Genomic DNA, 53,099 nt, shown 5'->3' with positions numbered 1-53,099 from the left:
AGCGGCCAACGCCAATGACGAACTCCACAAGATGTCGCAGAACCCGAAGGACTGGGTGATGCCGGCCGGAGACTACGCCAATCAGCGTTACTCCAAGCTGAATCAGATCAACGCCTCGAACGTCGGAAAGTTGCAGGTCGCCTGGACGTTTTCGACCGGCGTGCTGCGCGGCCACGAGGGTGGCCCGCTGATCGTCGGCAACATCATGTACGTCCACACCCCGTTCCCGAACAAGGTCTATGCTCTTGACCTTTCGCAGGACAACAAGATCGTCTGGAAGTACGAACCGAAGCAGGATCCGAACGTCATTCCGGTGATGTGCTGCGACACGGTCAACCGCGGCGTTGCCTATGGCGACGGCAAGATCTTCCTGCACCAGGCCGACACCACACTGGTGGCGCTCGATGCCAAGACCGGCAAGGTGGAGTGGACGGTGAAGAACGGCGATCCCAGCAAGGGCTCGACCGGTACCTCCGCGCCGCTGGTGGTCAAGGACAAGGTGCTGCTCGGCATCTCCGGCGGCGAGTTCGGCGTCCAGGCTCATGTGACCGCTTACGACATCAAGACCGGCAAGCAGGTCTGGCGCGGCTTCTCGGAAGGCCCGGATGACCAGCTCCTGGTCGACGACAAGACCACCGAGCTCGGCAAGCCGATCGGCAAGGATTCGAGCTTGAAGACCTGGCAGGGCGATCAGTGGAAGATCGGCGGCGGCGCGACCTGGGGCTGGATCTCCTACGATCCCGAACTGAACCTCGTCTATTATGGGTCGGGCAATCCCTCGACCTGGAATCCGAAGCAGCGTCCCGGCGACAACAAGTGGTCGATGACGATCTGGGCGCGCAACCCGGATACCGGCGTCGCCAAGTGGGTCTACCAGATGACGCCCCATGACGAATGGGACTATGACGGCGTCAACGAGATGATCCTCTCGGATCAGACGATCGACGGCAAGGCGCGCAAGCTGCTGACGCATTTCGATCGCAACGGCCTCGGCTACACGCTCGATCGCGCCACCGGCGAACTGCTGGTCGCCGAGAAGTACGATCCGAAGGTGAACTGGACCTCCGGCGTCGACATGAAGAAGGACTCGCCGACCTATGGTCGCCCGAAGGTTCTTGATGCCGCGTCGACCGACAAGGCGGGCGAGGACGTCAACGTGAAGGGCATCTGCCCGGCAGCGCTCGGCTCGAAGGACGAGCAGCCGGCAGCCTACTCGCCGGACACGCAGCTGTTCTACGTGCCGACCAACCACGTCTGCATGGACTACGAGCCGTTCAAGGTGAGCTACACCGCAGGTCAGCCCTACGTCGGCGCGACGCTGTCGATGTATCCGCCTCCCGGTGAGACCAACATGGGCAACTTCATCGCCTGGGACGGCAAGACCGGCAAGATCGTGTGGTCGAACAAGGAGCAGTTCTCGGTCTGGTCGGGTGCGCTCGCGACCGCCGGCGGCGTGGTGTTCTACGGCACGCTGGAAGGCTACCTGAAGGCTGTCGACGCCAAGACGGGCAAGGAGCTCTACAAGTTCAAGACCCCGTCCGGCATCATCGGCAACGTCACCACCTATGAACATGCCGGCAAGCAGTACGTCGCCATTCTGTCGGGTGTTGGCGGTTGGGCGGGCATCGGCCTCGCGGCCGGTCTGACTGATCCGACGGCCGGTCTCGGCGCAGTCGGCGGCTATGCCGCGCTGAGCAACTACACTGCGCTCGGCGGAACGCTCACCGTGTTCTCGCTGCCGCAGCAGTGAGCTGAGCGACCTCGTTCCGGCGCATGGAGCGATCTCCATGCGCCGGTCCGTCTTCAATCTGCACGCGAGGATATGCTTTTGCGTAAGATCTGGTTTGTGAGTGCTGCGATCTTTGTCGTGGCAATGGGTGGAGTTGCCTCCGCCGAGGACGCTGGCGACCCGACCGCCGTCAAGTCCGAGGACGGCAAATATCTCGACAAGGATGGAAACCCGACGTTCAAGGTTACGGCCGACGGCACGACGGACTGGTACACCTACTCCGGCTATCGCCGCTATCATTCGGAGTGCCATGTCTGCCATGGCCCCGACGGCATGGGATCGACCTATGCGCCGGCGCTGTCGAATTCGCTGAAGACCATGAGCTACGCGGATTTCATGGGCGTGGTCGCGAGCGGACGCAAGAACGTTTCCACGGCGCAGGAGAACGTGATGCCGGCGTTCGGCGATAACCCCAACGTTGCCTGCTACATGGACGACCTCTATGTCTACCTGCGCGCCCGCGCCAATGACGCGGTTGGGCGTGTTCGGCCGGCCAAGCACGAAGACAAGTCGGAAGCCTATGGAAAGGCGGAAGACGCCTGCATGGGGCACAACGACAAGAAGTGAGCCCGTCCGGTGCGAACGAGAAACCTGTTTGACGTTTTGTGGAGACCAAGATGAAGACCCGCGCCGCAGTCGCATTTGAAGCAAAGAAGCCGCTTGAGATCGTCGAGCTCGATCTGGAGGGTCCCAAGGCCGGCGAGGTCCTGGTCGAGATCAAGGCGACGGGCATCTGTCACACCGATGCCTACACGCTCGACGGCTTCGACAGCGAGGGCATCTTTCCCTCGATCCTCGGGCACGAAGGTGCGGGCATCGTTCGCGAGGTCGGCGCCGGCGTGACGTCGGTCAAGCCGGGCGATCATGTGATCCCGCTCTACACGCCGGAATGCCGGCAGTGCAAAAGCTGCCTGAGCCAGAAGACCAATCTCTGCACCGCGATCCGCGCCACCCAGGGCAAGGGCGTGATGCCCGACGGCACCTCGCGCTTCAGCTACAAGGGCAAGACGGTCTTCCACTATATGGGCTGCTCGACCTTCTCGAACTTCACCGTGCTGCCCGAGATCGCGGTGGCCAAGATTCGCGAGGACGCGCCGTTCGACAAGAGCTGCTACATCGGCTGCGGCGTCACCACCGGTGTCGGCGCGGTCGTCAACACCGCCAAGGTGACGCCGGGCTCCAACGTGGTCGTGTTCGGCCTCGGCGGCATCGGCCTCAACGTGATCCAGGGCGCCAAGATGGTCGGCGCCGACAAGATCATCGGCGTCGACATCAATGACTCCAAGGAGGCTTGGGGCAAGCAGTTCGGCATGACGCATTTCGTCAACCCGACCAAGGTTTCCGGCGACATCGTCCAGCACCTGGTGGGCCTGACCGATGGCGGTGCCGACTACACCTTCGACTGCACCGGCAACACCAACGTGATGCGGCAGGCGCTGGAAGCCTGCCATCGCGGCTGGGGCGTCTCGGTGGTGATCGGTGTCGCGGAGTCCGGCAAGGAGATCGCGACCCGGCCGTTCCAGCTCGTCACCGGACGCGTCTGGAAGGGCACGGCCTTCGGCGGCGCGCGCGGCCGCACCGACGTGCCGAAGATCGTCGACTGGTACATGGGCGGAAAGATCCAGATCGATCCGATGATCACCCACGTGCTGAAACTCGACGAGATCAACAAGGGCTTCGACCTGATGCACGAGGGAAAATCGATCCGTTCGGTCGTCGTATTCTGAAATCAAAACACCAAGCACTAGGAGGATAGGTCAATGACTGTTCATATCCACCCGTCGGTCGACAATGGCGTCAAGCAAGGCTCCGGCAGTTTTGCCGGCGGCACGCTGGTCTGCAAATGCGCGGACAAGCCGGTCAAGGTCGGCATCAAGGGCGACGTCGCCCACAACCATGCCTGCGGCTGCACCAAGTGCTGGAAGCCTTCGGGCGCCACCTTCTCGGTGGTCGCGGTGGTGCCGCGCGAGAACGTCACCGTGTTGGAGAACGGCGACAAGCTGAAGATCGTCGATGCCGCGGCGGTGATCCAGCGCCATGCCTGCACCGGATGCGGCACCCACATGTACGGCCGGATCGAGAACAAGGGCCATCCGTTCTATGGCCTCGACTTCATCCATCCCGAGCTGTTCCAGGAGCCCGGCTCGGCAGCGCCCGGATTTGCCGCCTTCGTGTCGTCGGTGATCGAGTCCGGCGTCAAGCCGGCCGATATGGCCGGGATCAGGTCGCGGCTCAAGGAGCTTGGGCTCGAGCCCTATGACTGCTTGTCGCCGCCGCTGATGGATGCGATCGCCACCCACGTGGCGAAGTCCAAGGCGGCCTGACGACGGCACCGTGACAAAGGCGGCCTGACCGGCTCGCCTTGACGAGATCCTGCGCCGGCAGAGGGTCTGCCGGCGAGGGATATGCTGGTAGTACCCGTGACCTTGAACCTTGCATGCCCTGCGGACGACCACGGGGCATGCATTTTATTTTCCGCTTTGCCCTCGTCCTTTCGCCGATCCTGCTGCTTTCGCCGGCCCGCGCCGCGTCACCGGAAGACCGCTATATCGCCGCGCGTGACGCCGCGATCGCCAAATTCGCCAAGCTGTCGAACGACAACAAGATCAATGAGGCCGTCGACAAGGCCGAGGTGGCCGCGCGCGACGAGCTGAAGGGGCAGAGCTGACGGCCATCCTGTCCCAGCCCGCCCGGCCGGGCTTTGCTTCGGCCCAGCTCAACCTCGACACTCTATATAAAGGCGATATGGGGTTCGGCATGCTGGACGGCCTGCGCTTCGATGCCGACACCGGCAGGGATGGGGCAAAGATCGGAGAAAAACGCGCCGACGGCAGCTTCGTCGAGCCGAAAGCCCATATCATTGTCACCACCGAGCCTCTGTTCACGCGCTGGCTGCACGAACACAAGACCTGGTGGGACAAGGGCAGCAAGAACGTGCCGCAGCAGGTCGATGCCGCCCTGAAGTTCGAGGGCCTCTACACCCAGGCGATCTCGACCGATGCCGCGGTGGTCAATTTCGACGACCTGCCGATCGCCAAGCCGGCGTCCGTCACCGTGGCTTACGGCTTCCTGGCCGGCCGCACCCAGGATTCGTTCCCCGACAAGGCCGACGAGGTGTTCGTGGCGGCGCTCGCCGGCGGCAAGATGTATGTCGCCTATGGCGAGATCGAGCCGGCGGTGCAAGTGCCGGCCTGCACCGCGGTCCGCACCGACTACAACAAGAAGGCCGATGCGGCGGCCGAGAGGCTCGAGCGCAAGCAGATCACCAGGCAGGCCTATGACAAGCTCGGTGACCTGCGCCAGCAGGGCGAGGATGCGTTCAAGCGCTGCTTCACCGAGCGCGCGCCGCAACAGCCGGCCTTCGCCGCGGCCACCAGGCAGGCCCAGGCGCTGCTCGAGGCGGCGATCGGCAAATAGCTCGGCGAGCTATTGACCAGCGGCAATCCCAACTTCAGCACGGCATCTTGTCTGTCATGGATGCCAATCAGATAGATTGCCACAACAAGCTCCGTCCTCTGCGACATCAGCGCTTCGATCGCCTGCGCATGATGTCGATCTATTGTGGCCGATGTCTTAGCAAGATCGCAGTGCCGATGGTGGTTCTTGTCGTCAGATTTCGCGGCTAGTCGTGCAGGGTTCGTGCAGGCGAGGTTTGCGGCGCGGGGTTTGATCGGCGACCCGCGCGAGCCTATCTTCCCCGAAAGTTCAGCATCCCCGTGGAGACGCCATGACCGCCATCAGCCCGTTCCGCATCGCCGTCAGCGACGATGTCCTCGAGGATCTGCGTAGTCGGCTGCGCCGGACCCGCTGGCCGGAAGCCGAACTGGTCGACGACTGGAGCCAGGGCGCGCCGCTGCAATGGATCAAGGACGTCTGCCACTATTGGGCCGAGACCTATGACTGGCGGCAGCGCGAGGCGCGGCTCAACCGCTTCAGCCAGTTCACCACCGAAATCGACGGGCTCGACATCCACTTCATCCATGTCCGCTCGAAGCATCCGGAGGCGCGGCCCTTGATCATCACCCATGGCTGGCCGGGATCGGTGGTCGAATTCCACAAGGTGATCGAGCCGCTGACCGATCCGACCGCGCATGGCGGCCGCGCCGCCGATGCCTTCCACGTGGTGTGCCCGTCATTGCCGGGCTTCGGCTTCTCGGCCAAGCCTATAGCGACGGGCTGGGGCGTCGACCGGATCGCGACGGCCTGGGCCGTCCTGATGCAGCGGCTCGGCTACGCCAGCTATTTCGCGCAAGGCGGCGACTGGGGCTCCGCGGTCACGACCGCGATCGGCGGGCAGGATGCTGCACATTGCGCCGGCATCCACATCACGCTTGCGATGTCGACCCGGCCCAATGTCGAGGGGCAGCCGACGCCGGAGGAGACGAGGGCGCTCAACGGCATCAAATATTATGCCGACTGGGATTCCGGCTATTCCAAGCAGCAGTCCACGCGGCCGCAGACGCTCGGCTATGGCCTGACGGATTCGCCCTGCGGGCAGGCGGCCTGGATCCTGGAAAAATTCTGGGCCTGGACCGATTGCGACGGCCATCCGGAAAACATCCTCAGCCGCGACGAACTGCTCGACAACGTCATGCTGTACTGGGTCACCGCGACGGCTGCGTCGTCGGCGCGGCTCTATTGGGAAAGTTTTGGGCCGGGCAAGCGAACCCCGCACAAGGTGAGCGTGCCGACCGGCGTTGCCGTGTTCCCCAAGGAGATCGTCACGCCGGTCCGCAAATGGATGGAGACAAACTTCACCAACATCCAGCACTGGAGCGAGATGCCGAAAGGCGGACATTTCTCGGCATTCGAGCAACCCGAGCTGTTCATCGGCGAGGTGCGCGAGTTCTTCGGGAAGCTGCGCTAAGCCTGACGCGTATATTGGTCTGAAGCGGTTTGTGACAGAATGCGCCGTGCAACGGAGGACGTCGGCGTGCTGCTTGATCCCCGCCTCGGCGACTTTGAGGACAATGCCGCCAGCCCGGAACAGCGTTCGTTGTTCGCGATCGTGGGTAGCCTTCTGGTTGAGATAAGCCCGGCGAAACTGTTGTTCGCCTGGACGGTCTCGCTTCTGCTTCCGGGCGTACTGCTCGGCCTTGCGCCACTGGTCGCATCCGCCTGGATTTCGAGCCTTTCGCAACACGCTCTTGCCCTGTCCGAAGTGGGCGCCGTGCTGATGCTGATTGTGATCGCGGCCTTGGGATGGCTCGGCGGACGACCGCTGCTTCAAATCGCGGAAACAAGCTTCTGGTCGCTGAACGCGCTCGCGGTCCAACCGAGTTATGCCTTCACGCGCGAGGCGCTGGGCCATCTGGCGGAGCTGCTTTGGCGCACCGGCGCAACTCCTGCTTCTCGCACGAGGCTGCGCCGCGGTTGCTCGGTCGGCGCCGGCATACTGCTCTCCGCGGGGGCGTCATTGATCGCGGCCCTGGCCTGGCCTGCCTCGCAATGGACTGCGACCGTCAATGACCTTGTTCTGATCCATCATCTGGTGTTGCCGACGTTCGCGAACGCCGTAGTGCTGGTGTCCTGCTATCTTGCGGTCGCATCACTGGCCTGGAGCGTGGCCGACGCCAGTATGGAACAACCGGCCGACCTGGCCGGATTCGACGCGACGCCGTCCGGAGGCCGCTGCTGGCGCGTTGCGCATCTGTCCGATCTTCACGTGGTCGGTGAGCGGTACGGCTTCCGCATCGAAAGCGGAACCGCCGGTCCGCAGGGAAACGAGCACTTCAATCGCGTGTTGGCTCGCCTTGCCGAAATTCACACCATTGATCCGCTCGACCACGTGCTGATCAGCGGCGATATGACGGACGCCGGCCGGCCCGGCGAATGGGCGGAATTTCTCGATGCGTTGGCAGGTCATCCCGAGCTTGCAGCACGCATCATCATGCTTCCGGGCAATCATGACGTTAACGTCGTGGATCGTGCCAATCCTGCGCGCCTCGACCTGCCGTTCAGCCCAGGCAAGCGGCTACGGCAGATGCGTACCCTGTCGGCGATCGCGGCGGTCCAGGGCGATCGCGCGCGCGTCATCGACGGTTCCGGCAAACCGTCGGCCACGCTGAACCAGGCGCTTGCCCCTTATCATGATCGGATAACACAATTTGCGCAGCACGGGGGCGTGCGCCGCGCAGCGGCGCTCCGTGGCCTGTTCGATGATCAATTCCCGATGATCCTGCCGCCGGACCAGGACGGCGGCCTCGGGATCGCCATTCTCAACTCCAACGCCGAAACCCACTTCTCCTTCACCAACGCGCTCGGTTTGGTTTCGGAAGCGCAAACGCGGCGGTTGGAGGCTGCGATCCGTCATTTTCCGACGGCATGCTGGACCATCGCGCTACATCATCACGTGATGGAATATCCCATGCCGGTGAAGACATTTGCCGAGCGCATTGGGACAGCCTTGATCAACGGCAGCTGGTTTGTACGCAGGTTACAAAGGTTTTCCGATCGCTCGGTGGTGATGCACGGTCACAGGCATATCGACTGGATCGGTACATGTGGTGCGTCGAGGATCGTCTCGGCCCCGTCGCCGGTGATGGGGGCCGACGATGCAGCCAGCTATTTCTATATCCACAAAATGATGGTCGGCCCGGATCGGAAGCTCTGCCTCGTCGAGCCCGAGCGGGTTGAGATTGCCGCAAGCTAGGACGCTTCCGGCTTGTCATGGTGCAATCCGCCACACAGATCGGCTATCCATGCGGCCGACGGACTCTCGGCACAGAAGGTCAGAATAGCGAGCGTGATCGGCACGCCGATGAAGGTCCCAAACAAGCCCCAAAGCGAGCTCCAGAAGAAGATCGCAAACAGCACCAGAAACGGCGAGATCGACAACGTCGAGCCGGCCACCCGCGGTTCGATATAGCTGCCTACCACGAACTGGATGACGTTGAGGCAGGCGAACACGCCGAACACCGCGGGCCAGCTCTCGAACTGCGTCATGGCCAGCAGCGTGGGGAACAGCGTCGCGATGAAAGGACCGACGAAGGGAACGTAGTTGAGGACAAAGGCGATCACGCCCCATTCGAATGCGAATGGCAGCCCGGTCACGGCGGCGAACAGGCCGACCAAGAGACCCGTGACCGCGCTCATCTGCGTCCGCACCAGCATATATTTGCGAAACTTGGCGGCCGTCGCTTTGCTGCCCTTGAGCAGGACGCGCGCAGCTGTGCGATTCTCCAGCCGCTGGATTCGTCGACCAGCGTCTTCGACCTCGAGAAGTCCCAGCACGACATAGACCAGCGCGATGAGCCAGAAACTCAACGTGGTGTTGACGCGCCCCGTGACGTATTGCGTGGTGCGCAGCAGCCAGCCGACATTGAAATGCTCCGCCCAGACGCCGGCGAACGAGACGCCATGGCCGTCGAGCCAGATCACCGCGGCATCGTAGAAGGCCTGATACCGCGCCGCATCCGCGATCAAGGAGCGCCCGACGCGGCCGAACCCCCATGCTGCCAGCGAGGCAAACGCGATGCAGGTGGCAACCGTAACAACGACAGTAATGGCGAGCGCGAGGAGTTTCGGCAGCCACGACTGCAGCCGTTGCTGAACGGGCCAGACGATCGCGATGATGAACAGGGCGGCCGCAAGCGAGGCGAGCACGCTGCGCGCCTGAGCCACCGCCGCAATCACCAGCACCGCGGCGATGATGCCGGTCGTGATCTTCAACCCGCCAGCCATCCTTGGGTTACCCGATCTCCGTGAACGCAGACATTGTCAGCCTGTCTCGTAGCGCGACAAGACGGAAATGGACTTGCGGCGCAGCTACAGCAATCCTCGATAGATCCCCGGCGCGGAGCCTTCGATGGCCACCGCGCCGACAGCTTTCGCATAGAATTCCGCCGGCCCGACGCCGCCGATGATGGCGTAGCCGAAACCCTGGTGCTTCATGTCCTCGAGGCAGGCAAACAGCAGCGCCTTGCCGATTCCGCCCTGCTGCGCCTTCGGCGCGACCCCGGTCGGACCGAAGAAGTTGCGACAGGCTGCGTCGTGGCAGGCGAATCCGAGGATCTTCTTTTGCTGGATCGCGATGAAGCAGGAGACGGGTTGGCGGCTGAACGCGACCTCGGCTTCGCTGGCCCACGCCTCGCTGAATGTCTCCCGCACCCAGGCCACGACCTTGTGCTTTTCCGGGGCGAGCGCGCGGCGCATGACAATTCCGACCTTGAGCAATCGATCGTAGGCGGGCCGGGAATCGGGCAGGGCGTAGAGCTTGACGAGCATGTCCATCCGGCGAGCTTAGTTGAAAACGCATCCCGCGGGCAAATCACGGGAGCAAGGTCGAGGCGCCGGACTAGCATTTGCGTTGTTGCTTGTTCGCGGCCTTGTTCGCGGTCCTGGCTTCACGTGCAATTGCCCAGAAATACCCGCCGCAGAACGCAACAATCGCGACAATCACACCGGCGGCGATCAGCTCTTGCATATCAGCGGCTCTCCACGTAGACCTATCTCGTTCACGTGGGAATTATACCCACGAATACGCCGACGAAGAGGCAAGTCGGTTTCGGGACGTAACGAGGCGGAGTGAATGCAATGGTGACGGTCAGCGCAGCAGACAGGCGTCTTCGGGCGATTGTTGCTCTCGTCGTCATGGTCGGCGTCGGTTCGGCGCAAGCCGCCCGAACTCCCGATGTGTCGGATGCCAGTGGGAGCACCGTCTCCATGCCGATCGACACACGGAGCCGGACGTCCGCGATGGACGGCGTGGTCCGCGCCGTCCAGCTTCCCAAGGGCGCTTTCCGCGATCAGCGAGACCTACGGAGACTGGATCGTCAAATGCCAGCTCGACGGCGGGGCCAAGCTGTGTACCCTCGGGCAGACACAGTTCGCCAAGGAAACCAATCAGCAAATCTTCGCCATCGAACTGATTCCCAGGGACGGAAAGGCCGAAGGCAACATCTTGATGCCGTTCGGGCTGAAGTTCGACGCCGGGGCCGTCCTCAAGCTTGACGGCAAGGATCTCGAACAGACGCGCTTCTCCACCTGCACGGCGCAAGGCTGCTTGCTGCCGGTATCCTTTCCCACGGCCGTGACCGACACCACCAGCAAGGCCAAAATGCTCACCGTTGCCGCACAGAGCATCAGCAACGGGCAGGCCGTCGTCTTTAACGTCCCCCTCAACGGCTTCGCCGCGGCGCTGGAGCGCACCTCTGGCGCGTACTCCGCGAAGCCGTTGGCCGGGACGAGGCACCGGCTCTCCGGCTTGAGCCAGCCGCGCCAGTGCGGCGACGACGTGTTGCGGATGTTGGTGACCGGCGGCCCACCCGTACGTGGCGGTGGCGGCATGCCCCAGCGCATCGTCACCATCTCGGTGCCCGTGTCGGTGTTGCGGATCACCGGCGCGGGATAGTCGGGAAACACGCCGGGCATCGGCGGGAGGTTGCCGACGTAGCGGTTGACGACGCGAAAGAGGCGAATGATCGCCTCTTGGTTGGTCGTGATGCTGTAGAGGTTGCACATCGACTGCGATCCGGGATCATTCCTTTCGCCACATCAATACGCCGCGAGTGCGCCGTCCGGGAAACTTCGGACGCTCTTGGAAGTCCGTCATGAGCGACAAAGTATCACCGTCTCGCTTCAAGGTCCGAAGCTGGTCTGTGCCAATCCAAGCCGGAAGCCATGCGCTGTCCACAATTGTGCTGAGACGGTTACCTTCGACGCGGTATCGGCCTGAGTAGGCACACATACTACCGATGAGTTGATCGGCTGTTGCTGAAGCGATCCGATCACCAGCTGTCAACAAGGCCAGCAATCGCCCTTGTTCGGTAAAAGTAACAAACCCCACAGGATGCTCATCCCACCATGGCTGTAACTCGTTACTACCTTCGGTCTCGACCTGAAATGAAATGAGTTTCCAAGTGCCCACAAGCGGATTGGTATCAGCAGACTGTACCATCATCTCCTCCCGTCGAATGGTAGTCCTCAGCGTTCGCCCGGCAACCACGTCGATGGCGGGTCATTCGCCGTGATCTTGGTAGCTCGCAGCGCGATCAGATGGCTGCGCTTGAACGGTCGCCCCTGGACCCGGGAGCATTCCTTGCAGCGCATGTAGCGCTCCAGCTCATGAACCGGCGTCGACTTCGGGCGTCGCACGATGTCGAGCGCAACGGTCTGGTTGGTGTTGCAGCCGAGGCAGCGCACTTCGAGATAGCCGTACCCGGCGTTGAGCGCGTCGCCCAGCGTCGGCGACGGCTGGGCCGGTCCCTTGAAGCCGAGCATGCGCGCGTTCCAAGCCTCGCAGGCCAGCCGGTCTGCTCGCTTGCGCGCTTCCGCCGCCTGCTCAGCCGCCGCGCGGACGGACGCGCCATAGATGCTCTCGCGAGATTTGGTGCCCATGATCGACGAAAGATCGCTCAGAGGTCAGCCGGTCGGCAAGCCGCTACGTTTAGCAGCCAATCGCGCAGCGGGCACAACCGGCCGGTCAAGAGCGGGCGGACCCGCGCGCGCGCGACAGCAGCGAAAAAAGTGCCAGAAAGCTGATTATTCAATGAAAACAATGTTTTACATCGCTCGCGATAGCTGGCTGAAAGTGGAAGCTCGGGGTTCGCCCGGGCTTCCAACAGGAGCAAGCGCGTGCAAGCAAATCCGAAACCCTTCGCCGTCTTTCGGACGGCACCCGGCCAGCGCCGGAAGCCGCTGTTCACCGTCCACGCCTACACCCTCGAAGCGGCCCGCCAGATCGCCGCCGCCCGGGTGGCGGGTGAAACCATCGTCGTCCCGGTCAAGGGAGCGCGCCGATGATCCCCGCGACCCGGAACGGCCTTCCGTCGATGGCCTGCGTCTCAGCGATGCAGAAATGCGTTCGCCGGGGCATGGAGCGCGAGGCGATGGAGTTCGCGGTCGAGCTGATGCACACGTCGAAGGCGTTCGCCTCGATGGTGTGCAAGCGGCTGCAGATCATCTCCCATGAGGACATCGACACGGCGGCGCGGCGGGTCCCAATAGGCCCTTAGACCGTTCACCTTCAGGTCCGCCGGTGCCAGACCATAGCTTCGGCCCATCGTGTGACGGGCAAATACCGGGCATTTACGGTGGATGACGTCCGTTGATGTCCGGCCTGATCTGGAAGATAGTTGGAAACGCGAACAAACGGTGGGGGCCGCGATGACGGAAGTAGCGTTGCCCGAGACGCAGTATGCGCAGAGCGGCGACTTCAACATCGCCTATCAAGTCATGGGCGACGGGCCCACCGACATTATCCTAGTTCCGGGCATTATATCCCACATCGATTTTCAGCACGAACTCCCGGGCTATACGCGCTTTCTTCGTCGCTTGGCGAAGTTTTCAAGGGTCGTCACGTTCGACAAGAGAGGTCAAGGACTATCAGATCGGTTGGCCGACGTACCGTCTCTTGAGGAACGTATCGACGATGTCCGCACGATCATGGACGCAATCAACTCCAAGCGTGCTGCGCTAGTTGGCTTCTCTGAAGGCGCGTCGATGAGCGTTCTATTCGCGACGACCTACCCAGAGCGCGTTTCCCACTTGGTCTTATTCGGAGGGCTGGCGCGGATATCAGACCTGCTCCCGCCCAACCTCACGCCATCCGAGGTTCAGGAACGGTTAGGTTACGTCGTAAAGAGTTGGGGAAACGGGGACTTCCTCAAGCGAGTTTTCGCGAGTGATGCTGGCAATCCGGAGATACTCGCTCGCATCGCAAAATTCGAAAAGTTGGGCAGCAGTCCTGGCGCACTGAAATCCTACATACTTTCGAACCGACGGATAGACATCAACCCCATCCTCCCAGTCGTCCGCACGCCAACCCTAGTGCTGCACCGAACAACCGACGCGCAGGTGCCTGTAACGTTAGGCCGCCAGCTCGCCGCCGGTATCCCGGGAGCGAAATACATTGAATATCCGTCGGGCGATCACGCGTTCTGGACGGGAGACATTGAGCGCCTTACCGGAGACATCGAAGAATTCATCACTGGACAACGCGCCAGCGAGGGAATTGATCTGGAGCGCATACTCGCTACCGTTCTCTTTACTGATATCGTTGGATCGACCAATCTCGCTTTGCAACTCGGCGATCACCGTTGGCGCGACCTCTTGGACAATCACGACGATCTTTCCGGCCGGATTGTCAGCAAGCATCGCGGCACTTTGGTGAAGAGCACAGGCGATGGCGTTCTGGCGACCTTTGACGGTCCGGGGCGGGCTGTGCGATGCGCCTTGGCGCTCAGTGAAGAGAGCAAGAGTATTGGCCTGCCCGTACGCGCAGGTCTTCATTGCGGCGAGGTCGAAATCAGAGGCAACGACATCGGTGGCATTGCCGTCCACGCAGCCGCGCGGGTGATGTCGCAGTCGGGAAGCAATGAGGTATTTGTCTCGCGGGTGGTCACCGACCTCGTAGCAGGCACCGATCTGAAGTTCTCCGAGCGAGGCTCATACGAATTAAAGGGGCTGCCCGGGAAATGGGATCTTTTCGCCGCGAGCAAATAGTAGGCCGCCTTGACGCCATAGACGGCGCTGCCATTCCGGCGCAGCACCGTTGCGCGCTCCTCGGCGCAATGCGACCGAAGCATCTCGATAGATCGCCGCCGGTCAAGCCGCGAAAGCGCCCGCCATGATCGCCATACCAGTTCCAAATCGCTCATCGCGCTATCCTACGGAAGTCGCAACGATAACCCGGCGCAGCAAAATCGCGAAAAGACGGGACCAAATACGCGAAAGGCCCGGCGTCCCGCGTACCGCCTTTCGAGGGCACGGCTCAAAGTACCTTAGCTTAGGTCCCGTTGCCGATTAGGCCACGAACTCGTTTGACGAGGCGCCATCAGATGTTCTGGCCCCATCAATTTCCATTGGACACCATCTGCTCTTACCCGTTTGGACTGCCGATGCTCTCCGGGGTGAACAGAGTTTCATATCTCGATTAGCGCAGGGTATTGACGTCCGCTAGCGCCCTCTTCAAATGGTTCCCGGCATCGGGGAACCTCAAATGAAGGACATGAAGGCGCACTTGGAGAAGCTTCGGGTCGAGGCCGAGGAGTGCGAACTCATCAGCAAGCTCGCGACCAACGAGACTAAGAAAGACTTGTTTGCCAAGCTAGCCGCCCATCATCGGGCGCTCGCTGATGAGGTGGAACGGACGATCAACGCTTCCAAACCGCAGAGCACATAGGAGTTTGGTTGCCGTGTTCGCGTCGTAGTTCTGCCGGTCCGGGGATCTCCGTGGGTGAACCGAGTGCCAGTCCCAGTTAGCGCGCTTTGTACGCCGTGATGACTTGGTGGAATTCGTCGTCATCGTCTACGGTCAATAAACCGATGACCATCCAGCCTGCGCACAAGCCGAGAACTATCAGCGCCATTTTTAGCCACGGTCTCATAAAGGCTAATATGCTCCGAGAACCAGCTATTTACCACCCCAGGGTGCTTTGCCGTGGCACAAATTGCACCGGCGATCCCTAGCATCCGGGCGTAGAGTTCCAAAACTCCAAACGCAGGGGTTGTTGCAGTGACCTTCCTTTTAGCGCGCTCATCGTGGCGCTCGGGCTAAGCCCCATCGCAATCGTGGCTATTGCCCTGTTCATATAGAAAAGAGAGGCCGCCCGTCGAATGCCCTGAAAGCCGGCCCGCTCGCGCACCGAAAACCTTAACGGGATCGGCAGTATCAAGCCTCTCGCGCGATATCACTGCCGGCAACCCAGACTGGCGTTGCCGATTAACGGTTTTCTACCAATTGGTGTCAGTCTAGGTCATTGCGGTTAGGTCGCGACGAGCGACAACGCATTCCGGAATGCTCAACCTGACCAGCCCGGTTGGCGGTCTCCCTATGGGGCCCACGATGATCAAAGGTTTTGCGATTGCAGCCCTCGCGCTGCTAGGTGCATCGCAGGTAGACCAGTATCTCACCCACGGCCGATACACCGACGCCACCATGATGATGGTGAGACAGATGAGGCACTCCTTTGGGATTTAGCAGTCCCGGGCTCTATGCAACCTTAGGGGTTCCGCTCTAGTGAGGACGAGCGCAGGGGTGTACTGCGCCTTGGGCTTACCGGCGGCCCTAGCTACCTGAGCTAGGGCCGCTCCTCGGCTCGTCGATCCTCACATGACGTCGCTCAAGTTCATGCAGGCACCTTTTGCAATCGTCGCTCCCAAGGCAGCGCCGGCACCTTCAATGCGAAGGCGCCATCGCCGAGCAGTGCTTGGGCGAGTAGCATCACCGCCCAGACAAAGGGCATTTCCCATCCGCCTTCGACGAACCAGAAGTTCTTACGGACCATCCAGAAGTGCGTGGCACCGAGCATCATCGGCAGCGTGTACAAGCTCACCCAGCGGGTATAGACGCCGAGCAGCAACAGGATGCTCGCCGCGAATTCCGCGCTCAACGTGTATGTGAGCACCCATTCTGGATATCCGGCTTTCAATAGGCCGTTCCACCAAAGACTGATCGGCTTCAAGATGAACTTGCCGTAGAGCGCCGCCAGGAACAGCCCGGCAATCGTAATCCGCAAAATGAACGCAGCGTAAGGCGCAGTCCTTTGGTCGATCATCGCATGCTCCCAATGAAGCGGAAGCGCATGGTCTACTGGCAGGAGATCGTCCGACGGAACGGCGCGACCGCAAATACTAATAAAAGAATGCAGCCATTGGAGGCGCTGCGCGCGATGCAGTCTATCGGTAAAAACCCGGACGACATGCCGGTAAACCGGAGCCACCGTATTCATCCGGAATGGAAGTTCGCCCCGCACCGCAGCATATACCCAGTGTTCATCGAGTTCATATTTGCATTTCGCCCGGCCGTCTTAATTGGCGGCCGGGCTTTTGTGTGCCGATCGGTGCTAGTTCTTCTTGAGATCGCGCAGTTTACGCATGTAGTAGCCGTGGCTCTGGACCGCCTGTCTGATCTCCTCGCTGACCCTGACGACCCTCCTTCTGCTCTTGCGCCACTTACCTTGAGCGCTGACAGCCGGCACCGGAAAACCCTTTCTCACGACGAGCAGATCATGTCTGACATTGAAATACACCTCGACCATGTAATCTCCCAAAACCGTTGAAAGTATGGGTCCAGAGCAGATCGCCGTTCGCCGAAATGCAACCGGGTCTTTGGCGCTCGCCTGTGAATATCAAGGACAAGCGGCGTGCTCGTCGATCCTGAGACGGTATTTTCTGTTTGGATGTTGTTCGTATGCCGCACCCAACGACCAACGACTATCTGGACGAATATGATCGGGAGCTAGACGAGATCGTTGCCGCCTGCGACGGCGATGTGCGCAGCGCTCTGAGGGCTCTCTTGCTGGTCAACGAGCAGTTGGAGCGCATCCTAAATTGTTTGAACGCGGAACTGATCGAGCACGTGTCGCGGCATCGACGGCAGACGGTGCACTAAGCCGCAAATGGGCTCGGGCGAAACATGACGCAGCCTAGAATGTCGCCATCTGTGTCGCAAACCCGGTGGCGCGGCTATGGCAAGTCCTTTGGACAGAGCGGAGACGTGCCAACATTCAACAGTTGAGAGACGGCAGTCACCAATTGGGCGGGCGCAAATGGCTTCGTCAAAAGGATGCTGTTGGGCACGCCGTTCGCAGTCCATTGCTCGGCGCTGGCGCCGGTCATGTAAACGATCGGAAAATCGGGATGCATTTCTCGGACACGGCGAGCAAGCTGCCAGCCATCCATCGTATTCGCGCCGAGATTTACATCGGTGACGAGGGCTCGGTACTTATCTCCACTGTCTCGCAACAAACTCAACGCCTCATCGCCGGACGAAACGCCAAATGGCGCAAAGCCCGCCTCGCTAAGAGGACCGCTAATGAAGCTGTGGACCAAATGCTCGTCATCGACGATTAAGATATCGATAGTGTCCAAGGGGCCACCTCCCGCCGCAGCGTTGAGCGAGTTCCAAATTGACGCCCTGGCAGGAAGATGGTTCCCTTCGGGACGCATAAAGTCACTCCCCTCGGTTCTTGCGTTTCCTCATTCGAGGGGCCGGCGGTGTTCTCCCGTGTCGATCCAGATGGACATCTCATCTGCCGGGGGCCTTGCGTAAGCCAAATGGCTTCGCACCGCTTTACAAAGAAAGGGTCCCACACGTGCGGGCTCCCAAGACGCCCGTCTGGTATTCCGCACGTAATTCAGGCGACGAGACGTAGATTGGTCTCAGGTTGCTTTGCGAGGCTGCCAATGATCCGTCGCAACTCGGCCGCGACGCCGTCGATTTTCCTTCATTCGCGTCGAATGATTGTAGACCTTGCCGGTGACGGTGGGCACGGCGACCTCGGCCTTCTTGCTCGAGGAATGATCGAGGCAACGTGCGATCCACGCATCATCAAAGCCAAGATCGCCGGCCAAGGTCGCCGCCGTCCGCGTAGATCGTGCTGATCGCCGAGCGGGCAGGCCAAGACGTATTGCTTGTTCGATGCCCTGAGCGCCTCGCGGGCAATCTCGACCGCCAGGTCGGACAGCGGCTGCTGGATCACTCGGCGCTTCTTCACCCGCTTGAGGGGCACGTCAAGTCTACCCATTGCTCGGGGCCCATGGGTGCGATCGGCTCCCAACTTTCCCTACGCTCTCTTCAACAGGGAGGGCGGAACGAAGAGCAAAGCTCGGGCGAAACACGCCGCGAGAACGCGGATTTGTGACTCACAGATCGTGCAACAATTTCAGCGTTGTCCCGGCGAAGGCCGGACCCATTACCACGAATGCGAATTGTTGCGCGACGCTGGGGCCACGGCCTGTTTTTCAACAACGCTACCCTGTGGTTATGGGTCCCGGCCTTCGCCGGGACGACGAATGGAGAAAGCCTGCGCCGGCTTTCGCTTTCAATCCCGATACGATGGATCCGCCCGGTCGAGCTTGCGCAGCAGAGCGGGCCAGGCGAGTTCGCCGTTGCGGGCGGCGCGGCCGGGCTTCGGCAGCATCCGCTCATAAGTGTCTTCGAGGATATTTTGCGGCGGATAGATCAGCTTGGTGTTGCAGGACAGCGCCATCACCTGGGTCTGGCAGGCGCGCTCGAGGCGGAACAGCACGTTGAAGGCGGCGGGCACGGTGCGGCCGACGACCAGGAGGCCATGGTTGCGCAGGATCATCGCCTCGTTGTCACCGAGGTCGCGGACAAGGCGTTCGCGCTCGTCGACATTGTCGGCGATGCCCTCGAAGTCGTGATAGGCGATGTGCAGGAAGCGCATCGAGGTCTGCGCCAGCGGCAGCAGGCCGCATTCCATCGCCGAGACCGCCATGCCGGCCGGGGTATGGGTGTGCGCGACGCAATCCATGTCGTGCTTGGCCATGTGGATGGCGCTGTGAATGACGAAGCCCGCGACATTGACGTCATAGTCGGTTGTGTTGAGCAGCGTGTTGCCTTCGACGTCGACCTTGATCAGGCTGGAGGCGTCGATCTCCTCATACAGCATGCCGTAGGCATTGATCAGGAACTGGTCGGTGGTGCCGGGCACCCGGCAGGAGATGTGGTTCGCGATCATCTCGGTCATGCCGTACATCGCCGTCAGCCGGTAACAGGCGGCAAGATCGACGCGGGCCTGCCACTCCTCGGCGCTCACCTGCTCGCGAACCGATTTGACGACCTTGATCGCGGGCGAACTGACGGGGGGATTCATGGCGTTCTCTCCTTGAGGTATCTGCGGGCCGCGGCCCGATCATTGCCGCGGACCATAGCAGAATCCGCGCGGCGGCAAGCTGCGCTGCGTCTGCGTATTTGCAGGTCTGGCGGGCAAAAACCGAATGCGGATTGGCGCGCCGCGCCTTCAATGCCACAATGCGGAACACAGCCGAGGTGCACCAAAATGAGCGATCGCAAGATACGCATCGCCGTCCTGCATTTCTCCCACGAAACCGTCTCGTTCCTGCCGAACGAGACCACGCTCGACGACTTCATCTATCCGGGCTCGCCGGCCAAAGGCGAGGCGCTGCTGCAGTTCGATCCCAAGAACTGCATGGGCGGCTTCGTGCAGGTGGCGCGCGAGTTCTCCGAGGTCGAACTGGTCGGCATCGAATCCCCGCTGTGGCCGAAGACTTACACCGGATCCGGCTGGATTACCGAGGAAGCTTATCGCACCTTCACCGGCAAGATGATCGCCGGATTGAAGGAGGAGGGACCGTTCGACGGCGTCTATCTGTGCTTGCATGGCGCGATGGCCGTGCGCGGCGTGCCGCGTCCCGAAGCCGATCTGGCGCGGCAGGTGCGCGAAGTGGTCGGCCGCTCCGCCTTCATCGCGGCGACGTTCGATCCCCACGGCAACGAGGATGAGGCGTTCCTCGAGCAGGCGGACATGGCATTCGCGGTCAAATATTTCCCGCATTATGACGCGCATCTGCAGGGCGAACGCGCGGCGCGAATGCTGGTGCGGGCGATCCGAGGCGATTACAAGCCGGCGCACAGGACGATCAAGGTTCCCGTGATCTCGCCCACGGTGCTGCAATGGACCGGGGCGCGGCCCTGGATGGACCTCGTGCAGCGCGCGCTGGTCTGGGAGGCGCGCGAGGTCGACGTCTATGTCAACATCTTCTTCGGCTTCCCGTTCGCCGACGTTCCCGATGTCGGCATGACCGTGCAGGTTCTGACCAACGACAATCCAAAGCTCGCCGAGCAGGTCGCGCGCGATCTCGCCGGCACGATCTGGCGGCTGCGCGAACCCTTGCTGCAATCGACCAGGCTGTACAGCATCACCGAGGGTATTGCGCTGGCCAAGCAGGCCGTCGCCGCTGGCAACACACCGGTGGTGCTGGCCGATCACAGCGACCGGTCGGGGTCGGCGACCTGGCTGCTGCGTGAGATCATCGCGCAGGACCTCGCCAACACCGTGATCGCGACCATTGCCGACGCCAGGGCGACCGCAAGCCTGAAGGCCGCGGGCGCCAAGGCCGGCGATACCTTCGACATGGAGATCGGTGGTCGCGCCGACGAGTCGGCAGGCGATCCGGTTCGGATGCAGGGCACGGTTTCGGCGACGGGCGAGGGCTACGGCCAATTCTGGGTCTGCGTGCGCTTCGGCCGCAACAATGTGCTGATCCTGTCCACCTATCTGGTGCAGGTCATGGAGCCGTTTTCGCTGAAGGCGCTGGTGCCCGACATCGGCGCCTTTGACGTGATGGCGATCAAGTCGCGGGTCCATTTCCGGCGCGGCTTCGACGACAATGGATTTGCCAAGACGATCCTCCTGGTCGAACCCGATGAGCCGTTCCTCGGTACCACGCGTCTCGACAAGCTGCCGTACAAGAACGTCGATCTCGCGCAGTTCTATCCGTACGGCAATCCGGCGTTTTTGGAGCAATCGTCATGACGGAGGGACGCTATCGCCTGATCGGCTCGACTGCGTCGCCCTATGCGATCAAGCTGCGCGCGCTGATGCGCTACCGCCGGATCCCGCACGACTGGGTGATCATGACCAAGGCTTTGCGCGAGGCAACCGCGCATCTGAAGCCGATGCTGATCCCGGTGCTGCAATATCCCGACGGCAGCTACCGCGGCGAGACCACGACGCTGGCCTATGATCTGGAAGCGCGGCATCAGGGACGGTCGGTGATCCCCGAAGACAAGGCCATCGCTTTCATCAGCGATCTGCTCGAGGACCTCGCCGACGAATGGGCGGTGAAGCCGTTGTTTCTCTATCGTTGGTGGGATCCGGAAGACCAGGCCTATGTCTCGCGCTGGGCCGGCGAGGAGTGGTCAACATCGGAGGCCGAGGCCGGCAGCCGCGAGGAGATCGAAGAGTTCCGGCAGCGGCAGATTTCGCGCATGGTCATTCTCGGCGCGACGGATGAGAACAGGCCGCTGCTGGAGGAGAGCTACCGGCGTACGCTTGCCGCGTTCGAGCCGCATGTCGGCATGAGCAGCTATCTGTTCGGCAGCCGGCCGTCGCTGGCGGATTTTGCCTGGTTCGGCCAGCTCAGCGAGATGGCGACCGACCCGACCCCGATGCGGATCATGCGCGAGCGCGCGCCGTTCACCGATCATTGGGTGCGGCGGCTCGACGATGCATCAGGTGTCGAGGGTAACTGGTATCCTCGTGAGCAGGCGCTTGGCGGGTTCGCCGAGGCGCTGCTGCGGATCGCCGGCGAACTTTATCTGCCGTTCCTTGCGGCCAACGCGGATGCCTTCGCCAAGGGCCTCGAACGGCTCGAGATCAACGTCTGGGGACTGCCCTACGCGCTGGCGCCGTTCAAATATCAGGTCAAATGCCTGCAGCAGCTGCGCCAGAAGTTTACTGCGCTCGATGCCGGCGATCGCGCGGCGTTGAAACCCGTGCTGGAACGCACCGCGTGCTGGGCGATCCTGAACGGAGGCTGATCGATCAGCGACGATAGGCCGATTCGAAACGGTCGGCGCCTACGTCCGGTGCCGGCTGCCAAGCGCGATCGCGATCGTCTCCGGCTGCTTGATCCGCTCGATCAGCATGTCGATGCGGTCGCCGCCCCAGAACAATTCGCCGTTGAACACCATGCTGGGAACGCCGAACACGCCGAGCGCTTCGGCCTCGTCGATGATGCGATCATGTTCGGCGCGGGCAGGGCCGCGAACATAGGCCTCGAAGGCGTCGGCGGAGCCACCGACCGCGGTGATCACGCCGGCAATCTCGGGTAGCTCGTCGATCTCCAGCTCGTGATTCCAGAACCTCCGGAACACCGTATCGTGATAAGGCCGGAACAGCCCGTGACGCTGCGCGAACAGCATCCCGGCGCTGGCGTAGAAGGCGTCGTAGATCCGGCGCGGGCCCTTCATGGTCAGTCCCTGCGCGTTGGCGAACCGGCGCGCATCCATGTAGGCGTAGCGCACCTTGCGCCAGAAGTGCGGTGTACGCTCCTCGACCGTGCCCATGAATTCGGGAATGCGCAGCGTGTAGGGCAGCCATTCCAGCTCGACGCTGTATGTCTCCTCGAGTTCGAACAGCCGCTTGTTGGCGACATAGGCATAGGGAGACTTGTAGTCGGTGTAGATTCGGACCCGCGGCTTTTCCATCATCATTCCCCATCTCGTCGCGACAATTGTTCCCGATCCCGTGCGGTGGCGCAATGCGGCGTGACGAAGGGGAGATCGCGGGCAAACGAACGGGCCCCGGTGCAGTCAAGCATCGCGGGGCCCTGCTACTTCGTTTTAGCGAAGGATGTCTGGTATCGACCAGTCGTGTTTCGGGACCTAAAAGCGCGTGGCCTTTGCGCTCCTGTCCTGCGGATATGTTCAGATTGTCGGTGGCGCACGCGGCTAGCAGCTGCTGTTTGCCTCAACGTGCACCGAGACCTTGCCGCTGAGCAAGGTCGCTGGCTTGCGCCGGTGGCGTCATGCTCCTCTCCAAGGGTGGGCCGACGGACATCTGTCCGCTTCAGCTGCCTGACGGCCGATCCCATAATCGTCCGTCAATTCCTGCGACGCGAGGAGCAAGCGCTCCAGCACCCCAACAGGTGCAGTCAGCGAAATGCTGCGGCAGTTATAGCCATCTGTCAAGTTAACGAGCGAGGGAATTCAGGTCAGGAGTCCTGTCGCGACTTGGTCTTTCGATATTGGGTGAAGTCCGGATCGTGCGTCATCTTCCAGTAGTCGACGAACCGCCACGGCATCGCCGAGAACACCCGGCCGCTGCTGTTGCGGTAGTAGGTCGTCATGCCCGGATGCGTCCAGATCAATTGCTCGTGCTCGGCGTCGACGTCGCGGATATACGCGTCATGCGCGTCGGGATGCACGTCGATCGCGGCGATGTCATTCTCGATCATCTCGACAAGGCACGCGGAGATGTAGCGGCTCTGGCACTCCGACTGGAAGATGACGCTGCCGCCATGCGCAGGCCCCGAATTGGGGCCGAGCATCAGAAAGAGATTGGGGAAATCAGGCACGGTGAGGCCGAGATAGGCGGTCGGATTGTCGTCGCGCCACGCCTGCTTGAGGTTCTTGCCGTCACGCCCGGTGATGTTGAGCCGCGCCGCCATCTCGGAGACCTTGAAGCCGGTCGAGATCACGACGACGTCGTGCTGCCGCGACGTGCCGTCGGCTGTGACGATTCCGTGCCGATCGAAATGGTCGATCTTGTCGGTGACCAGCTCGACATTCGGTTTGGTCAGCGTCTTGAACCAGTTGTTGTCGAGCAGGATGCGCTTGCCGTAGGGCGGATAGGTCGGCATGCATTTCTCGATCAGGTCGGGGCGATTCTTCAGCTCGGACAGGATGAAGTCGGCGAGCTCCTGGCGATGCCGGTCGTTGCCCTTGTTGACGGCGCGGTCCGGATGCGGCCAGGCCGGATCCTTGCGCAGGAACGGCAGCAATCCGTCGCCGTAACGCCAGAACATGTTGAAGCGATACCACTGCACATAGAACGGCAGATGCGCGAGCAGCCACTGCGCACCTTCGGTGATCGGATCGGAATAGCCTTTCACCGGCCGCGCCCACTGCGCGGTGCGCTGGTAGACGGTAACCGAGGCGACGCGGTCGGCGATCGACGGCACCAGCTGCATCGCGGTTGCGCCGGTCCCGATCACGGCGACATGCCTGCCGTCGAGCTTGATGTCGTCGGACCACAGCGCCGAATGAACCTTCAGACCCGTGAACGCTTCGTCTCCCTCAAAGCGGGCAGGCAGGGGATCATTGAGCTGGCCGATCGCGCTGACCAGCGCGGTGGATTCAAAGGTTTCTTCGCCGCGGGCGGTCTTCAGCGTCGAGATCCAGCGCCGCTTGCCTTCGTCCCAGCGCGAGGCGACGAGCTCGGTATTGAGGCGGACATGCTTGCGGATGTCGTATTCGCGCACGACCTTGAGCAGATAATCGAGCAGCTCCTGGCGCTGCGCGAAATAGCGGGTCCACGGATTGCGGGCGCCGAACGAGAAGGAATAGGAGTGGTTCGGCGTATCGACGCCGCAGCCGGGATAGCGGTTGACGTACCAGGTGCCGCCGATCTCGTCCTGCCTCTCGACAATCGTATAGGGGATGCCGAGCCGGCCGAGCGCGACGCCAAGCGCGATCGCGCAGACCCCGGCGCCGACGATCAGCACATGCTGCTGCGCCAGCTTCTCGCCAGAAGGGCGCTCGCGCCAGCGCGCGTCGCGTGGGATGAAGCCCATCTCCTCCCGCATCAGCGGCGCATATTCCGGCGCGACATTGTCGCCGAGCGTTGCGCGCATCATCCGCAGCATCAGCTCATTGCCGGGATCGGTGATGACGGGCTTCGGGGTGCCGTTCGCGAACAGGTTCAGGACCGCCGCGCGAATCTCGTCCTGGATCTCCTGAGGCACACCGGCGTCGGGATCCGGGATCAGACGGACGTCGCGCTTCGGCTTGTAGGGCGGCTCGAGCCACTTCTCGTCGCCGGTCATGTGCACCAGCACCATCAGCAGCACGCGGATGTCGCCCTCGGCGATGGCGGAGGACAGATCGAGGTGTTTGCGCGGAAGCTCGATATTCATGCGTTGTCCTTAGCTGCGTGGGGCTTCCGGCAGGCCGCCATAGGCGGCCCAGGTGGTGCCTGCGATGTAGCCGGCATCGACCGGCAGGTTGATGCCGGTGATGCCGCTGCTCTGCGGCGAGAGCAGCCATGCGATCGCCTGCGCGACTTCGATCGGCTCGACCAGCCGGTTCAGCGCGGTCGGCCGCGCCAGCAGGTCCTTGTTGAGGGCGCCCGATGCGATGCCGGCCTCGAGCGCTGCCGTGCGGGTGAAGCCGGGCGACACTGCGTTGACGCGGACGCCGGAACGGCCCCACTCGGCGGCGAGCGTCTGCGTGATCTGGATGACGCCGGCCTTCGCCGCGGTATAGGCGTGGATCGGGCCCGACGTCATGCCGGCCACCGAGGCGACGTTGACGATCGCGCCATGCCGACGCTTCGCCATGGCGATGCCGACGCTGCGCGCGACCAGGAAGGTGCCGCGCAGGTCGATATTGACCTCGCGATCCCATTGCTCCATCCGCACCCGTTCGATCGTGTGCATCTTGCCGAACACGCCGGCGGCGTTGACGAGGCCGGTGATCGGACCATGCGCGGTCTCGATATCGGCAATGCCTGCGACAACGGCGCTCTCGCTCGCGACGTCGAACGGCGCCGGCCACAGGACGGCGGCTGTTCCAACCAGCGGCTCGGGCGCGATGTCGACGATGACGACGCGATGCCCCTGATCGGCGAGCAGTGTCGCGGTCGCCGCGCCGATGCCGCGGCTGCCGCCGGTGACGAGGATGGTGCCCTCAGCGCTCATGACTTTCTTCCCTTGTCGCTGGTGGTGAACAGGCCGCGGGTGACCAGCTTTTGATAGGCCGTGATCACATAGTCGGGCACCGCGGTGACGCCGCGCTCGGAATAGGAATAGCGGCGGCTGAGATAACCGCGCGCGCCCATCAGCACCTGGACGATGGCCTCGAATTCCTCGTCGCTGAAGGCGTTGGTCGCGCCCGCAGCCCGCGCGCGTTGCAGGATCCGCACATAGGCGCTCGAGATGTTGTCAAAATGCTTCTGGTAGCCGATCGGCGCGAAGAATTCGGCCTCGTTGAGGATGCGCAGGAATTCCGGCACCTCGCGGATGAAATCGAAGAAGGCGCTGAAGCGCTCGACCTCCTGCCGGGCCTCGCTTGCGGTGCCGGTGCGCGCATGGATGAAGCGGACCATGTCGAGGCCGATCTTCGGCAGCAGCTGGTCGAGCAGCTCCTGGCGGTTCTCGAAATGATTGTAGAAGGTGCCCTGCGCGACACCGGCGGCTTCGGTGATGCGCGCGACCGAGGCTTCGGCATAGCCGTATTTGCCGACGACCTTGGTCGCGGCGTCGAAGATCTTCTGCTTGGTCCAGGCGTTGCGCTCGACCCGGTTAAGTTTTGTCACTTTGGCGGATGTCGCTTGCGTCATGCGGTGGCCTCGAGTTCGGCACGGAGCACGCGTTTGAGCACCTTGCCGGATGGATTGCGCGGCAGGCTGTCGCGGATGACGAGCTGCCGCGGCACCTTGAAACCGGCGAGCCGTGTCCGGCAGTGGTCGGTGAGACCGGGCAGGTCGAGCTTGGCGTCGTCGGCCAGCACCACGATCGCGACCGGCTTCTCGCCCCAGCGCGCGTCCGGCAGGCCGATCACCGCGACCTCGCGCACTTCAGGCATTTCGTAGATGACGCGCTCGACCTCGGAGGAGGCGATGTTCTCGCCGCCGGAGATGATCATGTCCTTCTTGCGATCGGTCAGATACAGGAAGCCGTCGTCGTCGAGATAGCCGACATCGCCGGTACGGAACCAGTCGCCGAAGAACGCGGATGCGGTCTTCTCGGGATCCTTCCAGTAGCCCTGTGTGACCTTCGGGCCGCGCAGGCAGATCTCGCCGTTCTGGCCGGCCGGCAGGCGCTTGCCGGCATCGTCGCGGATCTCGATCTCGACATGGGCGATGGCGCGGCCGGTCGAACCGATCTTCTCGATCTCGCGGCCCGCGTCCATGAAGGTGTCACCGCCGCAGCTTTCAGTAAGGCCGTAGGCATCGATGTAGCGCGCGTTCTTGAAATAGTCAGAGAAGGCGCGGATGCGGACCTCCGGCGTCTTCTCGCCGCCGCCGATCGCCCATTGCAGGCTGGAGACGTCATAGCGCTCGCGGTTCGGGCAGGTGAGGAGCGCCGTCGTCATGACCGGCGCGAACCATGCCGCGTTCAGTTTCTCCCGCTCGATCGCGGCGAGTGCGGGTTCAGGCTCGAAGGTGCGGTGGATGCACAGCATGCCGCCATGCCAGAGCACCGCGATGCCGGGCAGGTCGAGCGCGCCGACGTGATAGAGCGGACCGACCACGAGCAACCGCGTGTCGGTATTGAGCCCGAGCACCAGGGTTTGGTCGGCGGACTTCCAGTAGACGTTCTCGTAAGTGAGCATCACCCCCTTGGGACGATCGGTCGTGCCCGAGGTGTACATCAGCCGCATCAGGTCGCGTGGCTGGCAGACATGCATCGGCGCCGGCGCGATGTCGGGCGCAAGGTTGGTGACGCTGGACTGCGCGACTTCATCGAGCAGCACGACCGGCGCGCCGCCGGCGGCGATCGCGGCAAACTCCTCGTCGGCGACCAAGAGGCGCGCGCCCGAATTGCCGACGATGTAGCCGACCTCATCGGCCGAGAGGCGATAGTTGATCGGCAGGAACACCGCGCCGATATGGCTGGTCGCAAACACCAACTCGAGAAAGGCCGTGCTGTTCTTCATCAGCACGGCGACGACGTCGCCGGGCGCGATCCCGCGCGCCGCGAGCCAACCGCCCACCTGCCGGATTCGCAGATCAAAGTCGGCGTAGGAGACGTCCTCGCCGCGATATTTCAGCGCACAGCGGTCCGGAGTCCGCCGGGCATGAAATGCGATGAAGCTGGAAAGGTTGATCATTTGCCGCCCGCGGGGCCGATTCCGGCGCCGTTTTCTCCCTAGATGAATTATGAGTCGTAATTCATCTTTGGCTTGACGTCACCCCCCTTGCTCTGAAAACATCGTGGCCATGGAGACGAAACGATCTCCGGCAGGGATTTTGGGAACGCGAACCCGACAGGGAGGGGAATGATGAAGAGGACCCGGAAACCGGGCATCACCCGGCGCTCGACGCTTGCGCTGATGGGCGCCGGTGCGGTGAGCTTTGCCGCGCCATGGGTGGCGCGCGCACAGGCCAAGACGATCAAGATCGGCATGCCGACCATTCTGTCGGGCCGCGTCGCGCAACTTGGAACGTCCTCGCGCAACGCAGTGCTGCTGGAGGTCGAGAAGGTCAATGCCGCCGGCGGCCTTGCCGGGCGGCAGATCGAGATGGTGATCCGCGACTCCAAGGGACAGCCGCAGGAGGCCGCGCGCATCGCGCGCGAGCTCGTCAACACCGACGGCTGCGAGATGCTGCTCGACGGCGAAGCGTCCTCCGGATCGTTCGCGGTTCACGAAGTGGCGCGCGATCTCGGCGTGCTGTGCATCCACACCTGCTCGGAAGCGTCATCGCTGACCGCCGATCCCAAGCAGCACATCCCGAACGCCTTCCGTTGTGTGCGGCAGGGCATTCATGATTCGATCGTCGGCGCCAGCTACGCTGCAGGGATCGCCAAGGCCAAGGGCCTGAAGAAATGGGCGACCTGTTCGCCCGACTATGCCTATGGCCGCGACACCACCGGCGAGTTCGTGCTGTACCTGAAGAAGTTCGCGCCCGACGTCGAGATCATCAGCGAGTCCTGGCCAAAGCTGTTCCAGCCCGATTACACCGAGGTGGTGACGAAGATCCTGCAGGCCAAGCCGCAGGCGCTTTATTCGTGCCTGTGGGGCGGCGATCTCACCTCCTACATCGACCAGGCCAACATCTACGCGATGTTCACCCAGATGGAGGTGTTCGCGGTCAACATGGCCGACTACACCGCACTCACGGTGGTGAAGAACCTGCCCAAGGGCATCCACTCCGGCGACCGCTACATCAAGACATTCCCGCCGACGCCCGAAAATGCGGCCTGGGGCGATGCCTACAAGGCCAAGTACAACGAGTATCCGACCAACTGGTCGTGGCAGAACGCGACGGCGGTCATGTTCCTCAACGAGGCCGTCAAGAAGGCGAACTCGACCGACGGCAAGAAGGTCGCGGAGGCGCTCACCGGCCTCACCATCAAGTGCCCGTTCGGCGCCGACGGCACCGTCACAATGCGCGCCGACGATCACACGCTGGTCGGCTACGCCATCGGCTGGGGCACCACGATCCCGCAGGAGCCCTACGTGCCTGATGTGAAGGCCGGAGACTGGAAGACCATCTTCGAGCTCGAAGCCGAGTGGAAGAAGAGCAAGGGCTACACCTGATCCGCATGTGCGGCGGAGGCTGCCGCCGGCTGCCTCCGCCGCGCATCTGATGTTTGTCGCGCGCCGACGTTGCGGCCCGCCGTGATGGATGAGTTTCCGTGGACCTCGACGCGCTCGCCAGTTGCCTCGCCAGCCCTGCCTGCCTGGTGACGCAAACCACCAGCGGCCTGATCATCGGCATGCTGCTGTTCCTTGTCGCCGTTGGGCTGACGCTGATCTTCGGCGTGCTCAAGGTGGTCAATTTCAGCCACGGCGCCTTCTATATGTTCGGCGCCTATTTCGCGATGACGGCCTATCAGCTCACCGGCAGCTTCGCGCTGGCGATGCTGAGCGGCGCCGTCGGGACCGCGATCCTCGGCCTGATCTTCGAGCGCGTGTTCATGAGCCGGGTCTACGGGCGCGACGTCTTGATGCAGCTCCTGGTCTGCTACGCCTTCGTGCTGATCTTCGACGATGTGGTCCGCATGATCTGGGGGCCTGAGTTCAAGTCGATGGGCATGCCGGCTGCGTTCCAGGTGCCGCCGCTGTTCATCGCCGGCGGCGTGGTGCCGCCGTACTATCTGCTCTTGATCGGCGTGGCGCTCGCCGCGGCCGTTGTTCTCGGCCTGGGGCTGGCGCGCTCCAGGATCGGCAAGGTGATCCGTGCGGCTGCGCATAATCCCGGAATGGTCTCGGCGCTGGGGATCAACACCGGGCTGATCTATGGCGGCGTATTTGCGCTTGGCGGCATGCTGGCGGGACTGGCGGGAGCGCTTGCCGCGCCGGTGCGCTCGCTGACACCGGGCATGGGGTTCTCGGTGCTGATCGAGTCCTTCATCGTCACCGTGATCGGCGGTATGGGCTCGATCCTGGGAGCGCTGATCGGCGCGCTTTTGATCGGCCTGATCCGCTCCTTCGGATCGCTCGGCTTCCCGCTGTTCACCGAGGGCTTGATGTATCTGTTCATGGTGGTCGTGCTGGTCTCGCGTCCGAGCGGGTTGTTCGGCAAGGAGGTCGCATGACCGAATTGCAGGCCGGGCAGGGCACGCAGCCCCTCGATGTTGCCCGGATCGACGCCAGGCCGCAGCGTTACCGCGATGTGCTGATCGCGCTCGCGGCCTTTGTCCTGCTCGCGCTGCTGCCGTTCATCTTCGGCAGCAAGCAGCTGCTCGACTTCGTGATCCGCTGCGCCGCCTATGGATTGTTCGCGACGTCGCTCAACCTTCTGGTCGGCTACACCGGACTGATCTCGTTCGGCCACGGCATGTTCTTCGGCCTCGGTGCCTATGGTTTCGGGCTGATGATGCAGAAGACCGGCGTGCCGATCCCGGTGGCCTTCGTCGCCACGCTGGCGATGACCCTGGTCGTCGCCGTCGTCATCGGCGCGATCTGCGTGCGGTTGAAGGAAATCTACTTCGCCTTCGTCACGCTGGCATTTCAGATGCTGATTCACTCAACCATCCTGTCGTGGCAATCGCTGACCGGCGGCGACCAGGGCCTGCGCGGCGGGATCCCGAGGCCGCCGTTTCTCGGCATCGATCTGTCGAACCATCTGCATCTCTACATCACGAGCTGTGCCCTGCTGGTGATCGGCCTGCTGCTCATGCGGCAGATCGCGCAATCGCCGTTCGGCTACACGCTGCGCATGATCCGCGACAACGCCACGCGGGCGAGCTTCATCGGCATCGATGTCTGGCGCGCCAAGCTGACGATCTTTGTGCTCGCCGCGCTGTTCGCCGCGACCGGCGGCATCATCATGGCGCTGTTCGTCTCCGGCGCCTATCCCGAGTTCGCCTATTGGACGATCTCGGGCGAGGGCATCTTCATCAACATGCTCGGCGGCGTGACAACCTTCCTCGGACCGATGGTCGGCACGGTGCTGCTGCTGATCCTCAACGATACCGTTACCCGCCTGACCGAGTATCACGGCATCGTGCTCGGCATCGTGATCCTGTTCTTTGCCATTGGCCTGCGAAAGGGCTTGATGGACTTTGTCGTCGAATGGTTCGCGCAGCGTCGCGGAGAGGCCGGGGAGCGCGCGCCATGAGTGCACAGACGCGGATCAGCGTCGTTACCGGCGGCGCCAGCGGCATCGGCGCGGCGTGCGTGCGTGAGCTCGCAGCAGCCGGCGATCTCGTCGCCGTTCTCGACCGCGATCTCGCCAAGGCGCAGACGGTTGCGGCGGAAGTTGGTGGCAAGGCGTTTGCGGCCGACGTGGCGGACGAGCGGAGCATCGAGGCCTGTGCGGCCGCGATCGAGCGCGACTGCGGCCCGGTCGCGGTGCTGGTCAACAGCGCCGGCATCATCCAGGTGCCGGCCCGGCCGCACGAGCTGCCGATGACCTCCTGGGACGACGTCGTGCGTGTCGACCAGCGCGGCACCTATGTCGCCTGCGTTGCCTTTGCGCGGCAGATGATCGCGCGCAAGCGCGGCAGCATCGTCAACATCGCCTCGATTGCCGGCATGCGCTCGATGCCGTTGCATGCCTATGCGCCCGCCAAGGCGGCGGTGATTGCCATCACCGAATGCCTCGCGGCCGAATGGGGGCCGTCCGGCATCCGCGTCAATGCCGTATCCCCCGGCTATACGCTGACGCCGGCGCTGAAGAATGCTATCGATCGCGGCGAGCGGGATGTCTCGGCGCTGGCTGCCAATGCAGCACTTCGCCGCCTCGTCGACCCCTCGGAGATCGGCCGCGTCGTCGCATTTCTGGCGTCCGATGCGGCCTCGGCGATGACCGGCGCCAACGTGCCGGTCGATTGCGGCTGGCTTGCCGGCACATCGTGGAGCACCTATGGCGGTCTGCGGGAGGCGAGCGGTTAGTCATGCTGGAAATTCGCGGGCTCTCGAAATCCTTTGGCGGCGTCAAGGCGACCGACAACGTCTCGCTCGACTTCGCTGACGGTTCGCTCACCGCCGTGATCGGCCCCAACGGCGCCGGCAAGAGCACATTCTTCAACCTGATCACGGGCGCGCTGCAGCCGGATGCCGGGCAGATCTTGCTCAACGGTGTCGACATGGCGGGCAAGGCCCCGCCGGAGATCGTGCGCCATGGCATCGGCCGCGCCTTCCAGGTCGCGAGCATCTTCCCGTCGCTGACGGTGGAGGAGACGATGCTCGCTGCAGTCTGTGCCGATCAGCGCCGCGCCGGCGTGATGCATCGCCGGTTTCCGCTGGCCGAGACGCGCGACCGCGCCGAGCATACGATGGAGCTGCTCGGCCTCGCCGGGAAGCGCAACCGGACCGCGGCGACGCTGTCGCATGGCGACCAGAAGCTGCTCGATATCGCGCTCGCGCTGGTGCTCGAGCCCAAGGTGCTGCTGCTTGACGAGCCGACCGCGGGCATGGGTACCGAGGAGCGCTGGCGCATGATCGACAAGGTGCGCGAGCTCTGGGAGAAGCAGAAGATCACCGTCGTGTTCATCGAGCACGACATGGACATCGTGTTCAAGATCGCGCCCCAAATCGTCGTGCTGTGCTACGGCCGGATCCTGGCGACCGGGACGCCGGACGCGATCCGCAGGAACGATGCCGTGATCGAGGCCTATCTCGGCAGCGACGACCACGCGGGAGTGGTGGCATGAGCGCGCAGCCGGTGGTGCAGGTCGAGGACCTCGACGTCTATTACGGCACCAGCCAGATCCTGTTCGGCGTCGGCCTGTCGGTGCGGCAGGGCGAGACCATGGCGCTGCTCGGCCGCAACGGCGCCGGCAAGTCGACCACCATGAAGGCCATCATGGGGCTGGCGCCGGCGCACCGCGGCAGGGTGACCCTGCGCGGCCAGGTGGTCTCGGGAATGCGGCCGCATCACATCGCGCGGGCCGGGCTCGGCTTCGTGCCGGAAGACCGCCAGATCTTTCCCGAGCACACGGTCGAGGACAATCTCGTCATCGGCCAGAAGAAGGGGCCGGATGGCGAGGACGAGTGGTCGATCCGCCGCGTCTATGACGTGTTCCCGCTGCTCGAGCCGTTGCGGCACCGGATCGCCGGAAGGCTCTCCGGCGGCGAGCAGCAGATGCTGGCGATCGCCCGCACGCTGATGGGCAATCCCGTGCTGCTGCTGTTGGATGAGCCGAGCGAGGGGCTGGCGCCGATCATCGTGCAGCGCATCGGCGAACTGCTGCGGCAGCTCCGCGGCACCGGTGCCACAGTATTGATCGCCGAGCAGAACATGCATTTTTGCCTTGGCCTTGCGAGCCACGCGACGGTTATCGATAAGGGACAGATCGTCTACACATCCTCGATCGAAGAGCTGAAGGCCAACGACAACATCCGGCAGCGCTATCTGGCGCTGTAGGGCATGATCCGCGAAAAGCGCGCAGCGGTTTTCCCTCGCGACAAGCGCGCAGCGTTTGCGCGGGGATCATGCCCAAAGGACAGGGCACTTCGACAGCGATGGGAGGACAAATGGCGGGCAAGCTGACGCCGACGCATGAAGCGCCGTATCGTGGGCTGAAGGTACTCGATTTCGGGCAGGGGATTGCCTCGCCCTACTGCGCGATGCTGCTTGGGGTCTACGGCGCCGACGTCATCAAGGTCGAACCGCCGGAGGGCGACTGGTCGCGCTATCTCGGCACGACCTACGGCAATCACACAACACTGTCGGCGGTCTACAACCGCGGCAAGCGCAGCCTGTGCCTCGACATGAAGCACAAGGACGGGATCGCGATCGCGCAGCGGCTGTCGCGCGAGGCCGACGTGCTCATCGAAGGATTTCGTCCCGGCGTCGCGGAGCGGCTCGGGCTCGGCTACGAGGGCCTGTCGCGCGACAATCCCGCCCTGGTCTATCTGTCGGTCAGCGGCTTCGGGCAGAGCGGCCCGTACGCCAAGCGGCCCGGCTCGGATTCGGTGGCGCAGGCGTTCTCGGGGCTGGTCTCGGTCAATGTCGGCGCCGATGGCGTGCCGCATCGGGTCGGGACCACGATTTCCGACGTCGTCACCGGCGTCTATGCGTTCCAGGCCATCGCCACGACGCTGTTCGCGCGCGCCACCGTCGGCACTGGCCGCTGGATCGACGTCAATCTCTGCCAGTCGACGTCGGCGCTGCTCGGCCACAAGGTGGCGGAGTTCATCCTCGAGGGCGGCGCGCCGCGCGCGCTGAACGTTCCGGCCGGCACCTACCAGACCCGGGACGGCTGGATGATGGTCACCCTGGTGAACGAGCCGCAATACAAGCGGCTATGCGGTGCGATCGGCCGTGAGGATCTCGCCGGCGATCCGCGTTTTGCCGACTTTGCCCGCCGCGCCGATGCGGCCGACGCGCTGATCCCGCAATTGCGCGAGGTGTTCCTGACCCAGGCGACGGATGCCTGGCTGACCCGTCTGCATGCGGCCGATATCATCGCCGAGCGGATCCTCGATCCCGGCGAATGGCTGCGCAACGTCCATGTCGAGGCGACCAGGGCGTCGGTGCGCCAGGACACACCGGGCGTCGGCGCGGTCTACACGCCACGCACGCCGGGGATCGCGGGCCTGTCCGAGGATCACCTTTGCCCCGCGCCTGACGTCGGGCAGGATAGCCGCGCCGTGCTGACGGAGGCCGGCTTCGGTTCCGCCGAGATCGACGGCCTGCTGCTATCGGGCGCGGTGCGGCAGGCCAAGAGCTAACGGGAGGCAATACATCATGAGCACCGACCTCGTTCGTTACTCGGTCACCGACCAGATTGCGGAGATCGTGCTGGATCGCGCGCCGGTCAACGCACTCAGCATTCCCCTGATCGACGCGCTGCTGGCGGCGCTGGCGAAAGCGCGCGATGACGACGCGGTGCGTGCCGTCATCATCAGCAGCGCTCACAAGGTGTTTTGCGCCGGCCTCGATCTCGACATCGTCAGGGGCAAGCCCGCGATCGAGACCAAGACATTTCTCGAGCGGCTATACTTTGCGTTGAACGATACGCAGTATCGCATGGGCAAGCCGACCATTGCGGCGATCGATGGCGCGGTGCGCGCCGGCGGCATGACGATCGCGATCTCCTGCGACATGATCGTCGCGGGCGACGGCTCGACCTTCGGCTATCCCGAGATCGATGTCGGCCTGATCCCGGCGATCCATTTCGTGCAGTTGTCGCGGCTGGTCGGAAAGCACCAGGCATTCGGCCCGCTGTTCCTTGGCGAGCCCTTCGATGCCGCGACCGCCTTTCGCATGGGCCTGCTCAGCGAGGTGGTGCCGAAGGGCACTGCGCTCGCGCGCGCCCGCGAGATCGCACGCAAGCTCGCGGCGAAATCGCCGATCGTGATGAAGATCGGCCGCGACGCCTTCATGCGTGCGGTCGATGCCGATTTCCGCCGCTCGGTGGAGAACACGGCGGAAAGCTTCGTTGTGGTCGCATCGACGGAAGATTGCCAGGAAGGGCTCAATGCGTTCGTCGAGAAGCGGACGCCCAACTACAAGGGACGGTGATGGCTGGATTGTATTTCGAGGAGTTCGAGATCGGACAGGAATTCCATCACGAGTTCAGCCGCACCGTGACCGAGATGGACAACACCATGTTCAGCCTCCTGACCATGAACCCGCAGCCATTGCATATCGACGCGCATTTTTCCGAGAAGACCGAGTTCGGCCAGCGGCTGTTCAACAGCCTCTATACGCTCGGCATCATGATCGGCATGAGCGTGTACGATACGACGCTGGGAACGACCGTCGGCAATCTCGGCATGACCGACGTCAAGTTCCCGAAGCCGGTGTTCCATGGCGATACGCTGAAGGCGCACACCAGGATCATCGGCAAGCGCGCCAGCAAGTCGCGGCCGACCCAGGGCATCGTCGAGTTCGAGCACACCATGACCAACCAGCGCGGCGAGGTGGTGGCGAGCTGCCGCCGGACCGGCCTGATGCACTGCAAGCCGAAGGCGTAAGCGATGCGATCGTTCCTGTTCGTTCCCGGCGACAGCACCCGGAAATATGAAAGCGCGAAGAAGACCGCAGCCGATGCGCTGATCCTCGACCTCGAGGATTCCATCGCGCCGGACCAGAAGGTGGTTGCGCGGGGCATCACGCGCCAGATGCTCGATGCGCGCAATCCGGAGCAGAAGCTTTATATCCGCGTCAACGCGCTCGACACCGATCTGACGCTCGGCGATCTCGCCGCCGTGATGCCCGGCAAACCCGATGGAATCGTGCTGCCGAAATGCGCCGGTGCCGCCGACGTCAACCGGCTCGCGCTCTATCTCGACGCATTCGAGGCCGCCTCTGACATCGCGCAGGGCACCACCCGGATCGTGACGGTCGCGACCGAGACGGCGCGGGCGGTGCTGAAAATCCTCGATTTCGAGAACATGAGCCCGCGGCTGTGGGGCATGATGTGGGGCGCGGAGGATCTCGCGGCCTCGCTCGGGGCAACGCGCAACCGCAGTGACGGCCGCTATCACTCGCCCTTCATCCTGGCGCGCGATCTCTGCCTGATCGGCGCGGCCGCCGCCGGCGTCGTCGCGATCGACACCATCGCGACCGACATCAACGATCTCGATGCTTTGAAGGCCGAGGCGGTCGCCGCGCGCCAGGATGGCTTCCTCGCCAAGGCCGTGATCCACCCCAAGCATGTCGACGTCGTCAATGCGGCCTTCATGCCGACAGATGAGGAAATCGCATGGTCGGAGCGGGTGATCGCCGCGTTCGCCAATAATCCATCGGGGGTCGCCAGGATGGACGGCAAGATGCTGGACAAGCCGCATCTGCGCGCCGCCGAGAAGATCCTGGCGTCGCGCAGGAAATAGTCGGGGAGGCGGGCCAGACACCGCGATGTTGCGCGATAGCGAGGCGCGGCTGCGGCGGTCGCTGGCGATCGACTAACCGCAGGAATCAGGAATGAGCGACGGCCGACTTGCCGTCCTGCTGCTTCGACCACGAGACGTAGTAGGCGACGGCCGTCATCGCCGCGATGCCGGCGATGCTGACCGCGACCTGCCTTGCCAGTGAGTATGGGCCCGTAATCAGGATCAGGTGCGCAGCGAATGAGAGGAAGACGCCTGCACAGAACACGGCCAGCCATTCCTCGCCGCACTTGATGATCGGCTGCAAGGCGGGAGATCGCAGATATTCCCAATCGCGCGGCACCAGCCAGCTGAACAGGAATGTCAGGACCAGGAAGTGCAGGATGCGATGCGGCGCGATCTCCTCCCGGTCGTTTGGCAGCAGCACATCGCTCAGCCCGCTCGGCATCATTTGCGCGAGTGCCGGGATATCGCTGATCGAGACAATTGTCAGGGCGAACAGCAGATACAGCAACGCCATGGCGCGCAGCGCGGGAGCCGCCTGCATCGCGCGGATCGCGGGCGCATATCGCGCGCCGATCAGCGCGAGCCAGCCGCCCATCACGAACAACAATTGCCAGCAGAACGGATTGAGGTACCAGTCGCCATACGGATATGACGACAGGTTCCAGTTGAGCAGCCGGCCGGCTGCATAGAGGGTTACGGACGCGACGACCGTCGCGTTCGGCACGTACAACAGCCCGAACACGATGATGGGCTGGAACGCCATCAAGGCAATGGTGAGTTGCAGCACATCGAGATTGAGCGGCTTGGCCTGCAGGAACAGGCCGTAGATCAAGGTCCGGATCGGGTGATCGATGAAGCCCGTGATGTTGAACTCGCTGATGATCTCGGGCGCGGCGGTCCGGGTAGCGACATAGCTGATCAACTCGACATAGATCACGAACAGAACGATATAGGCGGCATAGAGCTGCCATACGCGCTTGAAGATGCGGGTCGCGGCCACCAGGAATCCGCGTTCCAGCGTCATCCTGGCGTAGATGAGCGTCACTGCGTAGCCGCCGACGAATACAAAAAGGTCGGTTGCGCCGCTGAAGCCGAAGTTGCGCATGGTCAGCGCGCCGACGACGTTGTGCGGAATATGGTCCAGAAACAGAAACCAGTTTGCGATGCCAAGCAGCAGCGCGATCCTGAGATCGCCATCGGCTTTCGCGATCTCGGCGTTTGTTGTCGAAGTCATCTGAAGCTGAAATTTGCCGGCCCGAGAAACGAATCGCTAATCTAGAGGGAACCCGCGCCTGGTCCGAATAGACTTTGCGTGAACCCTATCTAGTCCGTTTCGGGTTTCGGCCAAGTGGCCGGCTCAAGAAAGATCACGTTTTCGCAATCATCCCGTGAGCGGTGTCAGACCGGCTCGTGTTTGCGCAGGTCGCGGGTGTGATCCAGCGTATTGGCTTGCAGGTTCGCGCCGGTCACGGGGAGCTCCGGCAGGGCGGCCTCGGCCAGCAGGTCGTCCGTGACATCCTCGACCGAACGCTCGGCAATCTCGTGAATGAAGCTGATGTTCGTATATTCGCCCGAGGCGATTCGTGAGACGACGTCGCGTCGTGTCATTCCGGGATCGACGATCGCCTCGCGGCCACGGCGGCCATAGTCGATCATCACGACGAAATACTGCATTGCCTGATCGTTCGATGTTCTGACTGTTACTACGCATTATTTCCGATAATCGGAAGTAAGTCAAGGGTGAATTGTTGAAAACCGAAATTCAGGCATGCATGGCCGGACCGATTCGGTCCGAAGGCGTCCGAATCGGTTCGGCCGGTCCCTGAAGCGGCGCGGTTACTTCTCGGACGATCGCCCGCCCTGCGTCCGGGCAGATTTGCGACTCTTCGCCCCCGACTTGCCGCGCAGCCTTTCGATCTGGCCGCGGGGCAGGGTGACACAGATTTCGCCGATCCATTCAAGTTTTACGCCGTTGATCGGCTTGGCATTAAAGCTCTTGAGGTTAACCGTGCCGGACGAACTGCCGCGTTCGATCGTCTTCAGATACCGCTCACCGCTCTTCAGCCGGACCGCAGCTTCCTCTCCGTAGAAGCTCGACAGCGGATAGCGCTGCTCGCGATACACCACGATGACGTCGCCGTTCTCGTATTTCGGCAGCATCGAATCGCCTGAGACCTCGAAAGCGACGGTCTCCTCCGTCATCGGGAACGGAAGTTCGATTTCGCCGAGACCCTCCGGCGGGACCTGCTCCAGCTCCGGCTGGATCGAGGCGCCGGCGCCGACCCGGCCCACGATCGGCACCGAATTCAGTTCCAAATACTCCATGATCGGAGCAATCTCGGATGCCTTGATCAACCTTATTCCCGACAGGATTTCGGAGACCGCCCCGGCCCGAACCCCCATCGCGCGGGCAAGCCCGCCTTTGCTCTTCCCAGTCTTTTCCAGTGCTCGTTCGATCAGCGCCGCGTCCAGCATGTTTCATCCTTTCCCAAACCCGGAGAGACTATATCCGTTACGATTATCAGAAACAAGCTTGACTTTTCTTCGGAAGATCGGAAGGTATGCGAGGCGCCGGCGGAATGACAGAAATGGGAATTTGGAATGGAAATGATGAACTGGCTGCCGGAGCATTCGGCAGCCCTGCAGGATCTCCGCGCCCGCGGCTTGTCCTATTCGAAAATCGCTGACACGATCAACGCTACCCTTCAATACGGCCTATACGCGCAACGCGGCGATCAGCCGAGCGCAGCGCATGGGGTTGGCGGGCCTCGAAAGGCCCGAGCCGTCCCTGCCGGGCTCCGAAGGATCAGGCGGCTGCGTGAAGGGCGCGCCGAACTGACGCCGGATCTGCTTCGCGAGCCAAAGATCTTCACTGAAACGGTGGAGATGCCGCAGCTTCGTTGCGCGGCGGTCGCGCCGCGGCATCTTTCGCTGCTCGACCTCAAGCCCGGAGACTGCCGCTATCCCTATGGCGGGATAGCGACGGCGAGACCATTACCTTCTGCGGTCATCCGTGCCGGTCGGGCTTGAGCTACTGCACACCGCATTTTCACCTGAGTCGCGATCCTGAGGCCACGAGGCCGGTATTGAGCGCCGACTAGCTTCAAGCCATCGGGGCCGGTTGAGGCAATTCATCACCTGACCGACGGACATTGGTCCGCAACTGCGATCGCGCGGAAGCCTCCGCCAGCCCATCATCAGACATTTTGGAGGTTACCAATGCCGCGAGCCAAGCGCCGGAAGCCGTACGATCCCGCCGGAGCGCACGATCGACGTGCCCAGGATCTGCCGTTTAATGCCGAGGTGGCGACCGTCGACGTCGACGATCCCCTTGCGCTCGAGCCAGGCGAGAAGATCGTTGCTTTTCGCTCGATCCGCAACGATCCGCTCGGCCGGTTGCACGCGCACCGCCAGATCGACGATACGCAATATCGGAGTGGCCGGGCGTTCCAAAACGACTGGCAAAAGGCCGAGCGCGGGCCGCGCGCGGTGGATACGACGCGCGAATTCGTCGATCGCGGCCTGCGACGCAAGCCGATCACCGAGGGGCGGCGCCAGACGACGCTGCGCCTCAATCGCGCCGAGCATGAACTCGGCGCCGACGGTTCGGCGCCACTGCACGATGTCCTGGTTCTCGGCATGACCATGGAGCAGGTTGGACAGCGGCGCAGCGCTGGCAGGACTATTTTGCGCGGCGTCTCAAGGAATGCTTGGATCGGCTGGCGCTGATGTACGGGCTTGCGACGGCAAGCAGGGTTCCGGTGAAGGACCATCAACGCTGATCTGACGTGATTGCTGACGTGCCGGTTTGCCGCGCAGGAATCCGGCACGGTAGCCCTCATCGCATGACTGTGCCTTGCCTCACACTGAACTCCTTCCTTGTGTGCGGTCGGGATTGGCCCGGCCAAGGCTGTGAAGATGGTCGACAGCGGCGCGGACTCTCATGTAACTTCGGTCGCGTCGACGACCGGACTGCATTCGAGCCTCTCGCGCGAGAAGGGTCTGGTACGTCCACGCAAGGGAGTCGCCGCGGCTACGCACTGTCTACATCTTCTCTGCATCACGAACACCACGAGCAACGTGGATCGATGCCGACGCTGAGCCCAATCAAAATAACCCAAGGGAGAACCGACCGATGAATCACACTGGAAACTGCTTTTGTGGCGCCGTCGAACTCAAGGTGAGCGGAGAGCCTGAGGCAATGGGCTATTGCCACTGCCGTTCATGCCGCTCCTGGTCCGGTGGTCCGGTGAATGCGTTCAGCCTCTGGAAGCCCGAGGCGGTCGAGGTCACCAAGGGCGCCGACCACATCGCGACGTTCGAGAAGACCGCGATGAGCCAGCGCAAATACTGCACAAAGTGCGGCGGTCACCTGATGACCAACCACCCGACGCTCGGGCTCGTCGACGTGTTCACCGCAACGATCCCGACGCTGAAATTCAGCCCAGGGGTTCACGTCAACTATTCCGAGGCAGTGCTGCAGATACGCGACGGCCTGCCGAAGTTGAAGGATTTTCCGGCTGAGTTCGGCGGCTCCGGCGAAATGATCGCCGAATAGCTCGAAGGCTCCCCATCACGAAAGCGGGTGGCGGCGGCGTGCCGCCACCCGCTTGCGTATGGGCTCCGCCCCCACAAATCGGTATCCGGCAGGCTTGCTTCGCATGCGAGGCGCCCGACCATGTCGGCGGCCGCCGGGTCGTCTTTGGCCATCGACAGCCATGTCGGACGAAGGTCCCGCCCTGCAAAATCCGGGTTTGGTTTTGCTGACGAGCTTCCGCTAAAAGGCGAGCAGTGCCGGTCTTGGCAGGGACCGTCGTATTTCGCCTGACAAAATAACAGAGGAAGCGTCAGATCATGACCAGACCAGAATTGCCGGGGCGCACGCCGCGCGGGGAGGGAGTTCCGACGGCGCTCGACGGCCTGCTGGTCGTCGACTTCACCCGCGTCGTGGCCGGCCCGGCCTGCACGCAAACGCTGGCCGACTTCGGGGCCGAAGTCATCAAGATCGAGAATCCGGACGGCGGTGATGACACGCGCGCCTATGAGCACGCCGAAATCGGCGGGGAGAGCGCGGCGTATCTGAGCCTCAACCGCAACAAGCGCGGCATTGCGCTCGATTTCAACAATCCGGCCGCGCTCGAGGTGGCGCGCGCGTTGATTGCCAAGGCCGACGTCGTGGTCGAGAATTTCTCCGGCGGCGTGATGAAGAAATTCGGTCTCGATTATGCGTCGGTGGCGCCGACCAACCCGCGGCTGATTTATTGCTCCATCTCCGCCTACGGCCGCAAAGGCGATTTCGCGCTGCGCCCGGGCTTCGACCCGATCACGCAGGCCGAAAGCGGCTTCATGTCGCTCAACGGCTTTCCGGATGGCGAGCCGGTGCGCACCGGGCCGCCGATCGTCGACATGGCGACGGGCATGTCGGCCTGCAACGCCATTTTGCTGGCGCTGATTGCGCGCGATCGGCTCGGTCGCGGTCAGCAGGTCGAGGTCGCCTTGATCGACACCGCGGTGTCAATGACCGGCTTCTACGGCATGGCCTATCTCATCAATGGCAACAATCCCGGCCGTTTCGGCAACTCTCCGAACGGTTCGCCGACCGTCGGCGTCTACCGGGCCTCCGATGGTCCGCTCTACATGGCCTGCGCCAATGACCGGCTGTATCGCCGGCTTGTCACCGACGTGCTGGAACGCCCGGATCTCGTCACCGATCCCGAGTTTGCTCACCGCAAGGCGCGCACGGCCAACAAGGAGAAGCTGCGCGCGATCATTGCCAGCGTGTTTGCGGGCGACACGCTCGAGAACTGGATGGCGAAGATGAAGAAGGCGAACATTCCGGTTGGCTATCTGCGGACGGTCGAGGAGGGGTTCAACGCGCCCGAGGTGCGCGACCGGCATCGCCTGAGCAGGATTGCGCATCCAACCGCCGGCTCGGTTCCGAACATCGAGTCTCCGGTCAATATGAGCCTGACGCCGACCGTTGATCCTGTTGCGGCTCCGCTGCTCGGTCAGCATACCAAGGACGTGTTGAGCAAGACGCTTGGCTACGACGACCGGCGCATCGCCGCGCTGGCTGAGGCCGGCGCGTTCGGCAAGGCAGGCAACACCGGCTAGAGCCTTTTCCGTTATCCGATGGAATCGGAACGGGGCTCTAGATTCCAGTTTGACGCGCTTCCTTGACGCGAACCGGTATCCGCTTCGCTTGAAAACGCTCCAGCGTGCTCAGCCTGCACAAAAGATCGACTATTCGCAAAACAACCTGACCGCAGGCGAGAGAAAAGCCTCTCGCCTGGCGAGATGTCTTTCAGGCGTCGCGGGCCCGGCGCGTCGCCGGCGGCCCTGAAGCTGGTCCGTTTCGGGAACTCAGTTCGGCTTGCTGCGCAAGTTGTTCCTTGGCATACTTTCAACTTCCTCGGGCTCCGCCCGATCAATCTCGAGGCGTGCCATCCGGAGGATGAGGGTTGCCGTGGTCAGGCCGAGGCGTTCGGCCTCTTGTGCTGCGGTGTCGACCTTCTGGGCCAAGCCTTCACGTTTACCTGGGTATGCCATTCGTAATCCTCACTTAAGGTGCGAGATGAAAAATCCCACATACGTTGCGGAGCTGCAGAAGAAGCTCGGAGCTCCATCGAGCGAAACACTGGAAAGCCTGCGACTGTTGAAGGCTTTCCTTCGACTTGCGCCCGACCAGCGTTCCGAGGTCATCGAGCTCGTCGAACGTTTGGCGGTTGAGCCGCCGCGCGATCCCTCACTGTCCTGAGGTGCTCGCAAATCTTTCCTGTGCGTCAGCTGTTCATTGGCTTGGCGGGCGCTTGCGTCGCGATCACGTAGATTGCGCCGCCCTCGAGCGCTTCGGATTGATGCCGGGTGCCGGCTGGCAGCAGGATGGTATCGCCGGCGCCGACCACCCGCTCGCCGCCATCCCAGATGAAGTTCAGCCGGCCGCTGATGATCATCAGGATCTCGTCGACCGGATGGGTATGGAACTGATGCACCTTGCCGGCCGCATCATGCTGCAGCTCGACCGAGCCCTGGGCCGGGAGCAGGTCCAGGATCTCCGGGGCGATGGCAAATTCAGTCTTCGTGCCTGCGATGATCTGGGTCATGCTGCCTGCTCCTTGTTCGCGATCGGTTGAGCCTTGTTCTGCGCGAGCTTGGCGAAGGGGCAGCCCGAGCTCGCATGGTTGTCGTCGTGCAGGAAGTACTGCAGATACTCGCGGCCGTCGGTTGCGCCGTAGCGGCCAAGAAGCGGAGAGGGGCTTGCGCTGTCGTACGGGATCAGGCGCTTTCGCACCGCCGCGAACGCAGCGTTCGCGGCCTTCTCCGTCCCGAGGATCTTGTCGAACACCCAGCGCGGCTGGAACGTAAGCATGAAGGCGCTGGACCGGCGGCTCTGCCGCATCACATGCGCGGGCGTCGTGCAGACCACGAAGATCGGCTCGCCCGCAAACGAGAACTCCCACATCGGATGGTCGATCTGTTCCGGAATCTCTGATGGCCAGGGGTTCTTGTCCAGCCGCGCGAGCTGGTCGAGCGTCAGCCACATCTTGCGATAATAGGCATCGAGTGTCTGTACCGGGCGGGGCCGCGTGAACACGATCAACGAAGTGTTGGGACCGAACGAGCGCGCCTGCGAGACATAATGCCCGAGTTGCTCGCCCAGCACCGCCACATCATACGGATCGAGGAAAAGGTAGCGGAGCTGATCCTGGCGATGTCCGGTCACGCCGAACACGCAAGGGAACGGCCTTGCCTCGCTGCTCATCTGCGCTTCAAACTCGGAGAACATCACGCTCTGCCAGCTGCTGACCGGAAAGTTTGCCGCGACTTCGCCTTTTCTCAAGATCAAGCGCTCCATAACACCCCCTACGCTCATAACGACACTAACGAGCTATCAACTTGCTTCTCATCAAGAGCGGCCCGGCAATGCCCGGCAGCGACATAAGAAGCAGAATGACAATCAAGGCGCTGTAGCCGCCGTCGCCGATCGCGGCCGTGTTGTGTACGGCGTCGGTCCCCGAGGCGTTGCTGGCGGCGAGCATCGCGAAGCCGATGATGGGCTGCGAGATACCGGCGAAAATTCCGGCGGCTGTGGTGTTCACGGATGCGCCCACACCGATCAGATCGGCGGTGTAGAGCTTCTTGACGCATTTCAGCACCAGCGGGACGGTGCCCCCGGCGACGAGCCCCAGGGCAGTGAACGCGACGGTGACGTAGGCGAGTCCAAATGTCTGGGCGATCGGCGGCAGCAGCATCGCGATCAGCAGCATGCGCAGCACGCAAATGCCGATCAGCGCGCGATCGAGCGCCGCCGCGGCGCGATCGGCGGCGTGACCCAGGAAGATCGAGCCGAGCGCATTGCCGATCATGAAGGCGAGCAGGGGCGTGCCGGCGGCTGTCGGGGAGATATGGAAGAAGTGCGCGACCATCGGAATGCCCCAGACGCCCGACAGCGTCGTCACCACCGCGAAATGCGACGCAAACGTCATTGCGCAACCCCAGTTCGCGACATGGGCCAGCGATTGCCGCGCGGCGATCACCACGCCCTTCAGCGTCTTGTTGCTGTGCGAGGCCGGATCGGACTTGAGCGCGAGCTTGGCGAAAGCCAGGTTGGCGAGGCCAATGCAGGCGATGAACAAGAAGCAGGCCCGCCAGCCGAACCCTGAGACCGCAGCTGCAAGCGGCGTGGTCGCGATCACGCCCCCGACATATCCCGAGACCTGCGAGATGCCCGACATCATGCCGAACCGCTCATCGGCGAAGCTCTGTGCCACGAGCTTCAGGAGTGCGGTGAAGACCAGCGCATCGCCGCAGGCGACGATCAGGCGCGCAACAAAAACGTCGAGCAGGTTCGGTGCTAGCGCGAACGCGGCGCTGCCGAGCGAGGAGGCGATCATGCTGACGAGAACGACGCGCTTGACGCCGTAACGGTCGACCAGAAGGCCTGCCGGAATCTGCATCAAGGTGTAGCCCCAGAAGTAGCTTGAGGCGAGCATCGCAACGCCGGCCGCGTCGGTGTTGAAGTCGTGCATGAAGCTGAGGCTGACCGACTGCGGCGATACGCGCTGCAGGAAGGCGATGGCGTAGGCGATGGCCACCGCCGTCCACGCGAGATAGGCGCGATCGGTGAAGCGCGACGTCGGGGCATAAACAGCTTGTTGTCCGAGCATCGACATCACACCCTCGCGTAACCCACCGAGAAAAGGGCATCCGCTGAATTCGGAATCTTCCGCGACATCGCGGCATCGACCAGCGACGCGGTGCCATGATAGGCCTGCCGATGGTGCTTAATGTGGCCGTAAGCGCCGCGCATGATCATGTCGGGCAGTTCGAGCGGCTTGCCCGGATAGAGCGAGGTGCACATCTCGATACAGGCCGCCTGCAGGGCGAGATCCTGCGTATCGTCGAGCAAAGATGGAGTCACTTTTTCGCAAATCTTAGCGTTCGCTGCCCAGACGATCGGGTTGCGGGTTCGCCAGCCGTAGAGCACGTTGCCCTCGGCTCTCGCGGCGGCGCCGGAGCATTTCAGGACTTCCGCTGTGAAGAAGCCGTAAAAGCCGCGACCCTGGTGCGCCGGGAGCACTTCCGTGCCGCTGCGATAGATTCCGAGTCCGGCCGACATCTGCAGGATGCGGTAGACCGAGAAGGCAATGAGGCCAGACCGATCGTAGACAAGGATCAGGCTATACTTCTTGTCGAAGGGCGAGGAGGTTGTTGTCCAGTGCGGCTCGGTGGCCTGCCAGTTGACGGCAATGATGCCGTTCATGGCGTCCATCAGCGGCTGACGGTCGCAGGCTTCGACCCGGGAGGCATCGGGTAGACTGTAGATCGCGTAATCCGTCCAAGGCGATTTGATCGCCTCATATCCGCTGCCCAGATTTCGCGGCATGGCAGAACTCCAGAATTCCATTGCGAGCTATACAGGGCAGCCTCGAATGGCTTAAAGGACAATATGCCCTCGAAAACTGCCAAAGCGCCCCGGCCTGAGCCGCGCGACAAGAAAGCAACGCGGCGGATCGCGATCGTTGCCTTTCCGGGTGTGACCTTGCTCGACATCTCGGGACCGGCGCAGGTGTTTGCAGAACTGGAAGCGATCGAGCTGCCGGGACCGGACTACTCGCTGTCCTACCTGTCGACCTCCGGCGGGTTGGTGCCGACCGATGTCGGCATGATGATCGACACGGCGCCGATCGACAGTATTGCGCCCGGCGAGGTCGACACGCTGGTGATCCCCGGCGGGCCCGGCATCTGGAAGATTCGCAACGACGCGAAGTTGATGAACTGGATCGCGGAGGCGCTGCCCAAGGCGCGCCGTATCGCGTCGGTTTGCCTTGGCGCATTTGCGCTGGCCTGGACCGGGATTCTGGACGGCAAGCGGGCAGCGACGCACTGGCGTTATTGTCCCCGTCTGCAGGATGGCTTTCCCAATATCCGGGTTGAGCCCAACGCGATCTTCGTCAAGGACGGACGGGTCTGGTCATCGGCCGGGGTTAGCGCCGGCATCGATCTGGCGCTCGCCATGATCGAGGAGGATTTCGGCCACACCATCGCGCTCGATGTCGCGCGCAGACTTGTGGTGTTTCTGAAACGGCCGGGCGGTCAGAGCCAGTTCTCCACCGTCCTTGCCGCCCAGGCATCGGACGTCGAGGGACGCTTCAGCGCGCTGCACGCCTGGATCATCGAGAACATCACGAGCGACCTCAAGGTCGAGACCCTCGCGGAAAAGGCGGGGATGACGCCACGCACCTTCGCCCGGACCTATGTCAGCCGCACCGGCATGACACCCGCAAGCGGCGTCGAGGCGCTGCGGGTGGAGACGGCGCGCTTGCTGCTCGAAAGCCGCCAGATCGGCGGCGTGGTCGAGGTCGCCAAGCGCGCGGGATTTGGCGATGACGAGCGAATGCGGCGGGCCTTTCTGCGCCACCTCGGCGTATCGCCGACCGAGTACCGAAACCGGTTTTCGGGCAGCTAGCTCGCCTCGGGCGAGGTCGTCTGGATACGAACCGCGTCGCGTCGAGAACCGATCTATCTCACGAGCGAATAGCTGGCCTTCGCTGGCCGGATTCGTGGCTCAAGGTGGTAGCTTTTCCGGTTTGTCTGCGGCTAATGTGCCGCCCAAATCGGGAGAAGAAACACCATGAATGACGGGACCCCCATTCGACAGGCGCGCAATGTCGAACTCGGCGCCAGCGGCGAGGAATTCCAGAACCTGCACGAATTCGCGCGAAAGGCCCGCGCCAAGCTGAATCAGAACGCCTGGGACTACATCGTCGGCGCCTCGGAGACCGAGACCACGATGCGCCGCAACAGAATGGCGCTCGACGAGATCGCGTTCCGGCCGCGCGTCCTGCGCAACGTCATCAACGTCGATCCTTCTACCGCGCTATTCGGACGCAAGCTCCGGCTTCCCGTGATGATCGCCCCGGTCGGCGCGCTCGAGATCTTCGATCCGGATGCGGGCGCGGCCGTCGCGCGTGGAGCGGGAACGTTCGGCGCGGCGCACATGCTGAGTTCGGTGTCCGAGCCCGGGCTGGAGGACACCGCCAGGGCGGCACCGGATGCGCTTCGCATCTTCCAGCTCTATGTGCGTGGCGACGATGCCTTTGTCGAGGATGTGGTCAGCCGCAGCATCGACAACGGTTATGCCGCGTTCTGCCTCACGGTGGACACTGCCCATTACAGCCGGCGCGAGCGCGATATAGCCAAGCGCTATGTCCGCGAGAGCCGCATCCGCGCCACCGGCGGCGATTTCCAGAAGGGGCTGGAATGGCGGACGGTGAAGCTGATCAAGGACAAGTTCAAGATTCCACTTATCCTCAAGGGGATCGCCACCGCCGAAGACGCCAAGATCGCCCTCGACCACGGGGTCGACTGGATTTACGTCTCAAATCATGGCGGCCGACAGCTCGACCATGGCCGTGGGTCCATGCATGTCCTGCCCGAGATCGTTCAGGCGGTCGCGGGCCGTGCCAAGATCATGGTCGACGGCTCGTTCTGCCGCGGCACCGATATTGTGAAGGCTATCATTTCGGGCGCTGATCTTGTCGGCATCGGCCGGTTGCAGTGCTGGGCGCTCGCCGCGGCCGGTGAGGCCGGCATTGTCCGGATGCTTGAACTGCTGGAGGACGAGGTGATCCGCTGCCTCGGTCTGCTCGGCGTCACCAGCTTTGCCGAATTGGACAAATCCTACCTGCATCCGGCGATGCCGACCAATCTGCCGAGCGTGTTCAGTGCATTCCCGCTTCTCGATATCGATCCCTACCGCTACTGAGCCGCTGCGAGCAATGTATGAAGCGTTGGCGCGGTCGAGGCATTGTGCGCCTCGATCGCGCCAGCGGCGATCTATCTGTGGTGTCCATGAAGCCGCCGCGGCAACGACAAAGTCTGATCCAAATGCCGCACTAGTCGAGGCGGATGGCAGATAATCCATTCGCGGAATTTTCACTCGAGCGCGCGATCGGCTTGCGCTGGACCTTGCGGGATATTCAGGCCGGCAGGCTCAAATTGTCACCGGTCAGCGACGAGGATCTGCACATCCTCGCTGAGCTCGGTCTCGTCGAACTGCATGACGACGAGCCCGGGCTGACGGAGGCGGGAGCCGCCGTGCTGAGCGATTGAACAGGCGCGCAGCCTAGCGCGCATTCAGGAAGCTTTCACCGGAATTGCAAGGCGTGCACTGATAGGTCAGCACGTCGTAGACTTGGTCGCGCGGCTCGATCAAGGCAAGCCGCATTTGCGTGCCGCACCTCATGCACGGCATTTCTATACTGGTCTTGAACCGGGTGCAGGTCGGTGTCGGACGAACGGCGCGCAGCATCGGATCCCCTTATTCCCCAGAGACGCGAGCGCGACCGACGAAGAAGCCGAATCACTATGCCACAGTGCTGACATGATTGGAATCGGCTGTCGGTCGCGGCTAGGTAATTTTTCCTCAATCGGCCGGAGCGGGTGGGGTCTTTATAGCTCGCGATCCGGCGCTGACGCCGTCACAATCTATGCTAACCTCACCAGACGCTTATTTCAGGGGGCGCGATCATGATTGAGCCGAAGCTTGAAGTTCCCGCCGAGTTGCGCGATCTCGCGGAAAAGACCATCGATCAGGCCGAACAGGCCTTCAGCCTGTTCTTTGATGCCGCGAGCAAGTCGATGACTTCGATGCCGGGCGCCGGTACCGAGATCTCCAAACAGGCGCTGTCGTTCACCGAGCAGAACATGAAGGCGGCGTTCGAGCATGCGCGCAAGCTCGTGCATGCAACGGATCTGCAGGAGGCGATGCGGATCCAGTCGGAATTCCTGCGCAGCCAGTTCACCAATGCCGGCGAACACATGCGCCAGATCAGCGGTAGCGTGATGTCGGCGACCAAGGACGCGACGAAGGGCAAGTTCTAGGACACGGCGTTCGCGGCCCCATCGACGCTTTAGCGCCGGCGCGCGACGGCGACGCCGAGCAGAAACGCGACGAACAGGCTTGCGAGCGGCGCTTCGCGCGTGACCGCACTCACGATGGCCAGGGCTCCGCCCGGTCGGCGCGAGGTCGCGATGGCATCGCTGAGGCGATCGGTGGCGGCTCGAAGTCCGTCCGACACCTCCGTGATCGTACGCGAGACGTCCGTCGCGGTGTCGATCGCTCGTTCACCGAGTGTGGGTTGAAGCGGGAACTCGGGTGTTTCGGAGCTCATGTGCCGTGCCGCGATTTATTGAAGGCCAGGTGACCGACGTCAGGTGACCAACGCCTTTGCTATCCGCACGTTTTGCACGGCGATGGCGGCCACATATCGGAGAAATTCCGCAGCGGTGGATTGGTTCCACCGACATGCCTCGCTTTCACGTCGGGGAACCGGAAACTTACGCGCGGGTCGCGGCTTGTTTCCGTGGAGGAGACGATGATGACAATGCAGGCGCATGGCATTGCAGATGGCGGTTCGGTCAAGCATCGAAATCGGCATGGTGGCACACCGCTGTTGGTGGCGGCCGTGGTTGCGATCCTCGGCGTGCTCGGCATGCTGATCGTGGATCACGGCCCGTGGAACAAGCCGAACGTGCAGCCGGCCGCTTCGGCTAACTACTCAACGACCGGCGAGGCGGCGCGAGCCGCTGGCGCAAAGGTCATACCGACCGAGCCCAAGGCACCGATCGAGCCTGATCCACCCGGCCCAAAGCCCGCTCATCCGGCAAACCCGAGCACGCCGCAATAGCTGCGGGCGTTCGTGGGATCACATCCCGACGCAGGGCGCGGGAATTGACCCGTCGGGCAAATCAGCGGCACAAAATCATCGTCGGAATGTCGCGGGATGATCAGCGAATGCTGACCAGCATGCCCCACGCTGCTGCAAATCCTGCACCAACGAGAACCAGCACCGGGCTGTCGCAGAACATGCCGCCATACTTGCACATGGTGACGCCGAGAGAGCCGATCTGATGATGGCCCGCGGCGTAGAACAGGCCGGACAGGACCGCGAGCACGGCAGCAACGAAATACATCGACGCTTCCTCCTTGCAATCAAATGCGGCGCGGATCAGTTCGACCGACGCGAGCCAAAAGCTGTATTGATGTCGATCCAAATATTGTGAGCTGTCCGCTTGACGCGTCGGGCACACTGACATCATCGCAGCAAGCATAGGCGCTTGGCACCGGCCTGCGCTGCGATTCCGAATCTATGCCCAAACTTTCGCTCAAGGCGGTTTCTCACCATCGAAGCCGACGCATCGCATTTTACCGATCGCATTCAGCCCGAAATAGGTTTGACACGTCGGGCAACTCAGGGTCATAATCCGAAAACCAGAAATAGTTGAGCCCGCGCGGAGCAATCCGCGGCGGGCTTTTCCTTTGCCGTTTCACCAATAGGACGGCGACCGCACCGTCACGACGCCACATCCTCCCAGCCCGTCGCCTGAGTGTCGCAAACGCGCCGCCGTCCGGCCCCCTTGAAAAGAGAACGAATTGGCTGGTGCGCGCGAACGCGCCGGTCCTGCGGCGCGGCGAAAGCCGGCGCCGCCCGCGGCCCCACTCGTCAGGGCTAAGGTTCGCGCCCCAAAGATCGCCGCCCACTGCGCGATCTGCCGCACATTCATGCCATGGCCGCATCGCGCGCTGACGGCCGATCAACGCGGTTTGCATGACCGCCTATCTGATATCGCTCGCGCTCGCGGGATCTGGTTGCCATCGCGTTGTGGGAGCTTGCATAAGCGCCGAGATTATCCAGTTCATTCAGAGCGCCCGCATCCCAAACGCGAGCAGACGGACGTTCCCACGGTCGCATTTTCGTGCGGTGTTGCCTGATCCTGATCCGGATTGCGACACGGCTCCGAGCGAGTACATCTTCTTGGCCAATGATTTTATCCGGCGAGGATATCGGCTCTTCGAACCTGTCTCGCCCTGGGCATGGCAGCACACGCTGTATTGGAGGAAGGAGCTCGTCTAGATCCTGCGACGTGGGTTCGGGTTGTCGCGAACAATTCGATGACGTTGAGCGCCGGTGGCTTCGGCGATCGGGGTTTTTTGCGTTTCTGGCCATGGGTAACATCCTTCGGCAAGCCGCGGTCGTAGCCGGCATCGAATTTTGGGCGTGGGGATGCTAGAATGGGCCTCTGCAGTGCGAACGAAGCATCGCTGGAAGCGTTTCCTCAAATGGGCGCCCGGCGGCAGTCGTGGATCCTGAGCGCTGAATTCGCGGAATGCAGGCTTGCGCGCCTTGATCTCTGGTGATCGATCGATAAACTGAGTTGACGGCTCGATCGCGCGCGCAAATGTCTTGGAGATCGAACGAAGGAAGAGACCATGGTTGAGGTTGGCCGCGGGCTCGACACGAAGGTACAGCCAGGCCCGGATATGGATCGTTATTCGGTCATGGTCGCACGAGCCAAAGCGCTTGTTCCGGCATTGCGCGAACGGGCATCGCGGACCGAAGAGCTGCGCAGATT

General features: G+C 62.7%; 61 protein-coding genes and 4 pseudogenes (2 of these 65 running past the window's edge). 39 read left to right on the top strand and 26 right to left on the bottom strand.

What is annotated here, in order from left to right; all coding sequences use genetic code 11:
• From xoxF5 to ACVMB1_RS20910, 8 genes are all read left to right on the top strand, one after another.
• Positions 1 to 1,750, top strand: partial view of a lanthanide-dependent methanol dehydrogenase XoxF5 gene (xoxF5, locus tag ACVMB1_RS20945; protein ID WP_076834147.1) — the 3' portion only. The gene continues 56 nt to the left of window position 1, outside the view; only the last 1,750 of its 1,806 coding nucleotides appear in the window; its start codon lies off the left edge, out of view; it ends in the stop codon at positions 1,748 to 1,750.
• A gap of 123 nt (positions 1,751 to 1,873) precedes the next feature.
• Positions 1,874 to 2,356, top strand: coding sequence for a c-type cytochrome, methanol metabolism-related (locus ACVMB1_RS20940; protein WP_076834145.1), 483 nt, complete (start codon positions 1,874 to 1,876; stop codon positions 2,354 to 2,356).
• Positions 2,357 to 2,406: 50 nt separating this feature from the next.
• A complete protein-coding gene (locus ACVMB1_RS20935; RefSeq protein ID WP_026193090.1) occupies positions 2,407 to 3,516 on the top strand; it encodes an S-(hydroxymethyl)glutathione dehydrogenase/class III alcohol dehydrogenase in 1,110 nt (369 codons plus the stop codon).
• Between the two features lie 33 nt (positions 3,517 to 3,549).
• Positions 3,550 to 4,113: an S-(hydroxymethyl)glutathione synthase gene (gene gfa / locus ACVMB1_RS20930; RefSeq protein ID WP_456849191.1), complete on the top strand. Its 564-nt coding sequence runs from the start codon at positions 3,550 to 3,552 to the stop codon at positions 4,111 to 4,113.
• A gap of 137 nt (positions 4,114 to 4,250) precedes the next feature.
• Positions 4,251 to 4,457, top strand: a complete 207-nt coding sequence (locus ACVMB1_RS20925) for a hypothetical protein (RefSeq protein WP_253625936.1) — start codon at positions 4,251 to 4,253, stop codon at positions 4,455 to 4,457.
• Between the two features lie 89 nt (positions 4,458 to 4,546).
• Entirely contained in the window at positions 4,547 to 5,206 is a 660-nt protein-coding gene (locus ACVMB1_RS20920; protein WP_456849188.1) for a hypothetical protein, read from the top strand.
• Positions 5,207 to 5,516: 310 nt separating this feature from the next.
• A complete protein-coding gene (locus ACVMB1_RS20915) occupies positions 5,517 to 6,656 on the top strand; it encodes an epoxide hydrolase family protein (protein WP_456849186.1) in 1,140 nt (379 codons plus the stop codon).
• A 66-nt stretch (positions 6,657 to 6,722) separates the two neighbouring features.
• Entirely contained in the window at positions 6,723 to 8,441 is a 1,719-nt protein-coding gene (locus tag ACVMB1_RS20910; RefSeq protein ID WP_456849184.1) for a metallophosphoesterase family protein, read from the top strand.
• On the opposite strand, the gene ACVMB1_RS20905 is transcribed toward ACVMB1_RS20910, so the two are convergent.
• The 3 genes from ACVMB1_RS20905 to ACVMB1_RS20895 form a co-directional block, all read right to left on the bottom strand.
• Entirely contained in the window at positions 8,438 to 9,472 is a 1,035-nt protein-coding gene (locus tag ACVMB1_RS20905; RefSeq protein WP_456849182.1) for an AI-2E family transporter, read from the bottom strand. The genes ACVMB1_RS20910 and ACVMB1_RS20905 overlap by 4 nt on opposite strands.
• Before the next feature lie 84 nt (positions 9,473 to 9,556).
• Positions 9,557 to 10,021 carry a GNAT family N-acetyltransferase gene (locus tag ACVMB1_RS20900; RefSeq protein WP_253625941.1) on the bottom strand — a complete coding sequence of 155 codons (465 nt, stop codon included), beginning with the start codon at positions 10,019 to 10,021 and terminating at the stop codon, positions 9,557 to 9,559.
• Positions 10,022 to 10,085: 64 nt separating this feature from the next.
• Positions 10,086 to 10,214 carry a hypothetical protein gene (locus ACVMB1_RS20895; protein WP_256521342.1) on the bottom strand — a complete coding sequence of 43 codons (129 nt, stop codon included), beginning with the start codon at positions 10,212 to 10,214 and terminating at the stop codon, positions 10,086 to 10,088.
• A gap of 207 nt (positions 10,215 to 10,421) precedes the next feature.
• Between ACVMB1_RS20895 and ACVMB1_RS20890 the strand changes: the two are divergent.
• Positions 10,422 to 10,877: pseudogene (locus ACVMB1_RS20890) on the top strand (invasion associated locus B family protein); the annotation flags it as partial.
• 62 nt (positions 10,878 to 10,939) lie between these two features.
• On the opposite strand, the pseudogene ACVMB1_RS20885 reads toward ACVMB1_RS20890, so the two are convergent.
• The 3 genes and pseudogenes from ACVMB1_RS20885 to ACVMB1_RS20875 all read right to left on the bottom strand — a co-directional run.
• Positions 10,940 to 11,251: pseudogene (locus ACVMB1_RS20885) on the bottom strand (SOS response-associated peptidase family protein); the annotation flags it as partial.
• A 16-nt stretch (positions 11,252 to 11,267) separates the two neighbouring features.
• Positions 11,268 to 11,687, bottom strand: a complete 420-nt coding sequence (locus ACVMB1_RS20880; RefSeq protein ID WP_456781995.1) for a lipocalin-like domain-containing protein — start codon at positions 11,685 to 11,687, stop codon at positions 11,268 to 11,270.
• A 26-nt stretch (positions 11,688 to 11,713) separates the two neighbouring features.
• The gene (locus tag ACVMB1_RS20875; protein ID WP_253625943.1) at positions 11,714 to 12,127 is read right to left on the bottom strand and encodes a hypothetical protein; all 414 of its coding nucleotides are present in this window, start codon (positions 12,125 to 12,127) and stop codon (positions 11,714 to 11,716) included.
• Positions 12,128 to 12,364: 237 nt separating this feature from the next.
• Between ACVMB1_RS20875 and ACVMB1_RS20870 the strand changes: the two genes are divergently transcribed.
• From ACVMB1_RS20870 to ACVMB1_RS20855, 4 genes are all read left to right on the top strand, one after another.
• The gene (locus ACVMB1_RS20870) at positions 12,365 to 12,532 is read left to right on the top strand and encodes a hypothetical protein (protein WP_253625944.1); all 168 of its coding nucleotides are present in this window, start codon (positions 12,365 to 12,367) and stop codon (positions 12,530 to 12,532) included.
• Positions 12,529 to 12,744, top strand: coding sequence for a hypothetical protein (locus ACVMB1_RS20865; protein WP_253625945.1), 216 nt, complete (start codon positions 12,529 to 12,531; stop codon positions 12,742 to 12,744). Before ACVMB1_RS20870 ends, ACVMB1_RS20865 begins: the two co-directional genes overlap by 4 nt.
• A gap of 82 nt (positions 12,745 to 12,826) precedes the next feature.
• Positions 12,827 to 14,233 (top strand): adenylate/guanylate cyclase domain-containing protein, encoded by a 1,407-nt coding sequence (locus ACVMB1_RS20860; RefSeq protein ID WP_253625946.1) that lies wholly within the window; start codon positions 12,827 to 12,829, stop codon positions 14,231 to 14,233.
• A 496-nt stretch (positions 14,234 to 14,729) separates the two neighbouring features.
• Complete coding sequence (locus ACVMB1_RS20855; protein WP_018272863.1) at positions 14,730 to 14,912, top strand: hypothetical protein; 183 nt, start codon at positions 14,730 to 14,732, stop codon at positions 14,910 to 14,912.
• Positions 14,913 to 15,858: 946 nt separating this feature from the next.
• Here ACVMB1_RS20855 and ACVMB1_RS20850 read toward each other — a convergent pair.
• Positions 15,859 to 16,287: a DoxX family protein gene (locus tag ACVMB1_RS20850; RefSeq protein WP_141339808.1), complete on the bottom strand. Its 429-nt coding sequence runs from the start codon at positions 16,285 to 16,287 to the stop codon at positions 15,859 to 15,861.
• Between the two features lie 27 nt (positions 16,288 to 16,314).
• Between ACVMB1_RS20850 and ACVMB1_RS20845 the strand changes: the two genes are divergently transcribed.
• Both ACVMB1_RS20845 and ACVMB1_RS20840 read left to right on the top strand, forming a co-directional pair.
• The gene (locus ACVMB1_RS20845) at positions 16,315 to 16,791 is read left to right on the top strand and encodes a hypothetical protein (RefSeq protein WP_456849179.1); all 477 of its coding nucleotides are present in this window, start codon (positions 16,315 to 16,317) and stop codon (positions 16,789 to 16,791) included.
• A 131-nt stretch (positions 16,792 to 16,922) separates the two neighbouring features.
• Positions 16,923 to 17,123 (top strand): hypothetical protein, encoded by a 201-nt coding sequence (locus ACVMB1_RS20840; protein ID WP_016847327.1) that lies wholly within the window; start codon positions 16,923 to 16,925, stop codon positions 17,121 to 17,123.
• Between the two features lie 74 nt (positions 17,124 to 17,197).
• On the opposite strand, the gene ACVMB1_RS20835 is transcribed toward ACVMB1_RS20840, so the two are convergent.
• From ACVMB1_RS20835 to ACVMB1_RS20825, 3 genes are all read right to left on the bottom strand, one after another.
• A complete protein-coding gene (locus ACVMB1_RS20835) occupies positions 17,198 to 17,602 on the bottom strand; it encodes a response regulator (RefSeq protein ID WP_076834133.1) in 405 nt (134 codons plus the stop codon).
• Positions 17,603 to 17,893: 291 nt separating this feature from the next.
• The gene (locus ACVMB1_RS20830; RefSeq protein ID WP_016847329.1) at positions 17,894 to 18,085 is read right to left on the bottom strand and encodes a hypothetical protein; all 192 of its coding nucleotides are present in this window, start codon (positions 18,083 to 18,085) and stop codon (positions 17,894 to 17,896) included.
• Positions 18,086 to 18,555: 470 nt separating this feature from the next.
• Complete coding sequence (locus tag ACVMB1_RS20825; protein WP_168856052.1) at positions 18,556 to 19,350, bottom strand: class II aldolase/adducin family protein; 795 nt, start codon at positions 19,348 to 19,350, stop codon at positions 18,556 to 18,558.
• A 186-nt stretch (positions 19,351 to 19,536) separates the two neighbouring features.
• Here ACVMB1_RS20825 and ACVMB1_RS20820 point away from each other — a divergent pair, with 186 nt between their 5' ends.
• Together ACVMB1_RS20820 and ACVMB1_RS20815 are read left to right on the top strand one after the other, a co-directional pair.
• Positions 19,537 to 21,033, top strand: coding sequence for a M81 family metallopeptidase (locus ACVMB1_RS20820; protein ID WP_456849176.1), 1,497 nt, complete (start codon positions 19,537 to 19,539; stop codon positions 21,031 to 21,033).
• Positions 21,030 to 22,040 carry a glutathione S-transferase N-terminal domain-containing protein gene (locus ACVMB1_RS20815; protein ID WP_253625949.1) on the top strand — a complete coding sequence of 337 codons (1,011 nt, stop codon included), beginning with the start codon at positions 21,030 to 21,032 and terminating at the stop codon, positions 22,038 to 22,040. The genes ACVMB1_RS20820 and ACVMB1_RS20815 overlap by 4 nt, the downstream gene beginning before the upstream one ends.
• Positions 22,041 to 22,079: 39 nt before the next feature.
• Here ACVMB1_RS20815 and ACVMB1_RS20810 read toward each other — a convergent pair whose 3' ends face one another.
• From ACVMB1_RS20810 to ACVMB1_RS20790, 5 genes are all read right to left on the bottom strand, one after another.
• Positions 22,080 to 22,709 carry a 2-hydroxychromene-2-carboxylate isomerase gene (locus tag ACVMB1_RS20810; protein ID WP_253626142.1) on the bottom strand — a complete coding sequence of 210 codons (630 nt, stop codon included), beginning with the start codon at positions 22,707 to 22,709 and terminating at the stop codon, positions 22,080 to 22,082.
• A 506-nt stretch (positions 22,710 to 23,215) separates the two neighbouring features.
• A complete protein-coding gene (locus ACVMB1_RS20805) occupies positions 23,216 to 25,138 on the bottom strand; it encodes a flavin-containing monooxygenase (protein ID WP_253625950.1) in 1,923 nt (640 codons plus the stop codon).
• 9 nt (positions 25,139 to 25,147) lie between these two features.
• The gene (locus ACVMB1_RS20800) at positions 25,148 to 25,921 is read right to left on the bottom strand and encodes an SDR family NAD(P)-dependent oxidoreductase (protein ID WP_076834122.1); all 774 of its coding nucleotides are present in this window, start codon (positions 25,919 to 25,921) and stop codon (positions 25,148 to 25,150) included.
• Positions 25,918 to 26,562, bottom strand: a complete 645-nt coding sequence (locus ACVMB1_RS20795) for a TetR/AcrR family transcriptional regulator (RefSeq protein WP_075968242.1) — start codon at positions 26,560 to 26,562, stop codon at positions 25,918 to 25,920. Before ACVMB1_RS20795 ends, ACVMB1_RS20800 begins: the two co-directional genes overlap by 4 nt.
• Positions 26,559 to 28,055 (bottom strand): AMP-binding protein, encoded by a 1,497-nt coding sequence (locus tag ACVMB1_RS20790; RefSeq protein WP_316397581.1) that lies wholly within the window; start codon positions 28,053 to 28,055, stop codon positions 26,559 to 26,561. The genes ACVMB1_RS20795 and ACVMB1_RS20790 overlap by 4 nt, the downstream gene beginning before the upstream one ends.
• A gap of 171 nt (positions 28,056 to 28,226) precedes the next feature.
• Here ACVMB1_RS20790 and ACVMB1_RS20785 point away from each other — a divergent pair, with 171 nt between their 5' ends.
• The 10 genes from ACVMB1_RS20785 (at position 28,227) to ACVMB1_RS20740 (ending at position 37,178) form a co-directional block, all read left to right on the top strand.
• On the top strand, positions 28,227 to 29,486 hold the full coding sequence (locus tag ACVMB1_RS20785; RefSeq protein WP_038383532.1) for an ABC transporter substrate-binding protein: 1,260 nt from the start codon (positions 28,227 to 28,229) through the stop codon (positions 29,484 to 29,486).
• 98 nt (positions 29,487 to 29,584) lie between these two features.
• Complete coding sequence (locus ACVMB1_RS20780) at positions 29,585 to 30,487, top strand: branched-chain amino acid ABC transporter permease (RefSeq protein WP_076834117.1); 903 nt, start codon at positions 29,585 to 29,587, stop codon at positions 30,485 to 30,487.
• On the top strand, positions 30,484 to 31,512 hold the full coding sequence (locus tag ACVMB1_RS20775) for a branched-chain amino acid ABC transporter permease (RefSeq protein ID WP_168856040.1): 1,029 nt from the start codon (positions 30,484 to 30,486) through the stop codon (positions 31,510 to 31,512). The genes ACVMB1_RS20780 and ACVMB1_RS20775 overlap by 4 nt, the downstream gene beginning before the upstream one ends.
• Positions 31,509 to 32,288: an SDR family NAD(P)-dependent oxidoreductase gene (locus tag ACVMB1_RS20770; RefSeq protein WP_076834115.1), complete on the top strand. Its 780-nt coding sequence runs from the start codon at positions 31,509 to 31,511 to the stop codon at positions 32,286 to 32,288. Before ACVMB1_RS20775 ends, ACVMB1_RS20770 begins: the two co-directional genes overlap by 4 nt.
• A gap of 2 nt (positions 32,289 to 32,290) precedes the next feature.
• Positions 32,291 to 33,049, top strand: coding sequence for an ABC transporter ATP-binding protein (locus ACVMB1_RS20765; protein ID WP_253625952.1), 759 nt, complete (start codon positions 32,291 to 32,293; stop codon positions 33,047 to 33,049).
• A complete protein-coding gene (locus ACVMB1_RS20760) occupies positions 33,046 to 33,762 on the top strand; it encodes an ABC transporter ATP-binding protein (protein ID WP_075968245.1) in 717 nt (238 codons plus the stop codon). The genes ACVMB1_RS20765 and ACVMB1_RS20760 overlap by 4 nt, the downstream gene beginning before the upstream one ends.
• A 110-nt stretch (positions 33,763 to 33,872) precedes the next feature.
• Entirely contained in the window at positions 33,873 to 35,072 is a 1,200-nt protein-coding gene (locus ACVMB1_RS20755; RefSeq protein ID WP_159109495.1) for a CaiB/BaiF CoA transferase family protein, read from the top strand.
• Between the two features lie 16 nt (positions 35,073 to 35,088).
• Positions 35,089 to 35,865 carry an enoyl-CoA hydratase/isomerase family protein gene (locus ACVMB1_RS20750; RefSeq protein WP_253625953.1) on the top strand — a complete coding sequence of 259 codons (777 nt, stop codon included), beginning with the start codon at positions 35,089 to 35,091 and terminating at the stop codon, positions 35,863 to 35,865.
• Positions 35,865 to 36,320, top strand: a complete 456-nt coding sequence (locus ACVMB1_RS20745; RefSeq protein WP_016847346.1) for a MaoC family dehydratase — start codon at positions 35,865 to 35,867, stop codon at positions 36,318 to 36,320. Before ACVMB1_RS20750 ends, ACVMB1_RS20745 begins: the two co-directional genes overlap by 1 nt.
• 3 nt (positions 36,321 to 36,323) lie before the next feature.
• Positions 36,324 to 37,178 (top strand): HpcH/HpaI aldolase/citrate lyase family protein, encoded by an 855-nt coding sequence (locus tag ACVMB1_RS20740; protein ID WP_253625954.1) that lies wholly within the window; start codon positions 36,324 to 36,326, stop codon positions 37,176 to 37,178.
• 85 nt (positions 37,179 to 37,263) lie between these two features.
• On the opposite strand, the gene ACVMB1_RS20735 is transcribed toward ACVMB1_RS20740, so the two are convergent.
• The 3 genes from ACVMB1_RS20735 to ACVMB1_RS20725 form a co-directional block, all read right to left on the bottom strand.
• Positions 37,264 to 38,415: an OpgC domain-containing protein gene (locus tag ACVMB1_RS20735; protein ID WP_253625955.1), complete on the bottom strand. Its 1,152-nt coding sequence runs from the start codon at positions 38,413 to 38,415 to the stop codon at positions 37,264 to 37,266.
• A gap of 164 nt (positions 38,416 to 38,579) precedes the next feature.
• On the bottom strand, positions 38,580 to 38,855 hold the full coding sequence (locus tag ACVMB1_RS20730; protein WP_076834102.1) for a hypothetical protein: 276 nt from the start codon (positions 38,853 to 38,855) through the stop codon (positions 38,580 to 38,582).
• A gap of 162 nt (positions 38,856 to 39,017) precedes the next feature.
• Positions 39,018 to 39,656 carry a LexA family transcriptional regulator gene (locus ACVMB1_RS20725; RefSeq protein ID WP_141339796.1) on the bottom strand — a complete coding sequence of 213 codons (639 nt, stop codon included), beginning with the start codon at positions 39,654 to 39,656 and terminating at the stop codon, positions 39,018 to 39,020.
• Between the two features lie 126 nt (positions 39,657 to 39,782).
• Between ACVMB1_RS20725 and ACVMB1_RS20720 the strand changes: the two genes are divergently transcribed.
• From ACVMB1_RS20720 to ACVMB1_RS20705, 4 genes and pseudogenes are all read left to right on the top strand, one after another.
• Positions 39,783 to 40,211, top strand: a complete 429-nt coding sequence (locus tag ACVMB1_RS20720; RefSeq protein ID WP_253625956.1) for a GcrA family cell cycle regulator — start codon at positions 39,783 to 39,785, stop codon at positions 40,209 to 40,211.
• A gap of 189 nt (positions 40,212 to 40,400) precedes the next feature.
• Positions 40,401 to 40,963, top strand: a pseudogene (locus ACVMB1_RS20715) (hypothetical protein).
• 353 nt (positions 40,964 to 41,316) lie between these two features.
• The gene (locus ACVMB1_RS20710; protein ID WP_026193083.1) at positions 41,317 to 41,739 is read left to right on the top strand and encodes a GFA family protein; all 423 of its coding nucleotides are present in this window, start codon (positions 41,317 to 41,319) and stop codon (positions 41,737 to 41,739) included.
• 293 nt (positions 41,740 to 42,032) lie between these two features.
• A complete protein-coding gene (locus ACVMB1_RS20705; RefSeq protein ID WP_076834095.1) occupies positions 42,033 to 43,295 on the top strand; it encodes a CaiB/BaiF CoA transferase family protein in 1,263 nt (420 codons plus the stop codon).
• A 249-nt stretch (positions 43,296 to 43,544) separates the two neighbouring features.
• Here the strand turns inward: ACVMB1_RS20705 and ACVMB1_RS20700 are convergent, their stop codons facing one another.
• Positions 43,545 to 43,703, bottom strand: a complete 159-nt coding sequence (locus tag ACVMB1_RS20700; protein WP_225645895.1) for a hypothetical protein — start codon at positions 43,701 to 43,703, stop codon at positions 43,545 to 43,547.
• 52 nt (positions 43,704 to 43,755) lie between these two features.
• Between ACVMB1_RS20700 and ACVMB1_RS20695 the strand changes: the two genes are divergently transcribed.
• On the top strand, positions 43,756 to 43,938 hold the full coding sequence (locus tag ACVMB1_RS20695) for a hypothetical protein (RefSeq protein WP_016847357.1): 183 nt from the start codon (positions 43,756 to 43,758) through the stop codon (positions 43,936 to 43,938).
• Between the two features lie 25 nt (positions 43,939 to 43,963).
• On the opposite strand, the gene ACVMB1_RS20690 is transcribed toward ACVMB1_RS20695, so the two are convergent.
• The 4 genes from ACVMB1_RS20690 to ACVMB1_RS20675 are packed head-to-tail and all read right to left on the bottom strand — an operon-like array spanning position 43,964 to position 47,067.
• Positions 43,964 to 44,284 carry a cupin domain-containing protein gene (locus tag ACVMB1_RS20690; RefSeq protein ID WP_141339794.1) on the bottom strand — a complete coding sequence of 107 codons (321 nt, stop codon included), beginning with the start codon at positions 44,282 to 44,284 and terminating at the stop codon, positions 43,964 to 43,966.
• Positions 44,281 to 45,021: a YqcI/YcgG family protein gene (locus ACVMB1_RS20685; protein ID WP_246786777.1), complete on the bottom strand. Its 741-nt coding sequence runs from the start codon at positions 45,019 to 45,021 to the stop codon at positions 44,281 to 44,283. The genes ACVMB1_RS20690 and ACVMB1_RS20685 overlap by 4 nt, the downstream gene beginning before the upstream one ends.
• 40 nt (positions 45,022 to 45,061) lie before the next feature.
• Complete coding sequence (locus ACVMB1_RS20680; protein ID WP_456849171.1) at positions 45,062 to 46,354, bottom strand: MFS transporter; 1,293 nt, start codon at positions 46,352 to 46,354, stop codon at positions 45,062 to 45,064.
• Positions 46,354 to 47,067 (bottom strand): hypothetical protein, encoded by a 714-nt coding sequence (locus ACVMB1_RS20675; protein WP_253625957.1) that lies wholly within the window; start codon positions 47,065 to 47,067, stop codon positions 46,354 to 46,356. Before ACVMB1_RS20675 ends, ACVMB1_RS20680 begins: the two co-directional genes overlap by 1 nt.
• 63 nt (positions 47,068 to 47,130) lie before the next feature.
• Here ACVMB1_RS20675 and ACVMB1_RS20670 point away from each other — a divergent pair, with 63 nt between their 5' ends.
• The 3 genes from ACVMB1_RS20670 (at position 47,131) to ACVMB1_RS20660 (ending at position 49,796) form a co-directional block, all read left to right on the top strand.
• Complete coding sequence (locus tag ACVMB1_RS20670; protein WP_076834085.1) at positions 47,131 to 48,150, top strand: GlxA family transcriptional regulator; 1,020 nt, start codon at positions 47,131 to 47,133, stop codon at positions 48,148 to 48,150.
• Between the two features lie 165 nt (positions 48,151 to 48,315).
• A complete protein-coding gene (locus ACVMB1_RS20665) occupies positions 48,316 to 49,449 on the top strand; it encodes an alpha-hydroxy acid oxidase (protein ID WP_076834083.1) in 1,134 nt (377 codons plus the stop codon).
• A gap of 143 nt (positions 49,450 to 49,592) precedes the next feature.
• Complete coding sequence (locus ACVMB1_RS20660) at positions 49,593 to 49,796, top strand: hypothetical protein (protein ID WP_253589731.1); 204 nt, start codon at positions 49,593 to 49,595, stop codon at positions 49,794 to 49,796.
• Between the two features lie 13 nt (positions 49,797 to 49,809).
• Here ACVMB1_RS20660 and ACVMB1_RS20655 read toward each other — a convergent pair whose 3' ends face one another.
• On the bottom strand, positions 49,810 to 49,995 hold the full coding sequence (locus ACVMB1_RS20655; RefSeq protein ID WP_253589732.1) for a hypothetical protein: 186 nt from the start codon (positions 49,993 to 49,995) through the stop codon (positions 49,810 to 49,812).
• 218 nt (positions 49,996 to 50,213) lie between these two features.
• Between ACVMB1_RS20655 and ACVMB1_RS20650 the strand changes: the two genes are divergently transcribed.
• Positions 50,214 to 50,567: a phasin gene (locus ACVMB1_RS20650; protein WP_016847366.1), complete on the top strand. Its 354-nt coding sequence runs from the start codon at positions 50,214 to 50,216 to the stop codon at positions 50,565 to 50,567.
• A gap of 29 nt (positions 50,568 to 50,596) precedes the next feature.
• On the opposite strand, the gene ACVMB1_RS20645 is transcribed toward ACVMB1_RS20650, so the two are convergent.
• A complete protein-coding gene (locus tag ACVMB1_RS20645) occupies positions 50,597 to 50,857 on the bottom strand; it encodes a hypothetical protein (RefSeq protein ID WP_253625958.1) in 261 nt (86 codons plus the stop codon).
• 213 nt (positions 50,858 to 51,070) lie between these two features.
• On the opposite strand from ACVMB1_RS20645, the gene ACVMB1_RS20640 reads away from it, so the two are divergent.
• On the top strand, positions 51,071 to 51,373 hold the full coding sequence (locus ACVMB1_RS20640; protein WP_057020638.1) for a hypothetical protein: 303 nt from the start codon (positions 51,071 to 51,073) through the stop codon (positions 51,371 to 51,373).
• Positions 51,374 to 51,473: 100 nt separating this feature from the next.
• Here ACVMB1_RS20640 and ACVMB1_RS20635 read toward each other — a convergent pair whose 3' ends face one another.
• A complete protein-coding gene (locus ACVMB1_RS20635; RefSeq protein WP_253626143.1) occupies positions 51,474 to 51,659 on the bottom strand; it encodes a hypothetical protein in 186 nt (61 codons plus the stop codon).
• Positions 51,660 to 52,504: 845 nt separating this feature from the next.
• Between ACVMB1_RS20635 and ACVMB1_RS20630 the strand changes: the two are divergent.
• Together ACVMB1_RS20630 and ACVMB1_RS20625 are read left to right on the top strand one after the other, a co-directional pair.
• Positions 52,505 to 52,600, top strand: a pseudogene (locus tag ACVMB1_RS20630) (GNAT family N-acetyltransferase); the annotation flags it as partial.
• A gap of 407 nt (positions 52,601 to 53,007) precedes the next feature.
• A protein-coding gene (locus ACVMB1_RS20625) for an acyl-CoA dehydrogenase family protein (protein ID WP_375162655.1) crosses the window boundary here: on the top strand, positions 53,008 to 53,099 show its 5' portion. 1,084 nt of this gene lie beyond the right edge of the window; 92 of the gene's 1,176 nt are visible here — the first part of the coding sequence; it begins with the start codon at positions 53,008 to 53,010; its stop codon lies beyond the right edge, outside the window.

Source organism: Bradyrhizobium sp. USDA 4504 (assembly GCF_054063995.1).
This window is presented reverse-complemented; position numbering and strand designations above follow the sequence as displayed.

What these genes read in the sequence shown, in the direction of transcription:
- ACVMB1_RS20940 (WP_076834145.1), top strand. Translation starts at nt 1,874, where the DNA reads ATGGGTGGAGTTGCCTCCGCCGAGGACGCTGGCGACCCGACCGCCGTC.
- ACVMB1_RS20935 (WP_026193090.1), top strand. Translation starts at nt 2,407, where the DNA reads ATGAAGACCCGCGCCGCAGTCGCATTTGAAGCAAAGAAGCCGCTTGAG.
- gfa (WP_456849191.1), top strand. Translation starts at nt 3,550, where the DNA reads ATGACTGTTCATATCCACCCGTCGGTCGACAATGGCGTCAAGCAAGGC.
- ACVMB1_RS20925 (WP_253625936.1), top strand. Translation starts at nt 4,251, where the DNA reads ATGCATTTTATTTTCCGCTTTGCCCTCGTCCTTTCGCCGATCCTGCTG.
- ACVMB1_RS20920 (WP_456849188.1), top strand. Translation starts at nt 4,547, where the DNA reads ATGCTGGACGGCCTGCGCTTCGATGCCGACACCGGCAGGGATGGGGCA.
- ACVMB1_RS20915 (WP_456849186.1), top strand. Translation starts at nt 5,517, where the DNA reads ATGACCGCCATCAGCCCGTTCCGCATCGCCGTCAGCGACGATGTCCTC.
- ACVMB1_RS20905 (WP_456849182.1), bottom strand. Translation starts at nt 9,472, where the DNA reads ATGGCTGGCGGGTTGAAGATCACGACCGGCATCATCGCCGCGGTGCTG.
- ACVMB1_RS20900 (WP_253625941.1), bottom strand. Translation starts at nt 10,021, where the DNA reads ATGGACATGCTCGTCAAGCTCTACGCCCTGCCCGATTCCCGGCCCGCC.
- ACVMB1_RS20895 (WP_256521342.1), bottom strand. Translation starts at nt 10,214, where the DNA reads ATGCAAGAGCTGATCGCCGCCGGTGTGATTGTCGCGATTGTTGCGTTC.
- ACVMB1_RS20880 (WP_456781995.1), bottom strand. Translation starts at nt 11,687, where the DNA reads ATGGTACAGTCTGCTGATACCAATCCGCTTGTGGGCACTTGGAAACTC.
- ACVMB1_RS20875 (WP_253625943.1), bottom strand. Translation starts at nt 12,127, where the DNA reads ATGGGCACCAAATCTCGCGAGAGCATCTATGGCGCGTCCGTCCGCGCG.
- ACVMB1_RS20865 (WP_253625945.1), top strand. Translation starts at nt 12,529, where the DNA reads ATGATCCCCGCGACCCGGAACGGCCTTCCGTCGATGGCCTGCGTCTCA.
- ACVMB1_RS20860 (WP_253625946.1), top strand. Translation starts at nt 12,827, where the DNA reads ATGACGTCCGTTGATGTCCGGCCTGATCTGGAAGATAGTTGGAAACGC.
- ACVMB1_RS20855 (WP_018272863.1), top strand. Translation starts at nt 14,730, where the DNA reads ATGAAGGACATGAAGGCGCACTTGGAGAAGCTTCGGGTCGAGGCCGAG.
- ACVMB1_RS20850 (WP_141339808.1), bottom strand. Translation starts at nt 16,287, where the DNA reads ATGATCGACCAAAGGACTGCGCCTTACGCTGCGTTCATTTTGCGGATT.
- ACVMB1_RS20845 (WP_456849179.1), top strand. Translation starts at nt 16,315, where the DNA reads ATGGTCTACTGGCAGGAGATCGTCCGACGGAACGGCGCGACCGCAAAT.
- ACVMB1_RS20840 (WP_016847327.1), top strand. Translation starts at nt 16,923, where the DNA reads ATGCCGCACCCAACGACCAACGACTATCTGGACGAATATGATCGGGAG.
- ACVMB1_RS20825 (WP_168856052.1), bottom strand. Translation starts at nt 19,350, where the DNA reads ATGAATCCCCCCGTCAGTTCGCCCGCGATCAAGGTCGTCAAATCGGTT.
- ACVMB1_RS20820 (WP_456849176.1), top strand. Translation starts at nt 19,537, where the DNA reads ATGAGCGATCGCAAGATACGCATCGCCGTCCTGCATTTCTCCCACGAA.
- ACVMB1_RS20815 (WP_253625949.1), top strand. Translation starts at nt 21,030, where the DNA reads ATGACGGAGGGACGCTATCGCCTGATCGGCTCGACTGCGTCGCCCTAT.
- ACVMB1_RS20810 (WP_253626142.1), bottom strand. Translation starts at nt 22,709, where the DNA reads ATGGAAAAGCCGCGGGTCCGAATCTACACCGACTACAAGTCTCCCTAT.
- ACVMB1_RS20805 (WP_253625950.1), bottom strand. Translation starts at nt 25,138, where the DNA reads ATGAATATCGAGCTTCCGCGCAAACACCTCGATCTGTCCTCCGCCATC.
- ACVMB1_RS20800 (WP_076834122.1), bottom strand. Translation starts at nt 25,921, where the DNA reads ATGAGCGCTGAGGGCACCATCCTCGTCACCGGCGGCAGCCGCGGCATC.
- ACVMB1_RS20795 (WP_075968242.1), bottom strand. Translation starts at nt 26,562, where the DNA reads ATGACGCAAGCGACATCCGCCAAAGTGACAAAACTTAACCGGGTCGAG.
- ACVMB1_RS20790 (WP_316397581.1), bottom strand. Translation starts at nt 28,055, where the DNA reads ATGATCAACCTTTCCAGCTTCATCGCATTTCATGCCCGGCGGACTCCG.
- ACVMB1_RS20785 (WP_038383532.1), top strand. Translation starts at nt 28,227, where the DNA reads ATGAAGAGGACCCGGAAACCGGGCATCACCCGGCGCTCGACGCTTGCG.
- ACVMB1_RS20775 (WP_168856040.1), top strand. Translation starts at nt 30,484, where the DNA reads ATGACCGAATTGCAGGCCGGGCAGGGCACGCAGCCCCTCGATGTTGCC.
- ACVMB1_RS20770 (WP_076834115.1), top strand. Translation starts at nt 31,509, where the DNA reads ATGAGTGCACAGACGCGGATCAGCGTCGTTACCGGCGGCGCCAGCGGC.
- ACVMB1_RS20765 (WP_253625952.1), top strand. Translation starts at nt 32,291, where the DNA reads ATGCTGGAAATTCGCGGGCTCTCGAAATCCTTTGGCGGCGTCAAGGCG.
- ACVMB1_RS20760 (WP_075968245.1), top strand. Translation starts at nt 33,046, where the DNA reads ATGAGCGCGCAGCCGGTGGTGCAGGTCGAGGACCTCGACGTCTATTAC.
- ACVMB1_RS20755 (WP_159109495.1), top strand. Translation starts at nt 33,873, where the DNA reads ATGGCGGGCAAGCTGACGCCGACGCATGAAGCGCCGTATCGTGGGCTG.
- ACVMB1_RS20750 (WP_253625953.1), top strand. Translation starts at nt 35,089, where the DNA reads ATGAGCACCGACCTCGTTCGTTACTCGGTCACCGACCAGATTGCGGAG.
- ACVMB1_RS20745 (WP_016847346.1), top strand. Translation starts at nt 35,865, where the DNA reads ATGGCTGGATTGTATTTCGAGGAGTTCGAGATCGGACAGGAATTCCAT.
- ACVMB1_RS20740 (WP_253625954.1), top strand. Translation starts at nt 36,324, where the DNA reads ATGCGATCGTTCCTGTTCGTTCCCGGCGACAGCACCCGGAAATATGAA.
- ACVMB1_RS20735 (WP_253625955.1), bottom strand. Translation starts at nt 38,415, where the DNA reads ATGACTTCGACAACAAACGCCGAGATCGCGAAAGCCGATGGCGATCTC.
- ACVMB1_RS20730 (WP_076834102.1), bottom strand. Translation starts at nt 38,855, where the DNA reads ATGCAGTATTTCGTCGTGATGATCGACTATGGCCGCCGTGGCCGCGAG.
- ACVMB1_RS20725 (WP_141339796.1), bottom strand. Translation starts at nt 39,656, where the DNA reads ATGCTGGACGCGGCGCTGATCGAACGAGCACTGGAAAAGACTGGGAAG.
- ACVMB1_RS20720 (WP_253625956.1), top strand. Translation starts at nt 39,783, where the DNA reads ATGGAAATGATGAACTGGCTGCCGGAGCATTCGGCAGCCCTGCAGGAT.
- ACVMB1_RS20710 (WP_026193083.1), top strand. Translation starts at nt 41,317, where the DNA reads ATGAATCACACTGGAAACTGCTTTTGTGGCGCCGTCGAACTCAAGGTG.
- ACVMB1_RS20695 (WP_016847357.1), top strand. Translation starts at nt 43,756, where the DNA reads ATGAAAAATCCCACATACGTTGCGGAGCTGCAGAAGAAGCTCGGAGCT.
- ACVMB1_RS20690 (WP_141339794.1), bottom strand. Translation starts at nt 44,284, where the DNA reads ATGACCCAGATCATCGCAGGCACGAAGACTGAATTTGCCATCGCCCCG.
- ACVMB1_RS20680 (WP_456849171.1), bottom strand. Translation starts at nt 46,354, where the DNA reads ATGTCGATGCTCGGACAACAAGCTGTTTATGCCCCGACGTCGCGCTTC.
- ACVMB1_RS20675 (WP_253625957.1), bottom strand. Translation starts at nt 47,067, where the DNA reads ATGCCGCGAAATCTGGGCAGCGGATATGAGGCGATCAAATCGCCTTGG.
- ACVMB1_RS20670 (WP_076834085.1), top strand. Translation starts at nt 47,131, where the DNA reads ATGCCCTCGAAAACTGCCAAAGCGCCCCGGCCTGAGCCGCGCGACAAG.
- ACVMB1_RS20665 (WP_076834083.1), top strand. Translation starts at nt 48,316, where the DNA reads ATGAATGACGGGACCCCCATTCGACAGGCGCGCAATGTCGAACTCGGC.
- ACVMB1_RS20660 (WP_253589731.1), top strand. Translation starts at nt 49,593, where the DNA reads ATGGCAGATAATCCATTCGCGGAATTTTCACTCGAGCGCGCGATCGGC.
- ACVMB1_RS20655 (WP_253589732.1), bottom strand. Translation starts at nt 49,995, where the DNA reads ATGCTGCGCGCCGTTCGTCCGACACCGACCTGCACCCGGTTCAAGACC.
- ACVMB1_RS20650 (WP_016847366.1), top strand. Translation starts at nt 50,214, where the DNA reads ATGATTGAGCCGAAGCTTGAAGTTCCCGCCGAGTTGCGCGATCTCGCG.
- ACVMB1_RS20645 (WP_253625958.1), bottom strand. Translation starts at nt 50,857, where the DNA reads ATGAGCTCCGAAACACCCGAGTTCCCGCTTCAACCCACACTCGGTGAA.
- ACVMB1_RS20640 (WP_057020638.1), top strand. Translation starts at nt 51,071, where the DNA reads ATGCAGGCGCATGGCATTGCAGATGGCGGTTCGGTCAAGCATCGAAAT.
- ACVMB1_RS20635 (WP_253626143.1), bottom strand. Translation starts at nt 51,659, where the DNA reads ATGTATTTCGTTGCTGCCGTGCTCGCGGTCCTGTCCGGCCTGTTCTAC.